At 44.5% G+C, this 57,671-nt stretch carries 56 protein-coding genes, 1 tRNA gene and 6 pseudogenes (2 of these 63 cut by a window edge); 31 read left to right on the plus strand and 32 right to left on the minus strand.

Annotation, left to right across the window (positions count from 1 at the left end; genetic code table 11):
* The 4 genes from CPG39_RS08840 to CPG39_RS08855 all read left to right on the plus strand — a co-directional run.
* Positions 1 to 598 carry the 3' portion of a UDP-2,3-diacylglucosamine diphosphatase gene (locus CPG39_RS08840; RefSeq protein ID WP_096292961.1) on the plus strand. Its footprint begins 212 nt before the window's first position, so 598 of the gene's 810 nt are visible here — the last part of the coding sequence; the start codon falls outside the window, past its left edge; the stop codon is at positions 596 to 598.
* 6 nt (positions 599 to 604) lie between these two features.
* On the plus strand, positions 605 to 1,531 hold the full coding sequence (locus tag CPG39_RS08845) for a patatin-like phospholipase family protein (RefSeq protein ID WP_096292962.1): 927 nt from the start codon (positions 605 to 607) through the stop codon (positions 1,529 to 1,531).
* 200 nt (positions 1,532 to 1,731) lie between these two features.
* The gene (locus CPG39_RS08850; RefSeq protein ID WP_096292963.1) at positions 1,732 to 2,775 is read left to right on the plus strand and encodes an MJ1255/VC2487 family glycosyltransferase; all 1,044 of its coding nucleotides are present in this window, start codon (positions 1,732 to 1,734) and stop codon (positions 2,773 to 2,775) included.
* A gap of 29 nt (positions 2,776 to 2,804) precedes the next feature.
* Positions 2,805 to 3,797 (plus strand): diacylglycerol/lipid kinase family protein, encoded by a 993-nt coding sequence (locus CPG39_RS08855; protein WP_096292964.1) that lies wholly within the window; start codon positions 2,805 to 2,807, stop codon positions 3,795 to 3,797.
* Between the two features lie 114 nt (positions 3,798 to 3,911).
* Here CPG39_RS08855 and CPG39_RS08860 read toward each other — a convergent pair whose 3' ends face one another.
* Positions 3,912 to 6,035: a PhoX family protein gene (locus tag CPG39_RS08860; RefSeq protein WP_096292965.1), complete on the minus strand. Its 2,124-nt coding sequence runs from the start codon at positions 6,033 to 6,035 to the stop codon at positions 3,912 to 3,914.
* 276 nt (positions 6,036 to 6,311) lie between these two features.
* Here CPG39_RS08860 and CPG39_RS08865 point away from each other — a divergent pair, with 276 nt between their 5' ends.
* The 6 genes and pseudogenes from CPG39_RS08865 to arsA all read left to right on the plus strand — a co-directional run bounded on the left by CPG39_RS08865 (position 6,312) and on the right by arsA (position 11,161).
* Positions 6,312 to 6,641 carry an ArsR/SmtB family transcription factor gene (locus CPG39_RS08865; protein WP_096292966.1) on the plus strand — a complete coding sequence of 110 codons (330 nt, stop codon included), beginning with the start codon at positions 6,312 to 6,314 and terminating at the stop codon, positions 6,639 to 6,641.
* Positions 6,642 to 6,680: 39 nt separating this feature from the next.
* Positions 6,681 to 7,100 (plus strand): ArsI/CadI family heavy metal resistance metalloenzyme, encoded by a 420-nt coding sequence (locus CPG39_RS08870; RefSeq protein WP_096292967.1) that lies wholly within the window; start codon positions 6,681 to 6,683, stop codon positions 7,098 to 7,100.
* Positions 7,101 to 7,102: 2 nt separating this feature from the next.
* A pseudogene (locus CPG39_RS08875) lies at positions 7,103 to 7,600 on the plus strand (arsenate reductase ArsC).
* A gap of 32 nt (positions 7,601 to 7,632) precedes the next feature.
* Positions 7,633 to 8,919, plus strand: coding sequence for an arsenic transporter (locus CPG39_RS08880; RefSeq protein WP_096292968.1), 1,287 nt, complete (start codon positions 7,633 to 7,635; stop codon positions 8,917 to 8,919).
* Between the two features lie 98 nt (positions 8,920 to 9,017).
* A complete protein-coding gene (gene arsD, locus CPG39_RS08885) occupies positions 9,018 to 9,368 on the plus strand; it encodes an arsenite efflux transporter metallochaperone ArsD (RefSeq protein WP_096292969.1) in 351 nt (116 codons plus the stop codon).
* A 20-nt stretch (positions 9,369 to 9,388) separates the two neighbouring features.
* On the plus strand, positions 9,389 to 11,161 hold the full coding sequence (gene arsA, locus CPG39_RS08890; RefSeq protein WP_096294294.1) for an arsenical pump-driving ATPase: 1,773 nt from the start codon (positions 9,389 to 9,391) through the stop codon (positions 11,159 to 11,161).
* Positions 11,162 to 11,647: 486 nt separating this feature from the next.
* Here the strand turns inward: arsA and CPG39_RS08895 are convergent, their stop codons facing one another.
* From CPG39_RS08895 to aroQ, 5 genes are all read right to left on the minus strand, one after another.
* Positions 11,648 to 12,475, minus strand: coding sequence for a zinc-ribbon and DUF3426 domain-containing protein (locus tag CPG39_RS08895; RefSeq protein WP_096292970.1), 828 nt, complete (start codon positions 12,473 to 12,475; stop codon positions 11,648 to 11,650).
* 89 nt (positions 12,476 to 12,564) lie between these two features.
* Entirely contained in the window at positions 12,565 to 13,482 is a 918-nt protein-coding gene (gene prmA, locus CPG39_RS08900) for a 50S ribosomal protein L11 methyltransferase (RefSeq protein ID WP_096292971.1), read from the minus strand.
* Positions 13,483 to 13,517: 35 nt separating this feature from the next.
* Positions 13,518 to 14,879, minus strand: coding sequence for an acetyl-CoA carboxylase biotin carboxylase subunit (gene accC / locus CPG39_RS08905; RefSeq protein ID WP_096292972.1), 1,362 nt, complete (start codon positions 14,877 to 14,879; stop codon positions 13,518 to 13,520).
* A gap of 25 nt (positions 14,880 to 14,904) precedes the next feature.
* Positions 14,905 to 15,384: an acetyl-CoA carboxylase biotin carboxyl carrier protein gene (accB, locus tag CPG39_RS08910; protein WP_096292973.1), complete on the minus strand. Its 480-nt coding sequence runs from the start codon at positions 15,382 to 15,384 to the stop codon at positions 14,905 to 14,907.
* Positions 15,385 to 15,449: 65 nt separating this feature from the next.
* Positions 15,450 to 15,902, minus strand: coding sequence for a type II 3-dehydroquinate dehydratase (gene aroQ / locus CPG39_RS08915; protein ID WP_096294295.1), 453 nt, complete (start codon positions 15,900 to 15,902; stop codon positions 15,450 to 15,452).
* Between the two features lie 216 nt (positions 15,903 to 16,118).
* Between aroQ and CPG39_RS08920 the strand changes: the two genes are divergently transcribed.
* The 9 genes from CPG39_RS08920 (at position 16,119) to CPG39_RS08960 (ending at position 22,026) form a co-directional block, all read left to right on the plus strand.
* Positions 16,119 to 16,194 (plus strand) — tRNA-Thr (locus CPG39_RS08920).
* 323 nt (positions 16,195 to 16,517) lie between these two features.
* A complete protein-coding gene (locus CPG39_RS08925) occupies positions 16,518 to 17,591 on the plus strand; it encodes a tyrosine-type recombinase/integrase (protein WP_096292974.1) in 1,074 nt (357 codons plus the stop codon).
* A gap of 3 nt (positions 17,592 to 17,594) precedes the next feature.
* Positions 17,595 to 18,353 carry a hypothetical protein gene (locus tag CPG39_RS08930; RefSeq protein WP_096292975.1) on the plus strand — a complete coding sequence of 253 codons (759 nt, stop codon included), beginning with the start codon at positions 17,595 to 17,597 and terminating at the stop codon, positions 18,351 to 18,353.
* 96 nt (positions 18,354 to 18,449) lie between these two features.
* Positions 18,450 to 18,707 (plus strand): hypothetical protein, encoded by a 258-nt coding sequence (locus CPG39_RS08935; RefSeq protein ID WP_096292976.1) that lies wholly within the window; start codon positions 18,450 to 18,452, stop codon positions 18,705 to 18,707.
* Complete coding sequence (locus tag CPG39_RS08940) at positions 18,697 to 20,175, plus strand: DUF3987 domain-containing protein (RefSeq protein ID WP_096292977.1); 1,479 nt, start codon at positions 18,697 to 18,699, stop codon at positions 20,173 to 20,175. The genes CPG39_RS08935 and CPG39_RS08940 overlap by 11 nt, the downstream gene beginning before the upstream one ends.
* Before the next feature lie 317 nt (positions 20,176 to 20,492).
* Positions 20,493 to 20,732 carry a hypothetical protein gene (locus CPG39_RS08945; RefSeq protein ID WP_231990259.1) on the plus strand — a complete coding sequence of 80 codons (240 nt, stop codon included), beginning with the start codon at positions 20,493 to 20,495 and terminating at the stop codon, positions 20,730 to 20,732.
* The gene (locus CPG39_RS08950) at positions 20,725 to 20,910 is read left to right on the plus strand and encodes a hypothetical protein (RefSeq protein ID WP_096292979.1); all 186 of its coding nucleotides are present in this window, start codon (positions 20,725 to 20,727) and stop codon (positions 20,908 to 20,910) included. The genes CPG39_RS08945 and CPG39_RS08950 overlap by 8 nt, the downstream gene beginning before the upstream one ends.
* A gap of 13 nt (positions 20,911 to 20,923) precedes the next feature.
* A complete protein-coding gene (locus tag CPG39_RS08955) occupies positions 20,924 to 21,133 on the plus strand; it encodes a hypothetical protein (RefSeq protein WP_096292980.1) in 210 nt (69 codons plus the stop codon).
* Positions 21,134 to 21,573: 440 nt separating this feature from the next.
* Complete coding sequence (locus CPG39_RS08960; protein ID WP_096292981.1) at positions 21,574 to 22,026, plus strand: Rap1a/Tai family immunity protein; 453 nt, start codon at positions 21,574 to 21,576, stop codon at positions 22,024 to 22,026.
* Positions 22,027 to 22,279: 253 nt separating this feature from the next.
* On the opposite strand, the gene CPG39_RS08965 is transcribed toward CPG39_RS08960, so the two are convergent.
* Positions 22,280 to 22,804, minus strand: coding sequence for a DUF1566 domain-containing protein (locus tag CPG39_RS08965; protein WP_096292982.1), 525 nt, complete (start codon positions 22,802 to 22,804; stop codon positions 22,280 to 22,282).
* Positions 22,805 to 23,819: 1,015 nt separating this feature from the next.
* Here CPG39_RS08965 and CPG39_RS08970 point away from each other — a divergent pair.
* Positions 23,820 to 25,066 (plus strand): IS3 family transposase gene (locus CPG39_RS08970; protein ID WP_231990260.1). Its coding sequence is split into 2 segments (ribosomal slippage): positions 23,820 to 24,102 and positions 24,102 to 25,066, totalling 1,248 coding nucleotides; the frame shifts between segments, so codons are not numbered across the junction.
* 12 nt (positions 25,067 to 25,078) lie between these two features.
* Here the strand turns inward: CPG39_RS08970 and CPG39_RS08975 are convergent.
* The 4 genes and pseudogenes from CPG39_RS08975 to CPG39_RS08990 all read right to left on the minus strand — a co-directional run bounded on the left by CPG39_RS08975 (position 25,079) and on the right by CPG39_RS08990 (position 29,922).
* A pseudogene (locus tag CPG39_RS08975) lies at positions 25,079 to 26,734 on the minus strand (AAA family ATPase).
* A 423-nt stretch (positions 26,735 to 27,157) separates the two neighbouring features.
* On the minus strand, positions 27,158 to 28,867 hold the full coding sequence (locus CPG39_RS08980) for a replication endonuclease (RefSeq protein ID WP_096292983.1): 1,710 nt from the start codon (positions 28,865 to 28,867) through the stop codon (positions 27,158 to 27,160).
* Between the two features lie 7 nt (positions 28,868 to 28,874).
* Positions 28,875 to 29,069 (minus strand): helix-turn-helix transcriptional regulator, encoded by a 195-nt coding sequence (locus CPG39_RS08985; RefSeq protein ID WP_096292984.1) that lies wholly within the window; start codon positions 29,067 to 29,069, stop codon positions 28,875 to 28,877.
* Positions 29,070 to 29,250: 181 nt separating this feature from the next.
* Positions 29,251 to 29,922: a hypothetical protein gene (locus tag CPG39_RS08990; RefSeq protein WP_096292985.1), complete on the minus strand. Its 672-nt coding sequence runs from the start codon at positions 29,920 to 29,922 to the stop codon at positions 29,251 to 29,253.
* A gap of 111 nt (positions 29,923 to 30,033) precedes the next feature.
* On the opposite strand from CPG39_RS08990, the gene CPG39_RS08995 reads away from it, so the two are divergent.
* Positions 30,034 to 30,303: a BrnT family toxin gene (locus tag CPG39_RS08995; protein ID WP_096292986.1), complete on the plus strand. Its 270-nt coding sequence runs from the start codon at positions 30,034 to 30,036 to the stop codon at positions 30,301 to 30,303.
* Positions 30,272 to 30,562, plus strand: a complete 291-nt coding sequence (locus CPG39_RS09000; protein WP_096292987.1) for a BrnA antitoxin family protein — start codon at positions 30,272 to 30,274, stop codon at positions 30,560 to 30,562. Before CPG39_RS08995 ends, CPG39_RS09000 begins: the two co-directional genes overlap by 32 nt.
* Positions 30,563 to 30,699: 137 nt before the next feature.
* On the opposite strand, the gene CPG39_RS09005 is transcribed toward CPG39_RS09000, so the two are convergent.
* The 4 genes from CPG39_RS09005 to CPG39_RS09020 form a co-directional block, all read right to left on the minus strand.
* Positions 30,700 to 30,909 carry a type II toxin-antitoxin system MqsA family antitoxin gene (locus CPG39_RS09005; protein WP_231990261.1) on the minus strand — a complete coding sequence of 70 codons (210 nt, stop codon included), beginning with the start codon at positions 30,907 to 30,909 and terminating at the stop codon, positions 30,700 to 30,702.
* A 35-nt stretch (positions 30,910 to 30,944) separates the two neighbouring features.
* Entirely contained in the window at positions 30,945 to 31,277 is a 333-nt protein-coding gene (locus CPG39_RS09010) for a helix-turn-helix domain-containing protein (protein ID WP_096292988.1), read from the minus strand.
* On the minus strand, positions 31,274 to 31,492 hold the full coding sequence (locus CPG39_RS09015; RefSeq protein WP_231990262.1) for a type II toxin-antitoxin system RelE/ParE family toxin: 219 nt from the start codon (positions 31,490 to 31,492) through the stop codon (positions 31,274 to 31,276). The genes CPG39_RS09010 and CPG39_RS09015 overlap by 4 nt, the downstream gene beginning before the upstream one ends.
* Before the next feature lie 81 nt (positions 31,493 to 31,573).
* On the minus strand, positions 31,574 to 32,068 hold the full coding sequence (locus CPG39_RS09020; RefSeq protein ID WP_231990263.1) for a hypothetical protein: 495 nt from the start codon (positions 32,066 to 32,068) through the stop codon (positions 31,574 to 31,576).
* Here CPG39_RS09020 and CPG39_RS09025 point away from each other — a divergent pair.
* The 3 genes and pseudogenes from CPG39_RS09025 to CPG39_RS09035 form a co-directional block, all read left to right on the plus strand.
* Positions 32,006 to 32,438, plus strand: a pseudogene (locus CPG39_RS09025) (IS5 family transposase); the annotation flags it as partial. The gene CPG39_RS09020 and the pseudogene CPG39_RS09025 overlap by 63 nt on opposite strands.
* A gap of 257 nt (positions 32,439 to 32,695) precedes the next feature.
* On the plus strand, positions 32,696 to 32,890 hold the full coding sequence (locus CPG39_RS09030; RefSeq protein ID WP_013646347.1) for a hypothetical protein: 195 nt from the start codon (positions 32,696 to 32,698) through the stop codon (positions 32,888 to 32,890).
* A gap of 134 nt (positions 32,891 to 33,024) precedes the next feature.
* Positions 33,025 to 33,963: pseudogene (locus CPG39_RS09035) on the plus strand (IS30 family transposase).
* A gap of 102 nt (positions 33,964 to 34,065) precedes the next feature.
* Here the strand turns inward: CPG39_RS09035 and CPG39_RS15035 are convergent.
* From CPG39_RS15035 to CPG39_RS09055, 4 genes and pseudogenes are all read right to left on the minus strand, one after another.
* Complete coding sequence (locus CPG39_RS15035) at positions 34,066 to 34,155, minus strand: helix-turn-helix domain-containing protein (RefSeq protein ID WP_419866129.1); 90 nt, start codon at positions 34,153 to 34,155, stop codon at positions 34,066 to 34,068.
* A 147-nt stretch (positions 34,156 to 34,302) separates the two neighbouring features.
* Positions 34,303 to 35,196 (minus strand): annotated as a pseudogene (locus CPG39_RS09045) (IS3 family transposase); the annotation flags it as partial.
* 23 nt (positions 35,197 to 35,219) lie between these two features.
* Positions 35,220 to 36,257, minus strand: a pseudogene (locus tag CPG39_RS09050) (IS30 family transposase).
* A gap of 30 nt (positions 36,258 to 36,287) precedes the next feature.
* On the minus strand, positions 36,288 to 36,611 hold the full coding sequence (locus CPG39_RS09055) for a transposase (RefSeq protein WP_172424102.1): 324 nt from the start codon (positions 36,609 to 36,611) through the stop codon (positions 36,288 to 36,290).
* Positions 36,612 to 36,795: 184 nt separating this feature from the next.
* On the opposite strand from CPG39_RS09055, the gene CPG39_RS09060 reads away from it, so the two are divergent.
* On the plus strand, positions 36,796 to 38,130 hold the full coding sequence (locus CPG39_RS09060) for a PhoH family protein (protein ID WP_096292991.1): 1,335 nt from the start codon (positions 36,796 to 36,798) through the stop codon (positions 38,128 to 38,130).
* 141 nt (positions 38,131 to 38,271) lie between these two features.
* Here CPG39_RS09060 and CPG39_RS09065 read toward each other — a convergent pair whose 3' ends face one another.
* The 10 genes from CPG39_RS09065 to rfbA form a co-directional block, all read right to left on the minus strand.
* Entirely contained in the window at positions 38,272 to 38,922 is a 651-nt protein-coding gene (locus CPG39_RS09065; RefSeq protein WP_231990264.1) for a hypothetical protein, read from the minus strand.
* 125 nt (positions 38,923 to 39,047) lie between these two features.
* Positions 39,048 to 40,241: a serine palmitoyltransferase gene (gene spt, locus CPG39_RS09070; protein ID WP_096292993.1), complete on the minus strand. Its 1,194-nt coding sequence runs from the start codon at positions 40,239 to 40,241 to the stop codon at positions 39,048 to 39,050.
* Positions 40,241 to 40,498 carry an acyl carrier protein gene (locus CPG39_RS09075; RefSeq protein WP_013646339.1) on the minus strand — a complete coding sequence of 86 codons (258 nt, stop codon included), beginning with the start codon at positions 40,496 to 40,498 and terminating at the stop codon, positions 40,241 to 40,243. Before CPG39_RS09075 ends, spt begins: the two co-directional genes overlap by 1 nt.
* A 29-nt stretch (positions 40,499 to 40,527) precedes the next feature.
* Positions 40,528 to 41,442, minus strand: coding sequence for an NAD-dependent epimerase/dehydratase family protein (locus CPG39_RS09080; protein ID WP_096292994.1), 915 nt, complete (start codon positions 41,440 to 41,442; stop codon positions 40,528 to 40,530).
* Between the two features lie 5 nt (positions 41,443 to 41,447).
* The gene (locus CPG39_RS09085) at positions 41,448 to 43,271 is read right to left on the minus strand and encodes a fatty acyl-AMP ligase (RefSeq protein ID WP_096292995.1); all 1,824 of its coding nucleotides are present in this window, start codon (positions 43,269 to 43,271) and stop codon (positions 41,448 to 41,450) included.
* Between the two features lie 506 nt (positions 43,272 to 43,777).
* Positions 43,778 to 44,530: an alkaline phytoceramidase gene (locus CPG39_RS09090; protein ID WP_096292996.1), complete on the minus strand. Its 753-nt coding sequence runs from the start codon at positions 44,528 to 44,530 to the stop codon at positions 43,778 to 43,780.
* Positions 44,531 to 44,605: 75 nt separating this feature from the next.
* Positions 44,606 to 45,852, minus strand: a protein-coding gene (locus CPG39_RS09095) for an IS3 family transposase (RefSeq protein WP_231990265.1) whose coding sequence is annotated in 2 segments (ribosomal slippage) — positions 44,606 to 45,570 and positions 45,570 to 45,852 — 1,248 coding nt in all. Because the reading frame shifts where the segments join, the coding sequence is not laid out codon by codon here.
* A 93-nt stretch (positions 45,853 to 45,945) separates the two neighbouring features.
* The gene (gene radA, locus CPG39_RS09100; RefSeq protein WP_096292997.1) at positions 45,946 to 47,295 is read right to left on the minus strand and encodes a DNA repair protein RadA; all 1,350 of its coding nucleotides are present in this window, start codon (positions 47,293 to 47,295) and stop codon (positions 45,946 to 45,948) included.
* 53 nt (positions 47,296 to 47,348) lie between these two features.
* Complete coding sequence (gene rfbC / locus CPG39_RS09105; protein WP_013646334.1) at positions 47,349 to 47,894, minus strand: dTDP-4-dehydrorhamnose 3,5-epimerase; 546 nt, start codon at positions 47,892 to 47,894, stop codon at positions 47,349 to 47,351.
* 16 nt (positions 47,895 to 47,910) lie between these two features.
* Positions 47,911 to 48,843: a glucose-1-phosphate thymidylyltransferase RfbA gene (rfbA, locus tag CPG39_RS09110; protein WP_096292998.1), complete on the minus strand. Its 933-nt coding sequence runs from the start codon at positions 48,841 to 48,843 to the stop codon at positions 47,911 to 47,913.
* Between the two features lie 150 nt (positions 48,844 to 48,993).
* Here rfbA and CPG39_RS09115 point away from each other — a divergent pair, with 150 nt between their 5' ends.
* Positions 48,994 to 50,706 carry an ABC transporter transmembrane domain-containing protein gene (locus CPG39_RS09115; RefSeq protein ID WP_096292999.1) on the plus strand — a complete coding sequence of 571 codons (1,713 nt, stop codon included), beginning with the start codon at positions 48,994 to 48,996 and terminating at the stop codon, positions 50,704 to 50,706.
* A 29-nt stretch (positions 50,707 to 50,735) separates the two neighbouring features.
* Here CPG39_RS09115 and CPG39_RS09120 read toward each other — a convergent pair whose 3' ends face one another.
* The 3 genes from CPG39_RS09120 to CPG39_RS09130 all read right to left on the minus strand — a co-directional run bounded on the left by CPG39_RS09120 (position 50,736) and on the right by CPG39_RS09130 (position 54,951).
* The gene (locus CPG39_RS09120) at positions 50,736 to 52,625 is read right to left on the minus strand and encodes a polysaccharide biosynthesis protein (RefSeq protein ID WP_096293000.1); all 1,890 of its coding nucleotides are present in this window, start codon (positions 52,623 to 52,625) and stop codon (positions 50,736 to 50,738) included.
* Between the two features lie 5 nt (positions 52,626 to 52,630).
* The gene (locus CPG39_RS09125) at positions 52,631 to 53,644 is read right to left on the minus strand and encodes an MraY family glycosyltransferase (protein ID WP_096293001.1); all 1,014 of its coding nucleotides are present in this window, start codon (positions 53,642 to 53,644) and stop codon (positions 52,631 to 52,633) included.
* Positions 53,645 to 53,733: 89 nt separating this feature from the next.
* Positions 53,734 to 54,951, minus strand: a complete 1,218-nt coding sequence (locus CPG39_RS09130) for a pyridoxal-phosphate-dependent aminotransferase family protein (RefSeq protein WP_096293002.1) — start codon at positions 54,949 to 54,951, stop codon at positions 53,734 to 53,736.
* A gap of 408 nt (positions 54,952 to 55,359) precedes the next feature.
* On the opposite strand from CPG39_RS09130, the gene CPG39_RS09135 reads away from it, so the two are divergent.
* From CPG39_RS09135 to CPG39_RS09150, 4 genes are all read left to right on the plus strand, one after another.
* The gene (locus CPG39_RS09135; protein WP_096293003.1) at positions 55,360 to 55,896 is read left to right on the plus strand and encodes a hypothetical protein; all 537 of its coding nucleotides are present in this window, start codon (positions 55,360 to 55,362) and stop codon (positions 55,894 to 55,896) included.
* An 80-nt stretch (positions 55,897 to 55,976) separates the two neighbouring features.
* Positions 55,977 to 57,119 (plus strand): acyltransferase family protein, encoded by a 1,143-nt coding sequence (locus CPG39_RS09140; protein WP_096293004.1) that lies wholly within the window; start codon positions 55,977 to 55,979, stop codon positions 57,117 to 57,119.
* A gap of 233 nt (positions 57,120 to 57,352) precedes the next feature.
* On the plus strand, positions 57,353 to 57,601 hold the full coding sequence (locus CPG39_RS09145) for a prevent-host-death protein (RefSeq protein WP_096293005.1): 249 nt from the start codon (positions 57,353 to 57,355) through the stop codon (positions 57,599 to 57,601).
* On the plus strand, positions 57,598 to 57,671 hold the 5' end (the start) of the coding sequence (locus CPG39_RS09150; protein ID WP_096293006.1) for a type II toxin-antitoxin system YafQ family toxin. The gene runs 211 nt beyond the window's last position; only the first 74 of its 285 coding nucleotides appear in the window; the start codon lies at positions 57,598 to 57,600; its stop codon lies beyond the right edge, outside the window. Before CPG39_RS09145 ends, CPG39_RS09150 begins: the two co-directional genes overlap by 4 nt.

The raw sequence follows: 57,671 nt of genomic DNA on the forward strand, positions 1-57,671 counted from the left end.
TCTGGGCAAAGCCAAGCATGGCACCAAAGTAATTTATATACCGGGTAACCACGATGAAGCTTTGCGCGATTGCACCGGGCATGTATTCGGTAATGTGGAAATTCACCAAGATTATGTGCACACCACAACCGATGGCAAGAAGCTACTCGTCATGCACGGTGACGAGTTTGACATGATTGTAAGAAATAGCCGCTGGCTCGCCAAGCTGGGCAATATCGCCTACGACACCCTGCTCGATCTCAACCACCACATCAATGGCTTGCGTAAATTCCTCGGCTACTCTTATTGGTCTCTTGCAGCCTATCTGAAGCTAAAGGTAAAAAATGCAGTCAGCTATATCAGCAGCTTTGAAGATGCTCTGGCGCATCTGGCCAAGGATCGCGGAGTTGATGGAGTAGTGTGCGGTCACATTCATCATGCCGAATTACGGGAGATTAATTCGGTGCTGTACTGTAACGATGGTGATTGGGTAGAAAGCTGTTCCACCCTGCTGGAACATCTCGATGGATCATTGGAATTGGTCTTTTGGTCCGAGCGATTCGAGCAATACAAAAATCACCTGGAAGAAGAATTACTGGCTGGCAAGAATGCAGCTTAAATCCATTTGAAAGACTTACCGCGCTCAAAAACTGTTTTAAGCCTGGATGGCGGCGGCAGTCATCTGCTCATTCAACTCAGTGTCCTGGCTTGTCTGGAAAATGATACCAGCACATCAACCTACGACTTATTCGATCTGATTGCCGGATCGTCGTCAGGGGGATTGATGACTTGTTTGATCCTGGGGCATCGCTGGAGCGCACATCGCCTCATTGAAAAAATTTTGCATGAAAAATTACTGGAAAAAATAATGGCTAAGCACCGCTTCAGCCGTTTGATGAGTAAACTGCAAATCCGCCCCAAGTATCAAGGTATTCCCAAAAAACTGACGCTGCAGAAAGAATTGGGCAACCTAAGGCTATCATCGCTCGACAAGCAACTCTTCATTCCCTGTTTCAATCTCAACCAGGATCAACTGGAAATTTTTACCAATGACAGTCAACCGGATTTTCTACTAAGCGAAATCGCCGATGCTTGCACCGCCGCCCCTTCGTATTATCCGCCGGTGCTATTGCAAGATGGCGGTTGGCGCATCGATGGCGGTATCGGCATGAATAACCCCGGCCTAAGCGCGTATCTTTACGCCCAGAAATGCTGGAATCAAAACCCGATCAAAATGCTATCCATTGGATCCGGCTGGCGCAGCTTCATAGTCAACGGCACGAAGGCCTGCAAATATGGTGGCTTGCAATGGTCAGCGCAAGGCATCGCTTCGATCATCCTCAGGGAAAAAATGTTATCCAATGTCAGAACGACTACGGAAATTCTAGGTAACCAAGTGCTGTACATCAATCATTACCTGAAAGATTATGACATGCCTGATCAGATGGATTCAGCTACCAATAAAATTATCCAGAAAAAAGCTTTGGACATCGGAAAGCGCTGGTATGCCCTGCACCGGGAGCAAATTGATCAATGGCTGAAAAATCAATAGCTGTCAATAATTAGGTTATTGATAACCGCAGAATCGGCCAACGCCAGACCCGCACATTTCATACCAGCTTTAACTGTCACAAAACAACCAACAAACGGTCATTGTACTGTCATAGTCAACCGCTAGACTGCACAGCATTCCAGTGAACAACTCATGATATTGAATTCACTATAAAAGACCAATCCATATCACAAGCGACCATGAAAATATTTTACGGAATCCAAGGAACAGGAAACGGCCATATTACACGCGGGAGGATTATGGCCAGGGAATTACACGCTGCCAATCTAGAGGTTACTTATCAATTCAGTGGCAGACCACGGGACAAATTTTTTGATATGGAAGTTTTCAATGGCCATCAATGGCGCCAAGGATTAACTTTCATTACAGAAAAAGGAAAAATTAATTCTTTAAAAACCGTATGGCATTCAAAGCCCTTACGCTTTTTTAATGACATCAGGGAACTGGATTTGAGCAGTTATGATTTGGTCATCTGTGATTATGAGCCGGTCACCGCATGGGCGGCACGGCGGCAAAACAAAAAAACTATTGGAATCAGCCACCAATACGCGTTTCATTACAACATACCCCGTGCCGGAAATGATCCGATCTCTGAAACCATCATGCAAAATTTCGCCCCGGTCGATACCCGCATCGGCCTGCATTGGCATCATTTCCATCAGCCCTTGTTACCACCGGTGATCGAAACACCTTATGTGCCGCAACAAATTCAAAAGAACAAAATCATCGTCTACTTGCCTTTTGAAGATCAGCAGCAAGTCATGTCAATATTAGCGCCTTTCAAGTCATTTGATTTTTTTCTTTATTCCCCGGAAGCTGTTTCTTCCATGCATCCGCATATTTATTGCAATCCCCTGTCGTTGCAAGGCTTCCAGATAAATTTATCGGACTGTGCGGGTATTATTTGCAATGCAGGTTTTGAGTTAGCCAGCGAATCGCTGCAGCTCGGCAAGAAAATCCTGGTCAAACCTCTGCATGCGCAAATGGAACAAGCGTCAAATGCCCTGGCTTTGCAAACATTAGGTTACGGGCGAATGATGCCCACCATGGATGCAGCAATCATTGATCAATGGCTACATGAAACCCGCGCCATCCGTGTAACTTTTCCCAATACAGCCAAACATTTGGTGCAATGGATCAAGGACGGCATGCCATTGATAGATCAATCATGGTGCAATCGGATCTGGTCCGAGGTCAAGGTCATTCCCGTTGAAATATCATAAATTCTAATCGACTTGAATTCACAACACTTATGAACGCCAATCTTCTGTTTGAACCTAACCCACTGATTATAAAAATACCTTCGCCGGAAAAGATTCTGATTATTTACAACCCGATATCCAGTGCCGGCAACACGGAAGCACTCGCAAACAAACTAGACAAGGAATTAGCGCTTCATGGAAAAATCGTTGAAGTATTGACATCCGAAAAAAAAACCAAGGGCTATACCAGCATCACGGAAAAAATTGCCGCCAATGATCTGATCGTGATCGTAGGCGGCGATGGAACCATCAGAAAGCTGCTGGATTTGATTAATAAAACGAATACGCCCATTTACGCTATCCCGGGGGGCAATGAATCGTTATTCGCACGCTCTTACGAAATGACTACCAAGACCGATGATTTGATTCAAGCAATCAGCTCAGGAACATGCTTACAACAATTTTACGGCCTGATCAGTGGTAAAGGAATTAAGGGCGGCAAGCCTTTTTTCCATATGGCTTCGATGGGATTGGATTCACTAACCGTCAAAAATATCGGCAAGCGCAAAGGCCCTCTGAATGACTCAATTTATATCTGGCATGGACTCAAAGCCTTGTGCTCCTTACATCATCCCACTGTCTCAGCGAGTGTTGACGGTCAGTCCGTCATTGATCACGAATCCGGATACGTGATCGTCGCCAACAACTCAGCTTACGCCAAAAACTTACAACTTGTCCCCGCCGCCAATCCTTCCAGAAGCGAGCTAATTCTCGGTTTTCTACCCGGAGCACGACACCAACACGAGTTGGTTAAAGCAATGAAAATTCTGCAGCGTAAACCCGCCAAACTACCCATGCGGTATTTCTCGGGAAAGAATATTTCCTGTACGCTGCATGAGAAATCCTATCCATTACAAGTTGATGGCGATTATTTCCGCAATCGCGATATTGAAGCTGAAAAAACAATCGAGTTTAGCGCCAGCCCAAAGCCCATAAGGGTATTGATTCCACCGTTTCTCAGTACCAACTGCTTCTCAAACTGAATCAAGGGCGTCCATATATGCTCTCAAATAAAATTCCCGATTCGGTTCAGTATCACCACTCCCCACCTTGGGAGGCGAGAAGTGAACTTACTGATTCAGAATTTTTATCTACTCTTAACTTCCGATCACTCCGTCATCATCCTTAGTAATCACGATTACCGAAGAACGAGGTTTTGAAACTGATGATCCTGTATAGGTTGTCGGCCCATTGTAACCATTATCCGGCCACGCAGAATTGTCGGTAAAACCGATCTGCCAATCTTCACCTGGATGCTGAATACCTACAAACATCGCTTTACCATCCGGTGTGGTAACCAAGCCGGTTACCTCACTATTGAGTGGACTGGTAAGAAAACGCTTGGTTTCACCAGTGGATGAATCTGCGCACATCATCATATTACCGCCGATGTTCACCCAATCTCCACTGGCATCACCTGCCTGATCCGTCTGAATCCACAAGCGCCCCTCCTTATCGAACCACAGACCATCAGGTGCGCCATAATCATCTCCATTGATATTGCCCACGTAACCATCATGACCGGTAGAATCGTAACTGCTACCCAAACTTTTGGCGTTAACTTTATCACCGCACTGTACAAAGATATCCCATTTAAAAGTAGTGGCAGTCACGCGCCTTTTATCCTCCCGCCAACGGATAATCTGACCGAAATCATTATCAGGACGCGGATTCGCAGCATCCACCGGCGGATTCGCACTACCTGCGCTACCGGTTCCATCCCTATTATTGCCTGAGACAGGTGTATTGCCACGACGACTGTTGTTGGTAAGCGTCATATAGATATCTCCGGTCAGAGGATGCACAGCGCCCCATTCTGGACGATCCATCATGGTGGCGCCCAAACGATCGGCTGCCTGGCGTGTCTTAATGAGTACTTCCGCCTGATCGGCAAAACCATTCTTGCGCGTCAATCCGTTCTTGCCCCATATCAGAGGCAGCCACTGACCACTGCCATCGGCATTAAATTTTGCTACATACAATGTGCCATGATCGAGCATATTCCGATTCTCAGCATGACCTCCTCGATTAATTTTTTTATCGCAAACGAACTTATAAATATATTCATTTCTTTCATCATCTCCCATGTAGAAAGCAACCCGGTCCTTATGATCGATTACAACCTGCGCACTCTCATGTTTCATTCTACCCATGGCAGTGCGCTTGATCGGTGTGCACTTCGGATCCCACGGATCGATCTCCACTACCCATCCGAAACGATTCGGTTCGTTGGGATGCAAATCTGCACGGAAACGTTCGTCAACTTCGTGCCAACGATAACCGAAGCCACCTTTAACCACGCCGTACCGAAGTTGATTCTGAATAATTTTAAGCGTGCGCTCTGGATCCGATTCTCCTTCCACCTCGCCGGTTTCATTGGAAAAATAACCATTCCAGTTTTCTTCGCAAGTCAGATAGGTACCCCAAGGCGTATATCCATGAGCACAATTGTTGAGTGTACCGATAACCCGGGTACCATGAGGATCGGCCGCCGTTTTCATTAATGCGTGTCCGGCGGCAGGACCACTGATCTTGCATAAGGTATTTCCCGTGATACGGCGATTTAAACGTGAATGCCGATTGACTCGCCACTGATGATGTTCCTTGTCAATCGTAACAATATTGATGCCATGGGCAGCTTGTTGAGCGCGAACCATATCGAGCGTAATTGCAGTTGTGGCGTAATTGGCTGCGGGAACAATATTATTCACTAGAGGCGGATCACAATATTCACTATTGGTAACCAATAATCCACGTTTATTACCAAATGGCCCGGGAAAAGGAAAATAGTGCATACCGTCCGTGTGTGCACCATAGCAATGTAACTGGGTTGTTTCATCCAGCGCACTCACCGTGTCCCAGTGCGATTCAGACGTCAACGAATCCCCCCATGAAACCAAGACGCTGGCTGAATAACCTGCCGGCACCGTCACACCATCCGTCATAGGTATCGTATTGGCACTGACCGGTGTAAAACCGATTGTTCCAAGAGGATTGAGGCTATGTGACACTTCGGCACCATTTAAAATTTCCCCAATCGCCGCAGTACTGAGTACGGATAAAGTGGTCACGGCCGCTGTAGTACCCGCAGAAACCACAAGAAAATCACGGCGCGTAAGTTTTTGTTGTTCAACGATCTCTTGCAGCGTGCTGTTATCACTGTCATTACGGGTAACATCGCTAGGATTAAGTCTTCCATCTGGATGAAGTTTGCTGCTCATATCTTGTTCTCCCTGTCTTTTTAGAGGTATCAAAAATACCTTTCACTTTAATCCTCGGAAGTGACAGCCCTATAACAGCCAAATTAAGTGTTAATGACAAATAAATTACATGTTGAGAACTTATACAACGCCTGATAAGTACTTAAATGCCGAATGTTGTGACAAGCTGAATAAAACAATTCTCCTTATACTTTTAAATAGACAGAATCCAACCTTTGGATAAAAAATTTAACTCTAAATCTTGACGATATCAAATGTTTCCATAATAATGGAAATATGGAAATGATTAATGCCATTCAAGTGCTGACTGCACTTGCCCAGGAAACCCGTTTAACGATATTCCGAACACTGGTTCAAACAGGTGAGTCGGGAGTTTCAGCGGGCGAGCTTGCCAAGAAATTGGGTATTGCGAATGCAACCCTGTCTTTTCATCTTAAGGAATTGGTTCATGCGGAGTTGATTATCGCCCGACAGGAAAGCCGCTTTATTTATTATTCGGCTAATTTCACAAACATGAACGCGCTGATCGGTTATCTCACGGAAAATTGCTGCGCCGGTACTCCATGCCATTCAATCGAAGCTTACTGTGATGACAAAAATAGCTAAAAATACCTGTTTTATCTAACTCGTAAAGGAGGCAACACCATGAAACGCTTTCATATCCACATCGCTGTAGAAGACTTGCCGGGAAATATCCGCTTTTACTCCGCGCTATTCGGTATCGAGCCTACTGTAAACAGGCCGGATTATGCCAAATGGATGCTGAACGATCCGTTTATCAATTTCGCCCTATCCGCTCAGGGTGGGAAAGCTGGCTTGGATCATGTCGGAATCCAGGTTGACTCCGAAGAAGCGTTAAACGAAATGAATCAGCGCCTTGCTCAGGCCGATTTGCCCGCTGCAGAACAAAAAAACGCACAGTGCTGTTATGCCACATCGAATAAATACTGGACAGTCGATCCGCAAGGCATCGCGTGGGAAACGTTTCATTCGCTGGCAACGATTCCGGTATTTGGCCAGGATACATCCATTCCCATCAAATCCGAATCCTGTTGCGCAGCCTGATCATGAATGTACTATTTCTTTGCACCGGAAATTCCTGCCGCTCCATACTTGCGGAAGCCACTTTTAATCATCTTGCGCCCGAAGGCTGAAAAGCGATGAGTGCAGGCAGCAAACCGACTGGAAAAGTTCATCCGCGTTCAGTCGCTCTACTTGAACACGAAGGTATCGCAACCGAAGGACTTTACAGTAAATCGTGGGATAACTTGCCGGCAACGCCGGATATTGTGATTACCGTGTGCGGCAATGCGGCCGGTGAAACTTGTCCCATTTATCTCCGGCCTGCGTTACGCGCGCACTGGGGTATCGATGATCCGGCCCAAGCTACCGGAACCGAGGAAGAAATCAATTCGGCATTTGCGCAGGCTTATCTTGCCTTACGTGAAGGTATCCAAACTTTCTTAGCTCTGCCATTAGACGACCTACGCAAAAACCCTTCCGCTTTTAAAACCAAACTGGACTACATCGGAATCCTGAAGTTTAAACAACCGCACACAAAGTGATGATCACAAGATAATAGCGGGCACATATTGACATGCTGATTGCCTCACTCATTTTCATCGTCACGCTCGTGCTGATCATCTGGCAGCCACGAGGCCTGGGTATCGGCTGGAGTGCCTTGATCGGTGCAATAACGGCAATGCTGCTGGGTGTGGTGCAGCTCAGTGACATTCCTGTGGTGTGGGATATTGTTTGGAATGCAACTGCAGCTTTTATCGCCATCATTGTTATCAGCCTGCTACTGGATGAAGCAGGATTCTTTGAATGGGCTGCATTACATGTGGCACGCTGGGGGCGCGGCGATGGGCGTTTACTATTCGTATATATTGTTTTGCTCGGTGCAACTGTTTCGGCCTTATTCGCTAACGACGGGGCAGCTTTAATTCTAACCCCGATCGTGATGGCAATGTTGCTGGCACTTGGATTTACCCCAGCCGCGACACTTGCCTTCGTCATGGCTGCGGGTTTTATTGCCGATACGGCGAGCTTACCGCTTGTGGTATCCAATTTGGTTAACATTGTTTCAGCTGATTATTTCAAGATCGGATTTACCCAGTACGCGACAGTGATGATCCCCGTCAATATTGTTTCAGTCGCAGGAAGTCTGGCTGTACTTTTTCTTTATTTTCACCGCAGTATCCCAGCGAAATATGATGTCAGCCAACTCAAGGCACCCAGTGAAGCAATACATGACTTGGCAGCGTTCCGTGCTGGCTGGGTGGTGCTGACATTACTGCTAATCGGTTTTTTTGGTCTGGAATCTTTCGGTGTGCCCATCAGCCTTGTGGCAGCATCCGGCTCGCTAATACTGTTCGCAGTGGCAGCGCGTGGTCATATTATTAACACGCGCAAGGTCATTCACGAAGCACCGTGGCAAATCGTTATTTTTTCACTGGGCATGTATTTAGTGGTGTACGGTTTACGCAATGAAGGTTTGACCGGATACCTGACCAGTCTGCTTGATATCTTTGCCAGTTATGGCGTGTGGGGTGCAACGCTCGGCACCGGTTTTCTGGCGGCCTTGTTATCGTCCATCATGAACAATATGCCTACGGTACTGATCGGCGCGTTGTCGATCGACGCAACCAACGCGACCGGCGTGGTAAAAGACGCCATGATTTACGCTAATGTAATAGGGTGCGGTCCGGGCCCGAAAATTACGCCGATTGGCAGCCTGGCAACTTTGTTATGGTTGCATGTACTGGCGCGGAAAAATACGGTTATCACTTGGGGGTATTATTTTCAGATAGGTATTGTGTTGACTGTGCCGGTATTGTTTGTCACGCTGGCTGCCCTCGCTATGTGGCTGAGAATTCAATGAGGTTATCATTGCAAGAATCGCAGCATTGCCGTGAATGCCTGAAAGTAGAATTCAATCGCATTGCAACTTTGTCAGTTTAACTTTATAGGAGAATCAAAATGGCAACTATCCAAGTATTTGACCCCGCTGCATGCTGTAGCTCAGGCGTTTGCGGTGCCGACGTAGATCAGGCATTGACCGCTTTTTCCGCCGATGTCGATTGGCTCAAACAGCACGATATCGCCATCGAGCGTTTCAATCTGGCACAACAACCCATGGCTTTTGCGGATAATGCTACGGTGAAAGGATTCCTGGAACGCTCCGGCGCGGAAGCGCTGCCACTCATTCTGGTGGATGGAGAAGTGGCATTGGCAGGTCGCTACCCGCAGCGCAGCGAGCTGGCGCGCTGGACGGGAATTTCTCTGGAAAAGGAAGTTGAAGAATCCAGTTGTTGCGGCGGTTGTTGTTAACTCATAACCGGGCCAATTTCATGGCGCACCGTAAATTCCTCGATCAACCGCCGCACTTTCTGTTTTTTACAGGCAAAGGCGGCGTCGGCAAAACCTCGCTAGCTTGCGCCACGGCCATCACATTGGCCGATACCGGCCGACAGATTTTACTGGTTAGTACCGATCCGGCTTCCAACGTCGGCCAAGTGTTCGGCATGACGATCGGCAACCAAATCACCGCGATCAACGCGGTGCCCGGTTTGGCCGCCCTGGAAATCGACCCTCAGGCAGCGGCGCAAGTTTACCGTGATCGCATTGTCAATCCGGTACGCGGGGTATTGCCGGACACGGTGGTCAAAGGTATCGAGGAGCAATTATCCGGCGCTTGCACCACTGAGATCGCCGCTTTCGATGAATTTACCGCTTTACTGATCGATTCGACACTGACTGCAGATTACGATCATATTATTTTCGACACCGCGCCAACCGGCCATACCATCCGACTGTTGCAACTGCCCGGCGCATGGAGTGATTTTCTTCAAGAAGGCAAAGGCGATGCATCCTGTCTCGGCCCATTGGCGGGCCTGGAAAAACAACGCACGCAATACAAAGCGGCCGTGAATGCGCTCGCCGATCCGCAGCGCACCCGGCTCGTACTGGTAGCCCGCGCACAGGAAACCACTTTACGTGAAGTGGCGCGGACACAGGAAGAACTCACGGCCATCGGTTTGACCAATCAATTCCTCGTCATCAATGGCTTATTGCCACAGTCGGAAGCAACGCAAGATGATTTAGCAGCTGCTATTTTCGAACGCGAGCAAAAAACCTTGGCGACCATCCCTGAAATTCTCAAACCTTTACCGCGCGATTACATCGCGCTAAAACCTTTCAACCTGGTCGGATTGCCCGCGCTACGGCAGCTACTGATGGATGAATTACCTGCTGTCAGCGGTAATAATGCGTTGCATCAAACCATGCCATTCCCCGGTTTATCCCGCTTGATCGACGATATTGCCAAGGACGGCAGTGGCTTGATCATGCTGATGGGCAAAGGCGGTGTCGGTAAAACCACCCTGGCAGCTGCAATCGCGGTCAATCTCGCGCATCGCGGCTTACCTGTGCATCTCACCACTTCCGATCCAGCCGCGCATTTAAACGAAACGATCAGCGGCACGATGGATAATCTCCAGGTTGATCGGATCGATCCGCATGTGGAAACCGAACGCTATCGCCAGCGGATTCTGCAAACCAAAGGGGCGCATCTGGATGCAAAAGGCAAAGCATTACTGGAAGAAGATTTACGCTCGCCTTGCACCGAAGAAATTGCGGTGTTTCAGGCATTCTCGCGCATTATTCGTGAAGCGGGAAAGACATTCGTGGTGATGGATACCGCACCAACCGGGCATACGCTATTGTTACTGGATGCCACTGGCGCTTATCATCGCGAAATTTCCAAACAAATGGATAACCATTCCATAGCGCACTACACCACACCGATGATACAACTGCAAAAACCCAAGCAAACCAAGATGCTGCTAGTGACTTTGGCGGAAACCACACCTGTGCTGGAAGCCGCCAGCCTCCAAGCCGAATTGCGTCGCGCTGGTATTGAACCGTGGGCGTGGATCATCAATAACAGCATTGCCGCCACGACCGTCCAGTCACCGCTTTTATGTCAACGCGCTAGTAACGAACTTAAGGATATCGAAGCGGTATCAGCCATTCATGCACAACGCTATGCCGTCGTGCCTTTGCTTAAAGAAGAACTGATCGGCGTACAGAAGTTATTGGAATTATCCGGAGATAACCAATAACCGAACATGTGTAGAGTAATGTCGATAAGATTTATCCAAATAACTAATCAGGCTAGTGGGCGAAAAAATTCTTTCAGAGACTGACTACTTTGCCGCAAGCAACTGAGTTTACGCCAGTCTGATTCACCTCCATTCAAACGGATCTTTGGGTAGTGTCAGTTTAATTGTGTCTTGGGTAGGCATGTAGAATCTAATTTTGACAAGAAATTGCGTAATTAAAATAAAGGATCGAATATACCTGTAAAGCAAGCATACCAAGAATTTATAGATGAAACGATAAGGAATTATTGACACTACCGAACTTTTATTATCGACTTGATTCGAGAACAAGCTTCCGAGATTTATTCCGTTTAATAAAGCCGAATACCTTATTAAGGGGGTAAAAAATAAAAAATTGGAGAAGTAAGCGCTCTGTTCAGAGCAAATTAAGAAACTCGGTCACAGCAGCTTAGCCAGTATCATGTGGTTTCTAATTCATACATGGCTTTAGGGATAGAGCAAGAGCAGGCGATAACCGAGTGCATCCAGTTGGCCGCTGTTAAAATCCAATCGAATCTCTATTTCTTGATGAGGTCGAATAAATTGCAATGACTTATCCATTTCCTGCAAATAATCCTGTGCCGTAAAAATGCGACTGGCAATTAATTTTTCTTGTGCATCCAGCAGCGACAATTGCAACGCAGGCCAGGCTTGTGGAAAAGATGCGTAATTATGAATGGTCGCGTACATCGTAGTCACTTCAGGCTGTTGCGCAGGATTTTTCTGTAGTTCGGATGATTCGATGCCGATCCGGTCGATATCCTGCGCATAAGGCACTGTACACATCAAGAGTTCGCACAGTCGTTCCAACCGGGGTCTGATTTCTGGTGCAAGCATGGTCAGCTCGGTGCGATAGCTATAGGCCATCTGGCCCATCAGGAACAACCCCAGAAGAACATTCACCAACCCCCACTTCAGATACGACCGCTTATCCGGTTTTTCATCTGCAAATAACTGATCTGCAGTAGTTTCTGTTATTTCTGTAGTTTCAGTTACTTCCTGATTCAGGTCTGAAACAACTTGCGGTTCGACCGGACTATCTGAATCCCCGGCAGCAATCTGGTTTTCCATCGCAACTTCAGGCGTGCTGAAGGGTTGCAATGGAATCTGCGAGGTATATTCGATGGCTGATTCGTTGACCGTAATCAGAGTGGCAAATCCATTGAAAATCCGTTGACAGCACCCGCAACGCACATCTCCCCCATGCGCCTGTAATTGCGCGGCATTCACACGGAAGGCGGTACTGCAACCGGGACAAAGTGTTACAAGCGCCATAGGTTATTGCCGGAGTTGGATCATCACGTTAAATTGATCAGTGATTTGTGATTTGCCAAGTCCGAAGATTCGATAAAGCGGTAATTATTTCACCTTTTACATCCGGTTAACAACACCCACCCTTGCTGCTCTTCGCCACTGTACATATCAAACCACTGCTGATAGGCGCGCTTAACTTCTGCAGCTTGCTGCTGCAAGATACCGGACAATGCGATGTAGCCTTGCTGCCGAACCAATTGCGCCAGAACCGGAGCCAGCATGATTAAAGGATTCGCCAGAATATTGGCAACCACGATATCCGCCTGTCCCTGCGGTTGCATATCGCGGGTAACTGCCTGGTGATCGGCTGTAAAAAAGAATTGAAACGCAGGGCAATGATTCCTGACTGCATTTTCCTGACTGGCTTTAATTGCCTGGGGATCGATATCAATACCGGCAACGTGACTGGCACCCAGTTTTAAAGCCGCTACCGCCAATATTCCGGAACCACAGCCATAATCAACGACTTTATCCCCGGGTTGCAAATTTTGATCCAACCAACTGAGACACAATTGCGTCGTGGGGTGGCTGCCGGTTCCAAAAGCCAGGCCCGGATCCAGTATCAGATTAATTGCATCAGGATCAGGTGCCTGATGCCAAGTGGGAACAATCCATAATCGCCGCGAAATCCGAATGGGATCAAATTGTGATTGCGTCAGACGCACCCAATCCTGCTCCTCAACGCGCTCCAAACGAAAATCCAGTTGTCTTTCTGTCTGCACGCTATTCATCACATTGTGGAGAATTTCATCCATATCGACATCCTGATTGAATAGTGCCGAAACTTCAGCATTGCGCCAGATTTCATCGCAGGGCTCTCCGGGTTCTCCAAACAGCATTTGTTCGTCTTGCGTGTCGGCAGCAGCATCATGAATGTCCACCGATAACGCACCCTGCTCCATCAATGCATCACTCAACAACTCGGCATTCGTTGCATCAGCTTTGATAATTAACGTAACCCAGGACATGCTTACTGTGAAGGGCTTATGGCCAAATCCGGCGCTTAATCAGTCTTGGTTTTATTGTGCAATGCAAGCTTCTGTTCCAGATAATGGATTGAAACCCCTCCGCGCAAGAAAGACGCGTCATTCAGCAAATCACGATGCAGTGGGATATTGGTCTTGATTCCGGCCACCACCATTTCAGACAACGCAATCCGCATGCGTGCAATCGCTTGCTCACGCGTATCGCCATAAGTAATGATTTTTCCGATCATCGAATCATAATACGGCGGCACCATATAATTATGGTAAACGTGCGAGTCAACCCGCACCCCTGGACCGCCTGGTGCATGATATTGCGTAATTCGCCCGGCAGAAGGCGTCAGTTTATAAGCATCTTCCGCATTGATGCGGCACTCAATGGCATGCCCCTTGAACACGATATCTTTTTGATGGATCGGTAATATATTACCCGCCGCAACATTGATTTGCGCCTGAACCAGATCGATACCCGTGATCGCCTCTGTTACCGGATGCTCCACCTGTAAGCGGGTATTCATCTCGATGAAGTAAAACTCATTATTCTCAAACAGAAATTCAAACGTTCCTACACCCCGGTATTTGATTCGGCGACACGCATCCGCACAACGTTCACCGATTTTATTACGTAATTTCTCGGATATTCCGGGTGCAGGCGCTTCCTCGAGAATTTTCTGGTGGCGGCGTTGCAGGGAGCAATCCCTTTCGCCCAAATGAACAGCATGGCCATGCTCATCAATCAATAACTGAAACTCAATATGGCGCGGATTTTCCAGAAATTTCTCTGCATAAACGGTGGGGTTGCCAAATGCCGTCTGGGCTTCATTGCGCGTCATGACCACCGCATTGGAGAGCGCAGCTTCGGTATGCACCACCCGCATACCGCGCCCGCCACCCCCTCCTGCGGCTTTAAGAATTACGGGATAGCCGATCTCTTTGACAATCTTCCTTATCTCATCAAGGTCTTCCGGTAACGCACCTTCCGATCCCGGGACGCACGGAACACCGGCACTTTTCATAGCATTCTTTGCGCTGACTTTATCTCCCATCAACCGAATGGTTTCTGATCTTGGGCCAATAAATACAAATCCGCTTTTTTCAACCCGTTCGGCAAAATCCGCATTTTCTGACAAAAATCCATAACCCGGATGAATTGCCTCGGCATCGGTAACCTCGGCGGCACTGATAATGGCCGGTATATTCAGGTAACTCTGTGCGACAGGTGCAGGACCGATACAAACCGACTCATCGGCCAGCATCACGTATTTGGCTTCTGCATCAGCCTCCGAATGCACGGCCACGGTTTTGATGCCCATCGCTCGGCATGCGCGTTGAATCCGCAACGCAATTTCACCACGATTTGCAATAAGAATCTTCTCAAACATAGCTATCCGATCTCTATTCAGAGCATTATTGAATCACGAATAAAGGCTCACCGTACTCAACGGGCTGCCCATTCTCTGACAAGATCGCTTTGATCACCCCATTTTTATCCGCTTCTATTTCATTGAGTAATTTCATTGCCTCAATGATGCAAAGTGTGTCCCCGACTTTAACGCTCTGCCCAACTTCAACAAAGGGGCTGGCACCTGGCGATGCCGCTCGATAAAACGTACCCACCATCGGAGACTTGACTATATGTCCATCGGGGATGGATTTATTATTGGCATCTGCTGTTTCAGCCGATGCATTGACTTCAGAAATTGCCGGCGCTGGTTGCGAAGCCGGAGGCATCACTGCCGCCATAGCGGGCGGCATGAAGGCATAGTTCTGCACACCTGCACCGGATTTACTGATACGCACTTTCTCCTCGCCTTCTGTAATCTCCAGTTCAGCAATACTCGACTCTTCCACCAACTCAATAAGTTTCTTCAGCTTTCTTAAATCCATATCCAATCTCCCGAGACATCGTCTCGCCGTAAGGAAGTTTTATAACTATTGTCAACAACAGATTCTTAAGACGTCATCGCATATTTCAGCGCCAATTCATAACCCTTAGCACCCAAACCACTAATCACACCAATCGCCAAATCCGAAAAATAAGAACGCTGACGAAAGGATTCACGCGAATAAATATTTGATAAATGCACCTCGATAAATGGCAGCTTGACCGCGGCAATCGCATCCCGCATGGCAATACTAGTATGCGTATAGGCCGCCGGATTGATAATAATGAAATTTGTTCCATCATTCAGCGTGCGCTGAATTCTTTCAATCAATGCCGATTCAGCATTGCTTTGAAAAAAATCCAATTTAAACGCAGTATTTTCAGTTAACTTACTTAAATTTCTGTTAATATCTTCCAATGTTGTAACGCCGTATAACTCAGGCTCACGAACACCCAGCAAATTCAAGTTGGGGCCATGAATAATCAAGATATTATCAGCTTTCGTCTTTTCTGAATCCATTTGCGAATTATGTACCGTTGTATCAAAAATGTACAGATTTTTGACGAAATTCGCCGAACTTAAGCGAAAATTGTCAGAAAAATATTGAATTGAGTTATTAAGAAAAAGTTCATTTTGCGACAATAAAAACACAACAAAACACAAACTATTATTCAACCTGTTTCATTTGCCCGCAATTACTCAACCATCTATAATACTTCGCTTGATTTAAGCCGGGCTGTTGTAGCTCAGTTGGTAGAGCAACTGATTCGTAATCAGTAGGTCGGAGGTTCGACTCCTCTCAACAGCACCAATAAAATCAATAAGTTAAATAGAGTGGTGTCTTGCAACCATTCTTAATGGGGCAATTATGGGGCACTAAAAAATAACCAACTGCAATAAACTTTCTAGCTAGTTTTCTTTTTCATTCCTTCAGAATCACACCAAAATAACCACAAAGCCTCAATTATTATTTTCAATTACCCCATTAGTGTCCCTTTGAAATGTTATATACGAATAAGCAACTAATATTTATTAGAAATAATCGTAATTACGTATGAATGCTAATCAGATGTTGTTATTTATTGCCCTTTATTGTAAGCTATTTACAATGATTAGTTACTTGCATAGGCAATCATGGCAAACATCGAAAAACGTATTTCTAATGAAGGAAAAATAAGTTACCGGGTAAAAATACGTTTAAAAGGATTCCCTTCCCAATCTGCGACATTTGAACGTTTAACCGATGCTAAAAAATGGGCACAACAAACCGAATCAGCGATTCGAGAAGGCCGCCATTTTAAAACCACAGAAGCCAAATGCCACACTTTGGCGAAAATGATAGATCGCTATTGCCGGGATGTATTGCCAGCCAAAAAGAGTGCAAAAGACCAAGCGCAGCAATTGTCATGGTGGAAATCTGAAATCGGAAGCTATTCACTTGCTGATGTAACGCCTTCGCTTATTGGGGAATGTAGAGATAAGCTAGGCCGTGAAATAACGGTTCGAAATAAGCTGCGTTCGCCTGCCAGTGTTGTGCGGTATATGGCCGCGCTTTCTCATGCTCTGACTATTGCAGTAAAAGAATGGGGCTGGTTAGAAGATAGTCCGATGCGTAAAGTAACCAAACCCAAGGAATCACGCGGACGGGTTCGCTTCCTATCCGACGATGAGCGAATGCGCCTACTTAAAACCTGCAAGGAATCCAGCAATCCATATCTTTATACTGTTGTTGTACTGGCATTGTCTACCGGAATGAGGCAAGGTGAAATCATGGGCTTGTCTTGGAATGTAGTCGATTTAGATCAAGGTCGGGCAATATTACACGAAACAAAAAACGGTGAACGCCGCGCCGTAGCGATTACCGGCCATGCTTTGGAATTATTGAAAGAGCTTTATAAAAATCGGATTATAGACTCAGATTTATTATTTCCACCTAAGCAAATCACACCACAAAAACCACAAAAAGCCATGGATTTACGCACACCTTGGGAAACCGCCGTTAAAAAAGCTGAACTCAAAGATTTTCATTTCCATGATTTGCGGCATAGTGCAGCAAGTTACTTGGCCATGAATGGTGCAAGCCTAGCCGAAATTGCCGAAGTATTGGGACATAAAACATTGCAGATGGTGAAGCGATATGCTCATATGTCAGAAGGTCATACAGCCCGTGTAGTGGCTTCTATGAACAGCAAAATATTTGGCATCTAATTGATGTTTGGGCATATCGAAGAAACTTATCTAAAGAAATCATGGTTTTCGGACCGAGTTTTTAATTTGGCCTTACTACAGCCTGTTATTGATTCACAAATTATTCTTGGACAGTTTGCTACTAATGAAGAAGTAATTAGAAATTCTCGGAAAGAATTAGAAGCTATTTTTAATAGCTGGAAGGTTGAGTTCGGTAATTTCCCAGAGGATTTATACTATAAAGGACGGTCTATTGATGAATGCCCACCTTATGCTTGCAGCAGTATTGATGTAAATAATTACGCGGATTTATTGCGAAAATTACGCTATGAAGGTTATCCACCTTTATTAGCTATGGACTACAAAATGGGCTATCAATGTGTTTCTGCCATATTAGTATTATCGGAAGCTGCTGAGAGTCGTGTGGAATCAACGATAAAAGCTTATTTGGAGATTCAGCGCTATCAGCGCGAGCTTGAACTGATACAAAACGAAACAAATCGGATAATACATGAATCATCCCTTCGATTTATAGATATAGGTGTTAAGTCGGTTGTAGGATATAAAAATCGGCCGGAATGGCAAGATAAAATTGACTGCCAAACGATTGCAAAAAAATTATGGGAAAAGAATCCTAATATGACAATTGCAGCTATAGAACGTACACCAGAATTAAATCCATACAAAGAGAAATATTCCGGTCGTGAAACTCTAAGAAATTGGATTAGCCAAGTCGATATAAGACCTTCATCAGAAAAAACAGGAAGGCCCAAAAAAAATTAATACCCGTCATCGGATAACGGGAATATATTTATATAATTCATTGCGTTAGGATATAACTTGGCAATTAGCTAAGTTAATAAGGAGTTTACTAACGCAATGGAAAACCAAACAAACACACCTACAAAATCCCTCAACGATTCATGGTTGACTGTCAAATTACTCGCGCAAGCAGAACCAGCTTTTACTGAATCATCTATTCGTAATCACGTATTCAATGCAAATGATAGAAAATCGAGTAAAGGCATTATCAATGGAAACGGTCTTGCACCATATATTCGCCGTGTAGGTTCCAAAGTACTAATCAATCACGGCGGCTTTTTAGCATGGATTGAAGGACAGCAACATGATGAATAAGCCTATACCTGAGAAAGAAAATATCTTGGATAGGATTAATGAATTGTTCAGTGAAAAGCCGTCAATTGATTCGGTACTAGATAGTAATATTCGATATACGCAGGTCGATTTGCTTCAATATATTGATGATGATCACATTCTTAAGAAGCTAAGTATTCAAGTTGCAAAAGAAACTTCATTGCCATCAAGTTCCGTATTTCTTGCTGGCTTAGGGACTTTTAGCTCAGTAGCGGCTCGCAAATACACTGTGTTATATGAAGACGGCACTCCTCTACCTATTGGTCTATATGTTGTTATAGAACAGCCATCCGGTTCAGGTAAATCTAGGTGCTTAAAGATATTCCAGAAGCCATTCTATGATATGTCAAAAGAAATATATGATGAAATTACAATGGGAATGGCAACACTTAATAGCAAAAAAGATAAAGGTGTTTCGTCAAAGGATGAAGATGATGAACTGAGTCAGTTAATGGCAAGGCTTAATGCATTCCAGCCAATCTTTACTACTAATACCACTGCTGAGGGATTAGAAAAACAATTGACAGTGTCCAATGGATTCTTTAGCTGTATATCCAGCGAACAGGGATTATTCAATGTCTTATTTGGCAATTCTTATAGAACAGATTCTAAAGTTAATAATAATGATGTAGTTCTTAATGGGTTTGATGCTGGATGGATTAATAGCGCCAGAGTAACCAGGAAGGGATATTGCGGGCGTGTTGTTGGTAGTATCGTCTGTTTTGCTCAATCAAACAGCATTGAGACGCTGTTAAATTCATCCAATGGCACTGGACTATCAGAACGTTTTCTTATGCTTGTAGAACCCCATAGTTTGGGCAAGCGTGATCATCTGAAAAGGATCGAGCGTAACCACATTATTACAGATGAATATGCTTGGAAATGCAGAGAAATGAAGGATGTTATTGAGCACGCTGTGGAGTTCGATGAACTGAGATTAATCACTATTCCAGATAGCGGCTTTCTTAAAATAAATGAATTTCTTAATACGATAGAAAAAGACTTAGACGATGGTGGTAAATATTCTCATGCTTCATTACGAGGTGCAGCGTCTAAGGTGAATATGCAGATAATGAAAATTGCCGCTAATCTTTGCCTAATCGACAAAAATAAGGAAGAGTTTTGGGAAAGCTATGAAATTGATGACAAGTATATAGATTCAGCCATAAATATTTGCAATACATTATTAGAAGCTCTTCTTAAGCTGTGTCAGACAAAAGGAATTATAGGTACTCGAGCAGAGTTTGCATCGATAATATTGCTATTTGAAGATAATAATAAACCCAAAACTGAGAGAGCTATTATTCAATCAAGATCAAGAGTATCGCCCTTTAAACAGTATTCAGGTAATAAATCAGAATTAATTAGACAAACGCTTAATGAGATGTTAAGCCAAAATATACTGACTAAAAGTTATTGTCATAAAACTAGTTATTACTCATTGCTTTAAATCATAAACCTGTTTCCGATGTTGTAAGCTTTACAACAAACTTACAACACACAATAAGTTAATAAAAATAAATAGTTACTTGATAATAATTATATTTGTTGTAATGTTGTAATAATTTTTCTATTTTCTCATTTTTGACTTTTGATCTGCTTCTACATATATATTTAGGAATTCTTACAACATTACAACAAATCAGCGGAAAGCTTTACCTATATTACTTTTGAATTGTTGTAAAAGCTTACAACAATTTTACAACCCACTACTAATTGAAATTCCAGAGGTCTATTAATTATTTTATGAAAAATAGGGAAATAAATATGCCTGTAACCATTGATATGAAAGGTATTGAGGTAATACCTACCCCCAAGATTAAGCTTGCTAACATTGAGGATTGCAGGCGGGAAATGGCAAGCGTATATAGGGATGCAAGGTCAGGCCGTATTGATTCTCAAGATGGTTCACGATTAGTATATATGTTATCGCAAGTAAGCAAATTGATTGAGCTATCGGATATTGAAAAACGAATTGAAGTATTGGAAAACCTTAACAATGGCTAACTTTAAAATAAGAATTGAGAAATTGGAAAAATTGAAACCAAGTGGATTACAGCGTTTAAGTGATGATGAGCTAAATGCCAGAATCTCAGCAATGTGTAAAACTGAATTACATGATTGGCTAGAAAACAATGATTCTTTGCGAGTACGTATTAATAAACTGATGACGCTGGAATACTAAAGGCAATTAAACAGTGAAGCTTCAAGAACGATTACGCAAGCTAGAAGCTTTAGCAAAAATTGAATCTCAAGAGATTAGGATTCTAAAAATTATCGTTGAGCCTGATGGCACTATTTCGGGTAAAATTCGGCGCGATGCAAGGGGCGGATTCGCTTTTGTTTCGGATCAAGAATTGACCGAGGTGCATGCAAACCATCATTTACTAGAGACTAGGCTAAACTAGCATTATAGAATTAATTGTTTAGTGAGATCAGAAGTATGCGAATACGGATGACTTTAAGTCTCTTAATAATAGCCACATTATCGGGTTGTGGTGACAAATGCCAAGAATACTCCAAGTTTTCATGCAAAGAGATTGAGGTGGCTCTCTACAACGTATATTTTTATTATCCGAGCGGCGTAGCGAAGTATTTAGGCCAAACTAGAGGTGTTTCGCAGTGTGGTAACTTGGCTCACAGCTTTGCATCATCCAAGAGTTTGAGAGACAATGGAAATTATAGCTATATTTGCTGCATGCGCGCCAATGGATCTGAATGCTATGAAAAGCATCGGTGATTTCTTAATCAGAACCTTTTTAACAAGTTATTTTCTTAACCGATATCCAAATTTTTAGCCGAGCAGATATTGATTTTTCTTCTACTAGATTCAACGAACGGGCGGTAAATGCAACTTTTGACAGTCAGTCCAATTAACTTCTTAGGGCTTCTTAAATCAGAAGGATCGTTTCTGAAGAACATAAAAATAAGTCTGCTTGCCCCATTAGTTTTAACTGTGCTCTTCTTTGGAAGTATTGCGAATGCTGCCGACGGAGAGGCCGCCCAACATGTTGAGTTTTGCCGAGCGGCAATTTCTTTTTCGGGACCAGAAACTCCAGATTCAATAGTCGCAATGAATATAGGTTTCTGTTTTGGGTTAATGGAAGGTGTCCGAGGAGGCAATTTCTTTCTAAAGAAATCTGGATCAGAGGTTGCATTTTGCGAGCCATCGTGGTTTAAAAACGATGATTTAGCAAAGGCTTTTGTTGCAACTGTAGACAAAAATCCAAATCTGCGGGAGCTGCGCGGGTCTCTTGCTGCTTTGACTGCGCTCCGTTTTGCATTTCCATGTAGCAAATAGTCAGTCTACCAAGTCATTCAAGCAAGACCTGCTAAAGTGCGCCCTTAATTCAAATGCGAAAAATAAAGCACCTCGCCGCAAGCAGCGGGGTATTAACTGCGCTCTACAATCTGCTGTTTTTCAACCAGCTTTCGCCCCAAGGGGGGGAATTAAACCCGCAGAGATTAACATTCCAAAACTGTTGGATCTAATAAACAATTACGGGAGCTTAAGCCCCCGTTCTAGATTTAATTTAGTACCCTAAGGAAGAATATTAAAATGCTCGAACAGCCCGCACACTTAATGAATAGCTGCTTCTATCAAAACCACCTTTGCTACCATCAAAAAAACTCTGATACCACATGTTTGTTGCATCATATTCGTTAGAGCTCCAATAGCTGTTATCATCAAAACTGCCCACTATTTCTTTTTGTAAATACAATAGGTTCAATTCATGTTTTGAAGGCAAACGCCAACCCGGGCCACGGCTATCAGCCATTTCTTTAGCTACATACCAGTTAAATTGGCCGTCTTCATCAAATGGCTGCGCTGCCAGACCGTGCTGACCCGTTTCATCGACCCAGAACACGATACTGTTATCGGGCAAAACTTCGCCTATTGTGCGAACAGATGGTTTGATATCGCTAATTTTTGAATTTATAGTAGAGATGGCCGCATCAAACTCAGGTTGTGTAACCCTGTGCGGGGTTTTGTCAGCAGCAAAGGCATTGCCATACAGCATGATTGCAATACTGAAGAAAAGTAAACCTAAAGTTATAATGGATTGTTCTTGTTTCATGGTTTTTTTCCTTAATGGATAAATTGGCTAATTTATAAGCATACCCTGTTATTGAGGCCGATTGATAATTCGAAGGCACTTACTTGTTAGAAGACAATTAACCTAACTGTCACATGACTGGATTCTGTGGGGCACAAGTGGGGCACTCACAGATAAAAAACCAGCAAAAAGCACAACAAGCGGCAATAAAAGGAATTGATTAACCCTTTGATAGGATTGCTTTAGATTGTTGTTATGTGTTGTAACTTATTGATATGAATGGATTTGTAATCAGAAGGTCCCGAGTTCGATTCTTGGTGTCGGCACCATAAAATCAATAAGTTGCGTTTAATATAGTATTGAATAATTCTTCATGTAGACGTAATGTAGACAGAAACTCGAAATGAGCTGCAGATAAAAATTACTATTGAAAAATTAATTGTTGAGCTAGTTAAATTCGTAATCAGTAGGTCTGAGGTTAGGCTCCTATCAAAAGCACCAAGAAAATCAATAGATTGCATGAAACAGGTTAAATATTTAAGATACATGTAAACACTGTGTAGACAGCAAATCAGATACAAAAAGAGAATAAAGAAATTCTTTAGATAAGCTGATAACACAACAAGTTGAAAAATTGTTATGCAACAGCGTATAAGAAATTTTAAATTTATACTTTATATATCAGTGTCTTGCCATTCTGAGAGCCTTTTCTAACCATCTTCATCATTCTCGCATAGACGAGGTGTGAACTGAAAAAGATAACGATTTTTTCAATAAATTCCAACGTACGCCTCTCTTTATCCCAGCAAGGAACTTGATCAGCCTAACGGTTGAAATAACCGGGGCGCTTTAGCGCGTCCGAGTTGTCTGAGGTGTTAGCCGTCACTTTCCCCCAGGCGGAAGCGAGAACGTGAATTATTTAGATACGGAAGTATCATCGTTTTTGAGTTCAGCAAACTTTGTGGCCATTGTGGGGTGGAGTTGGAGTTGCCCCCTTTGAACGGACACATTATGTTCTGTTTAAAGGAGAAGAAATATGACACAAAACTACAAACCTGCTTACCCACCGGAGTTTCGTCAGCAGATGGTGGAATTGGTAGCATTAGGCAAATGCCCCAAGCAATTATCCAAGGAATTTGGTTGCCACTACACTTCGATACAAACCTGGTGTCGAGCAGCAGGTGTACCAATTAGATCAAGCCAGACAATTGCTTTCGCTGCAACATCGAGTGTTGTTTCCTTGAGTGCCAACGAACGGCAGGAGCTGCTGGAATTGCGTAAGAAGCTCAAGCGTGTGGAGATGGAGCGTGACATATTGGCAAAGGCTACGGCCTGGTTTGCAAACAACACGGATTGATGGGGAAGGTGTACCAATTAATCAAGGCAAACCGGGCTCAATTTCCGGCTCGTGTTCTATGTGAAACACTTGGTGTATCGCACAGCGGTTACTATGACTGGGCAAAACGCACACCCAGCCGACGGGCCATTACCAACTGTCGATTGATCGAGCAGATCATGGCTATATACCGTACAAGCGATGGTACGTATGGCCGCCCCCGCATTACCGTTGAGTTAGCCGATCGTGGAGTCAGGGTCAATCATAAGCGCGTAGGCAGGTTGATGCGTGAAGCTGGAATTAAAGGAGTGAGTCGCAGGCGAGGCTTTGTGATCACGACTCATCGGAATAAGCGTGACCACCCTGCACCGGATTTAGTGCAACGTCATTTCAAGGCAGCTAGCATCAATCAACTATGGGTTGCGGACATGACTTACATTCCTACCTGGGCAGGGTTTTTGTACCTAGCCGTGGTCATCGATGTATTCAGCCGTAAGGTAGTGGGCTGGTCTTTCGGCGAAACCATGACAGCAAGTCTGGTGATCAGTGCGTTGAACATGGCGTTAATCACTCGTAAACCGGGCAAAGTGATTCACCACAGCGATAGAGGCAGTCAATACACCAGCGTTGATTTCGGCAAACGATGCAAGGAAATGGGCGTGCGTCCATCCATGGGCAGTGTAGGTGATGCCTATGATAACGCAATGGCTGAGAGTTTTTTTGCTTCCCTGGAATGTGAATTGATCGATAGGCGCTCCTGGAAAAATAAAACTGAAGCAAGGCTGGCCATATTCACCTGGATCGAGTCATGGTACAACCCCACTCGCAGGCATTCTGGACTGGGATACTTATCACCAAACAATTTTGAGAGAAAACTGAATGAGAAAAATCAAATCGCGATAGACTACAATTCGCTTTCACAGGTCGAGACTCTCTCGACTCCATGAAAAAAATGTCCGTCAAATTGGGACAACTCCACTGTCGAGGCTGGAAACTGGGTCATCGAAGACCACGATTCGGTCAGTTGTCATCCCGCTGTCTGAGTCGCTGCCTTTAAGCAAATGGTAGAAATAGAGGAAGGTAACGAAGGTCTTCTCACCCTCGCTCAAAGTCGCCTTGGCATCGGAACCATCCGAGCGCACCAGTTTGTAGGATGCCCCACTTGCTGCTTTCGCAAGCTTGAAGCCTTGGAAGCCAAATGACAACAGTAGACTGTTTATTCCGTCAATCGTCGGCTGGATGCTTGTCGTTTGTTTTTCCAATTCGCGAATCTCGGATGTCTTTTTCGCCTTATTCGTTGTCTCCGTTGTAATCTGTGTCGTCATTGCTGCGATGGCCTTGTCCAAGCTATTTTTCTCAGTCTTGTACGCAGCGAGGTCGATTTTCAGTTCTTCAAGAACGAACTTCCATACCTGTGAGGTCAGCGTAGCACGCTCGGTCGCAAGGTTCGCAACCATCTTGTTGTTTGCAACCACTTGGGTGTTGGCCGTGTCAATCAGATCCTTAATCGCAGTGCAGACATTGCTCAGAGATTCCAATTCGACCACCTGACTTGCCTCCTTCTTCTTTCCGGCAAGGCGCTGGTTGTTCAGTAAGATTTTTGCGTCAAGTAGCTCCTTCTCTACTTTTAGCTTCTCGATATCAAGAAATCTTGACGGTGATGCAATGATTCCGGCAAGTTGTTGCTGAACCCGGGCTGCATCGGTGGCGTAGTCCGTGGTGAGGTCGTCAATTGCCTTGCTGTCCATCACAAAGGTCTCATCAAAATACTCATTTAAACTTTGCGCAAATGCGTTTGTCGTTTCTTGTTGACAGAACGAACACACTGCATCATTTACCTCGTAGAATCCCCGACCTTCTCGAACCCAGTCGCTGTTCCCCAGCTTCTTAATCATTGCGGCAATATCAACATCCTCCTTGCCGATAACCCGCTTCTTCAGAATTGGGTTCGCTTCATGTGAGAGAAGTTTGGTGGTATCGGTAACGGGAATTAATGCCTCCGTCGTGGGTGTTGGTCCGAAGATGCTTTCCGCTTTCTTCTCCAACTCTGCCAATGTGAGGAGCTCCGCAGTATTGGACATATGCTCCTGAAGCACTTTGCTTTTGAACTTTTCCGAGCTGTTCCGATACCCCTCGAAGCCGCCTTGTAGTTTCGCATCGTGCTTCTGCTTTTGCGCCCAACACTTATCCTTCAGGGCGGTCTCAATCGTCGCCAACTCTCCTTTCTTGCCACCAATACCATCCGTGCCTTGAAGACACTGAGTGATTTTTTCGATCTTGGTTGTTAGTGCGTCGCGTTCGCTTTTTGCCACCGCAATCTTCTCTAATGTATCGAGTTGCTTCTCGCCCAGCGTAAACACCCCTTTCAGCTCAGTCGATTAGTTGAAGTTCCGTTCCACGAAGTCATGGTTGTATACTAACGGCTGGAGTTTCGTTCCAGCTTTCCATGTGACGTTGCAGGTTTGGAACTTCGTTTCATCCGCAATCACTCTGCTGACCGTGGTTTTTCCTGTGCCGTTTGAGCCGAAAAAGAAATTGAATTGAGAAAGTCCGTTGAGCTGCTCGGGCGTTGTGGTGTAGGTTGCAACGTTGGAAATGGTAATGGATTCAATCATGCCTTATGTGTTCCTCGCACCCACTCTTGCTTCCACCAATAAATATTAGTTTAAGTTTAATTACCATATTCCAGAATAAGGAGCAATAAGATTTTGATAATAACGCAATTTACTAATTAATTATATATTATCCTAAAATGAAACGATATATAGCCCTGCAGATCATGACATGCACGTTTAAACATGGGAGATTCAATCAAAAAAATTCAAATTTTGTTAGCACAAACGAATGTTCCGCTTAATGAGCATCCTTACTATCAGAAATGGCTAAGTTACTATCTATCTAGAAATTACTGTGGCACAGCGATTTGAAAACAACAATGATCTGCACGCATACCGTAAAAGCGTCACGATTAAACAAACTAAAAGCCCATTGGATTTTAATAATAAGATTAAATAGAGTATGAAAATGGAACGGTATATTTATATTCCAGGTTTATTGCAATTCAGTTGCGTACAGTTATTAACAGAACTCCAAGGCGGCTGCGCCGCAAATGCGGCTTCGCGGTCGCTGCCGTTGTCGCTCCCGCTCAGGCGCTTTGCGCTTAGCCATTCAGTCGTTTCTGTATCGACTGCAATTTTTTGAATCTGCCAGTGATGTAGTCGTGTCGGTAGTTGAATAGTATTGGTTTCAATACCGCAGATTTTCTTACCGATTGGGTCACCATACTTGCCCCGATCTTTTGAGTCGATTTTCATCAATTTGATGGGATTGTCTTCGCGTTTAGCGGTAGCACCTCCCATCAGTTGTATAAACTGCCACCATTTGCCTTGATCGGCTGCTTGTTGGGCTTGTTCAAGAATACCTTCCGGTGCGCTGCTTATTCTGCGTAGTTCGCGCCAAATTGAAACGGGTGCACCGCCTATTTGCTGGAATTGCCGGATGCCCCAGGTTGACGCCCAGGCTTCTACCCGTTCCGCAGCTTCCAATATCGGGCTGCCGTCGATGTCTTGTTCCAGGCCGTGACCGTCGATGTTCTTTGAAATGTATTTGGCAATGTATCCTACTGCTGAGCCTTTACCTTTATCGATGGGAGTTGCTTTGAAGCGGTGTTGCTGTGCACCGGGTTCGTCGCCATCGGTTTGCAGTGCATAATGCCGCATGATTTCCCTGACTCTTTCAGTTTGTTCCGACGGCATGAATAGCAGCAAGTGCCAATGCGGTGTGCCGTCGTGTTGCGGTTCAGCAATACGGAAACCGTATACCGGAAAGTTGTCGCGTTTGAGTTTTGCGCGTATTCTCGACCAAACTTTGTTGAGGTACTTTTGCGCTTGCTTAGGCGTAGTGCCGTCATACTTGGTATTACGTTCACCGCTGCCGGAATGCCGGGCATGCATCCGGGATGGGCAAGTGATGGTATAGAATTCACCCACATGCCCCAGTTCATTGGCGATGTAATCAAATCCGAAAATGCGCACCATCAATTCGCTGCGCCGGATGTATGGATTGGCGAGGCCAAGTTCTGACAGCTCACTTAACGTAAAGCACTGGCCGAGTTCATTGGCTGCCAACAATCCATCGAGTACGCGGCGGATGCGCTTCTTCTGTTCCCTGCGTCTTGTCAGTGTTTCATCGCTAACATAGCGGCTGGCACGTTGATGCACCAATCCTAAGCGGATAGCATCCTGTTCCAGTTTTTGCGCATGAATCTTGTGCAATCGCTGCAGCCACCAGGTTTCATCGGTAAGGCGAGTATAGATTCCGGTGATCGTGATGTCTCGATCTTCAAGCGAAGATCGGTCGATTTCATACTTTTGTGTTCGGTGCAGCATCCGGGAAACGGCATGTTCCAGCTTTAGATAAATGCGGCTGATTTGCTGCATTTCCTTGACGATGTTTTTCGCCAAATCTTTCAGGTCGTCATCGCTGGCATTGAGCGCAATGCTATTTTTAGTGATCGATCCGTAGGCATTAAGCAAACCATGATTGGCGCTTTGCCTGCCGTCAAAGATATAAGACTCTTTGTAATCATGGGCAACAATTTTGGCAAATCGCTTGGGCAGTTGCCGGAATATTGGCGCGCGCCAGCGTTTATCATTGCCATCCGGTTCATCGAGTAAACTTAATATGCCCTCGGCAATGCGCTCACCGGGACTGAGCAGTTCATGGGATTGATGTACTGACGTGTGCATACACACCTCAGTACTGACTGGTTGAATAATGAGTACAAGATTCAATATAAGCGAGCAGATCGCTATGACGATAGCGAACTGCTCTGGAGCCTATTTTGACAAAAGGCACCCGCGCACCTGCCCAGCGGTCTCGTTCCAGGAATGCGATGCTGACGCCTAAGATTTGTGCGGCTTGTTTAGTAGAGAGTAAAGGATCATGCATGGTTAACTCCATTTGTGGTTGAAATGGAGTTAATACTGCCGCAACTTGCCGAGAAATAAAAAAGGAGCAGGTAACTGAGGGGTAATTAAAAGTTTCTCTCGAAGCTTACAGATTTTTAAAGCAAGCAATGATGCGGGGCGAGCATTCCCGGATTAAAATTGAATAGCAATTAATTACGCTGCTAATTTCCAAGCTGAGGATCTTTTATCAGTGGAATTTTATATTGAATTTTCGGAGGAGCACCTTTTTTGCGCTTTTTTTGCGGATCAACGCTTTTAATCCAATCTTTGATCGTTTCTTCACCATAATTCCTACCATTGCCAAATCGCTGCAGTATTGTTGATTGAACCATATGGACGGGATGTATAGCGGGGTCAAGTTCCCATAACGTACTGGCTATGGCTTGGCAACGAATACGATCTTCGTTTTCATCGGCTGGCCGGTAGTTTTTAGTTTCCTTGGGGACGCTTGACTCGTAAGGCAATCGCTTGGGTGTCCAGCAAGGCGGAAAATCACAATATGATTTAATGCATAAATCAATCACCTCCTCACGTTTAACATACAAAGAATCCAGATAAGGTTTTTTGAAAATACCCCACGTCAAACAAATCCTTGTCTTTATATAGTGTGGAATATCCTCAAAAATAGTGATAAGAGAGTTGTCTGCAAAGACTACACCGCTACGGGTTCGCGCCGTTATCACTCGGTTTCTTATCGCGATTACTAATCGAATGATGTGTTCTCTGAGTGGAGACGGGATTGCGCTGGTATCAGTTTTGTCTGGATCTAGACCGGCCCAATGATGAGCAAGTTGCCAGACTGTTTTGTAATTGGGGTTATCGTCAAGATACATATCAACTCGTAAACAGTGATCATTGAATAGTTACAATTGACGACTAATAGGTTGGACACTTGAGAAGATTGTATCTTGATAATATAGATAATAATCTATACTATTCAAATCATGAACTTTAGGTGGAATGAAGCGAAACGCAAAGCCAATCTGAAAAAGCACAGCTTGGACTTTACCGATGCTGAAACGGTTTTTGCTGGTTACACGCTAACCAGACCGGATACGCGCTTTGCTTATACAGAAAACCGCTTTTCCACAGTAGGTTTGCTAGGGGTTGAAGTGGTGGTTATTGCACATACTGAGACTGCTGATGAGATTCATATTATTTCCATGCGAAAAGCCGAACGCCATGAACAAAAAAATTACTTTGCCAGCCTCTGATGACTTGGATGAGGCACCCGTCTGGACAGATGATGACTTTAAACTAGCAGTGCATCGAGTCGGATTGAAACCATCGCCACAGAAGAAACAGAAAATCAATATCACGCTTGATCCCGACGTGGTGGCTTGGTTCAAACAACAAGCAGGGGGGCGAGGGTATCAAACGCTTATTAATGCAACCTTGCGAGAAGCCATGCAGAAAAAGACTATTGAAGAAACGATTCGGAAAGTGATCCGGGAAGAATTGCGGACTTCTTGAGAATAATCAAGAAGGACAGAGCAAATCTGAAGTTGCGGTCAAAAGGCGATTTCCCTCAACACATTAGGATGACGCTCAAGAATAGCAATCAAAGTTTTTGCTGCGCCACTGGGATTGCGGCGGCGTTGTTCCCAATCTTACAGGGTGCGGACTGATACGCCAAACAGTTTGGCGAATTCTACTTGAGAAAGTCCCGATTTCTTACGTGTCGAAATGAGAGGCGACATGACAACACACCCTTTTCCTGCTTTCATTTGACGAACAGATTCCAGTAATTCAGCCCCTAAATCCCGACTGTTTTCCAAATCCTCCAGTTCTTTATCCGTTAGTGGTTTCTTTAATTTCATGCGCTGTCTTTATAAATCGGATATACCTGTAAATTTTATGCAGTTTCATGGATCGCTGCATGCACCCGTTCAAGCATTTTATTGGTTACGGTGTTACGGCGCTCAATTTGGCTGACATAGGCTTGACTAACACTCAGGCGCTGAGCCAGTTGTTCTTGCGTAATGCCTGCCTTGATACGTGCTAACGCCACGGGATTATCAACGTAATCTTCAAGAACAAACGGCTCAAAGGTTTGTTCTGCATCTTGATCAGCTTCATAAGCAGCTAACTCTTTTTCGATCTTGTTTTTCAGGGTGCGATAAACCGCTATAGGTAACAAGACATATTCGTCTTTACCTTGGATGGATTTTATTTTCTGCAGTGTCATTTGTAAGCATCCTCACGTGGTTTGATTTTTTCGATGGCAATGATTCTAACGGCATCGTGCCGTTCAAAAATAACGCGCCAATTACCAACTCTCAGCCGGAAATAGGGTTCACCTTCCAGTTTCTTGATATCCAGTGTACTGTCATCAGGATTCCGGCCTAGCTGCTCCAGTTTCTCGGCAATCCTGAATCGATCCGTTCTCGGCAAGCTTTGCAATTTCTTTTTAGCTTGGGATCGGATCAATAAATTATAAGGCTTGCACATATTATAAGTTATAAAATGTTATATTCAAGCGTTTTAGTGCTTCTGGAGTGGCAATACTTTCTTATCATCTTCGATTTTGAAATATCGAAGTAATTGAGAAGATATTTGCTGCATGGGTTTTCGCAAACGCTCGACATCACTGACGATATAGCCAGCCGTCACATCATTCGACATCTTGTGATTGACCAATCGTTTGAGCGCATAAGCAGATATATCGAGGCTTTCAGCAATGGTGATGAAGGTGCGGCGCAGATCGTGCAATGTGAACGATACATCGGATGATTGAATGACTTTCTGCACTTGGCGGCGAGGTTCTATCAAATAACCTGACTTGCCATCACCGGAAAAAACATAGCCTGAGTTTGCTACAGCCATTCTGTTTTCCAACAATTCATAAATAAAGTCTGTCAACGGTAGCGTCAAAGGTTGATGGTTCTTGGTGTCGGTCAATGTAAAAGACCGTTCATTAAAAAAAACGGCCCACAATCCATCGGTAAATCCAGAGGCGGCTGGACCACCAAAATTCATCTGGTTGCCGCAGATTCCAGAACAGTCATAACCTTTGCCTTATCTCCGGGGCATGCGCATGATGCACCGGAAGGGCGGCAACTTTGGCCCAGTTACTTCACCTACTCATCTATTGATGGATCGCGCTTATGAAGGCGACAAAACCAGGCAACTTGCATTGGATCTCGGTTATATCCCAGTTGTCCCTCCCAAAACTAATCGATTGGAACCTTGGGAATATGACCGAGCCATGTACAAAAAACGCAATGAGATCGAAAGATTATTCCGCAGGCTCAAAGGATTTCGTCGAATATTCTCCAGATTCGACAAATTGGATGTCATCTTCCTCTCTTTCATCCATTTCTCTCTTATCGTTGAAGCACTTAGATAGTGTTAACAGACCATAGAAACATAACAAACTATTGGTAATAACGATTGAACAAACTCAATTGACAGCCAATAGTCTGCGTATTTAAGAAAACTTAATTACTTCTCTCTCTTTGTTGCATAAAAGCGTCACTTAAAAGTCATTGTGTGAATATTTTGTAAAATAAATGTGAAGTATTTGTGAATTTAATGTAAACTTTTCGTTAAGTTTGAAATCAAATTATTTCAGATTCTTATTAAACATTTTTTCTGGAGCATAAAATGAGCAAAAAACATGTTAGTAGTTCAACAATTCTATTTAGTTTTGTTTTAGTAAGCGTTCTAGCTTCAATCGGTTTGATTTTATTTGAAGGAATGCACGCAGGGATATTATTTTTTGCAGGTTATCTTGTAGTTGCCGCAATTGGCAGTACTTTTAAAGATAAGAGATATTCATCACGCAGAGCTTTAGGCTGAGCCTTCTTAAACTCACATTAGACCAATATTATTGGCGGATTCAAGTTTGAAGTGCAATTTTGAATAACGCAGGTCAGGGGGGTTGGATGCGGTAGCATCTGAGCCTTTTTGACCAGCCAGTCGAAATTGCAAAGATGAACTACACACACCTAACCCGAGAAGAGCGATACCAGATATACGCCTTGAAGAAAGCGGAACACACACAAAGCGAGATCGCCACCGTCATTGACCGAAGCGTATCAACTATTAGCCGAGAGTTAGCCCGTAACCGCGGGGCGCGTGGCTATCACCCCAACCAGGCGCATAACAAAGCAGTCGAGCGGAAAGCCATCAATGCGCGGGCGATAGACGATGCAGCCTGGTAATTTGCGCAAGAGAAACTCATGCTGCAATGGAGCCCAGACCCGATCAGCAACTATGCAGACATCAGCATTGAGACAGTGTACCAGAGGGTTTATGCCGACAAACGAAACGGTGGCATTCTTTGGAAGAATCTGCGCTGTCAGAAGCAGCGCCGAAAGCGTTATGGCAAGACAGACCGGCGCGGCATCATCCCCAACCGCCAATCCATTGAGCAACGTCCGGCTATCGTCGATGCTAGAAGTCGTATCGGCGACTGGGAGGCAGATACCATCATCGGCAAGAACCACCGGCAGGCCATCGTCAGTCTGGTCGAGCGAAAGACGGGATACACGCTGATTCGCAAGGTGGAGCGGAAGACCGCCGAGGCAGTGATAAAAGCAACCACTCGCCTGCTCAAGCCACACCAAAAACGGGTGCATACGATTACTTCCGACAACGGGCGGGAATTCGCCGGACACGAGGAGATCAGCAAACAACTGGACGCGGACTTCTATTTCGCCCACCCTTACGCTTCATGGGAACGAGAAACGAACGAGAATACCAATGGACTAATTCGGCAGTACTTCCCCAAAAACAGCGACTTCACCACGATTACACGACAGGAGATAAATACAGCAATGGAAAGATTGAACAATCGACCTAGAAAACGGCTTGGATACAGAACACCTAATCAGCTATTCTTCACATCAGGCGTTGCACTTCATATTTGAATCGGCAGTATGAGATTAGCATCTCATTTCTTAACTTTGTTTTACTGATGAATAGCCACCTGCAGTCTCTCTAACACTTTATTAGTCACATGGGTACGTCGTTCAATCTGAACTCACATATGCTTGGCTGACACCGAGTCGTTGCGCAAGCTGTTCTTGGGTAATGCCTGCCTTGATACGCGCTAATGCCACGGGACTATCAACGTAATCCTCAAGGACAAACGGCTCAAAGGTTCGCTCTGCGTCCTGATCGTTTTCATAAACAGCCAACTCTTTTTCGATCTGATCTTTCAGAGTGCGATAAACTGAGGTCGGTTGGCAATCGTGGAGTCCAACGGGTTAAGTGACGAGGAGATTTTCATAATATCGCCGTGTGAAGGCAGCGGGTGACAGGTAGCCAAGACGTGCCTGTTTTCGCTGCCGGTTATACAAAGATCTCGATGTACTCGGTAATCTCCTGAATTGCTTGCGCTCAGGTGCGGTAGCGCCGATGGTGAATCAGCTCATGAGCGTTCCCCAAAAACTTTCCATCGGGGCGTTATCCCAGCAATCACCTTTGCGGCTCATGGATGCCGTCATGCCAAATTGCACCAGCAGTTTCTGGTAATCAGGTGCGCAGTACTGGCTGCCGCGATCCGAATGGAGAATTAGCCCCTTGGCCGGATGCTTGGCGGAAACACTCCGGAACAGCGCCTGCATGACCAGGTTTTTCGTCATCCTCTCGCTCATGGCATAGCCGACCAATTCACCATTGAACAAATCCTTCAGCTCAGCCAAGCACAGCCAGCCTTCGTCAGTCGAAATATAGGTGATGTCGCTCACCCACGCCCGGTTTGGTGCTTCCACGGTGAAGTTCCGTTCCAGCAGGTTCGGTGCAATTGGCAAGTTATGTTTGGAATCGGTGGTCACCTTGAATTTCCGTTTCTGCTTGCAGCGTAGCCCCAGTTTCTTGCGGATGTGCTTGATGCGATCTACACCCACTCGAATGCCGTGGTCGGCCAGATCACTTTGCAGTCGCTCCGGACCACAGGTTTCGCGGGTACGCTGGTGTGCCGCTCGAATCTCGACTTCTAGGCGGGTATTCTCTTTTGCCCGTCTGGACAGGGGGCAATCCCGTCAAGCGTGGTAGCCACTTTCGGATACATCAAAAACTCGACACATCATCGCTACCGGGTACTGCTGTCGCCATTCTTCCATGCGGCCGTACCTCACCGCGACTCCCTCGCGAAGTAGGCGGCTGTAGATTCAACCGATCATTACAACACCGCTAAAATCTTCTCCATAGGTGATAAAAAGTTCAATGTTTTTCTGGGACGTTCATTTAACTCTTTTGCGATCAGATCAAGTTGCTTCTGAGTATAAACCGATAGATTGGTTTTTTCGGCAGATATTGCCTGATTGTGTTGCGCTAATTCCATCCCTCGATCCCAGGTTAATGATTTTTTCAGTTGACGAGGAAGCTCGATGACTTTCTGGGAAATAGCGCCGACCACCGTATGGGTGTCATTTCCGCTTAACTTAACCAGTAACGTAAGCGGGAACTCCGTTCAACTAAAGTGGCCAAGTATAATTTTTGTGTCCCACATATTAGGTCACCTTCCCAGTGCCCTGGGATCATTCGATCGTTCATCTCTGGCGGGCGATCATGAATGGATACGGCATCAATAATACCGCCTCGTGAATTACCTTTGGTATTTAAATATTTAGATTGGCGCATCACCCGTTGAGTTCTGAGCTGTCGAAGCAGCTCTTTTTTAAAGCGCCGCGAGCTTATATAAACAGCGTTTTATAGATGGTTTCATGCGAAATATGCATAGCAGCTGATTTAGGGTACCTCTGTTTCAGCCAACCCGAAATTTGTTCAGGCGACCACTTGCTCGCAAGCTTATCTGAAACGATATTTCGTAAATGTATCTTGTCAGCAAGCTTACAAGATTTCGGTCGTTTAGCTCTATTCCAGGCTTGTCTATCCGCTGAAACCGCACGGTATTTCGACAGGCCGCTATTACGATTGATTTCACGTAATTGAGATCTCTGGCGATGGCTCTAAGCGATAAGTTGGCAGCGATGCCGCGTGATATTTCTTCACGCTCCTTTAAAGACAAATTCCTGGTAGAACGTTTGGGCGTTGATGGCTTTATCCCGCCTGATTTTTGTAAATAACAAAAAACCGAACCAGCATGCTTATTCAGTTGACGACCCATTTCACTTAACGATTTTCCTTGTGACCAAAGATGCCACATCGTTTCCTGTTGAGTATAGGTAGAATTTCGTTTTGATGGTTGATAATTCATGGGCTTAATCCAAAAAGTAAACTATATAATTTAGATGTTGCTTTCACCCATTGAATCTACAACCGCCTTTTTTAGCAAGTCACGCTCCTTCTTGACTTCGACCAACTCGCGCTTGACCCGAGCCAGTTCCATTTTCAGATCGGTCAGCGGTTTCTGGTTCTTACCCACCTCACCTAATTCGTCCCGGCGAGCCGCATAAACCCAGTTCTTCAGCATTCCTCCCGACAATGACAACCGCTTCGCCACTTCGGGTATCGTCAGTTCCTTAACCTCGTGCAGACGCACCGCCTGCGCGCGAAATTCCTGCGTATAAATCCCTCTTGGTAGCCGTTCCATCTCAGTCCTCCATTTCAAGCATTTTACAGAAACGTTGGACTCCATCTTTTCCAGCTTACCTCACCAATTGGCAACATCCCACCAGCAGAGTTGGAAAAAGCGTATTATAGTCAACAAAGAGTGTCAGACTGGACTGCTTCCCCAAACTACCGACTCTCCGAAGTAGCCAGAGTACTTTACTTTTTAATGCTTCAATTCTCTTATGTCAACAAAGGAAAAAAAGAAAATATTTGTCCTGGATACGTCGGTTATCTTATATAACCACAGTGCAATTTACAGTTTTGAAGAAAATGATGTAGCCATTCCGATTACCGTAGTGGAAGAACTTGATCATTTTAAGAAAGGCAATGACATCAAGAATTTTGAAGCCAGAGAATTCATACGAATTATGGATAAATTGTCGGCAAATCATTCGTTGCAAAATTGGATTCCCATTGATCAGCCTAATCACGGTCATTTTAAAGTGTGCATGCAAGGAAAGACTATGGGACTGGATGCAACCGAAGTATTTGGAGAAAACACAGCCGATCATCGTATTCTAAATACAGTAATTTCACTGAACGAAGAATATTCGAGAAGAAAAATAGTCTTGGTATCCAAGGATATCAATCTACGGCTTAAGGCAAAATCCCTGAATATTTCAGCGGAAGATTTTGAAACGGGAAAAATCAAAAATATTGAATCTTTGTATACCGGTAAAACAATAATCGAGGGATTAACAAAAGCGATTATCGACAACATTTATACCCAGAATTTTTGTATGCCCTCCGATATCGGTATACAAAATCCCATCCCTAATCATTATTTTATTCTGAAGAGCAGCCGAACTTCTGTTTTGGTATTTTATAATCCTTTATCACAAAGAATTGAACGTATTGAAAAAGAATCCGCTTTCCGGATTACACCCAGAAATGGCGAGCAAGTATTCGCTTTGCATGCGATTACCAATCCGAATGTCAAACTTGTCACCTTGCAGGGTGTTGCCGGAACAGGAAAAACCTTACTTGCACTAGCTGGTGCGCTTGACCAGAAAAGATATTTCAAGCAGATATACTTGGCACGCCCAATTGTGCCTTTAAGCAATAAAGACATTGGTTTCTTGCCGGGCGATATTGTCTCTAAGCTTAATCCCTATATGGAACCGCTGTGGGATAACCTTAAATTCATTAAAAGTTTGTTTACTGAGAAAGATAAAGAATATAAGCAGATTACGGATGCCGTTGATCAGGAAAAACTGAAAATTACTCCTCTTGCTTATATCCGTGGACGCAGTATTTCGAATGTTTTTTTTATTGTGGATGAGGCCCAGAATCTCACGCCCCATGAAGTAAAAACGATCATCACGCGCGCAGGCGAAAACACTAAAATCGTGTTCACCGGTGATATTTATCAAATAGATACCCCTTATCTCGATTCCCAGAGTAATGGATTATCTTATCTGATCGATAAAATCAGGCATCACGATATTTATGCGCATGTGCGACTGGAAAAAGGCGAGCGCTCAAACCTTGCAAATCTGGCTAATCAGCTGCTATAAAGCTGGAAATTGTTACTCCTCGCCACCATGTGTAAAAGCATAATGCCTGAACGGCATCTATAGGATGACTGTATACCCACCAATCTGAATTGTCTGCACCTTGAATACAGTAACCTTATAACCCAATAATTGTACGACTGTTTACTGCAACAAAAAATCTATATTGGATACCGGAGTAAGTATCCTGGGGTTGTCTCGCGCCGTCTCATTAAATGATGGCAGGACTGTCTCTTGAAACGGTGCTATTAAATTTCTTGATTCACTGGTCTGCGTAAATCCACGATTGCGCAACACCTTCTTCAAACTGAATGAAGAAAAATCAGGATTAAATTCCATGATGAGCGTGTTTGTAAATGTAAATACTGAGCTTGTAGTAAAAGGCAAAAATGGTGTCCCTCTCGCGCTTAAGTCGGTATACATCGAGCTAATCACAATCATTAATTCTTGACCGTTGAAATAGGCCGTAGCATCGATAGATGTCAATGGACGGGGCAAACCATCAATCGAAGGAATTCCTGCATATCCAATCGACGTTGCGCTATCAATACACACGTTCTGGTTGTTACTAACAAAACGAGGGACACCGCCAGTCAAACTTAAACGATATATCCCTTCCCCAACATTTTCTATGACCTCAAACTTACTTTGAGTCGGCGTAATACTAGGGGTAGGATCATTGGAGTCAACCGCATTCAGACAGGTAAATCCATCGTACACAATACTTATCGCCAGAGCATGACCTTGCAAAAAAACAGAAAGTAATGTTATTACTAATCCCTGCATCATTTTCATCGTAGTACCTCGTATAAACGTTAAGTATGTCCGACCCACCGCATAATCCGGTGACAAAGCTCCGTTTGTAACTTTTTCTTTATTGCCTGAGAGGCAGATACATCAATAAATCAATAGAGGGAAGTTTATTTTTGAGCGTTTAACAGGCTATATAACTTAGCAAAAGTATCACCTACATATTTGATTTGCTCCATTGTATGTGCAGCATTTACGCTGCAACGCACCAGTGATTTACCTTCGGGCGCTGCTGGTGGCAAAATTAGATTTACATAAATATTATGTTCGAGTAATTGTTGCCAGAGTAGAAGTGCTTGTCGTGGCGTTTCAACAACGGCAGCGATGACCGGCCCAGGATCCGGCCCTAATTTATAGCCTGTTTCTTTAAGCTGCGAATAGAGCTGTCGGCAATTGCTCCATAATTTGTCACGCAAATGACTTCCTTTTCTAAGTAGTTCGAGGGCCGCTCGTGTTGAAGCAATTGTTGCCGGTGATGGCGATGCAGTAAAAATATAAGGATGACTAACATACCGTAATTGTTCAAGCTGCAGATGATTACTCACGCAAAATCCGCCAATACTGCATAAGCTCTTGCTGAAGGTTCCTGTAATGAAATCAACTTCATTTAACAATCCTGTTTCTTCAACAAGACCTTGGCCTGTCTTACCTAAAACACCGAGCGAGTGAGCCTCATCAAGTAGTAATATGCCACCATATTTATTTTTCAATTGCACGATATCGGCCAAAGGCGCCTGATCTCCAAGCATACTATATATACCCTCAGCAATAATGAGCGTAGTTTCAACACTATTGCCCAGACGACGCAATCGTTTCTCCATGTCGATCATATCATTATGTTTGAAACGAATAATATTCGCACCGCTCAGAATACAACCATCGTAAATACTCGCGTGAGAATCGCCATCAATCAACACCGTATCACCGGGACCAACCAGACCAGAAATGACGCCTAAGTTTGCTTGATAGCCCGTTGTAAAAACGATACCCGAACTACATTGATAAAAATCAGCAAATTCTTTCTCTAATGCGCGATGACCAAAATAACTGCCATTTGCCATTCGTGAACCCGTAGTACCGGTTCCTTCTTTATCAATCGCATCATGCGCCGCACGAATACATTCCGGAGCAAAAGTTAAACCCAAGTAATTATTGGTACCCATCAGAAGTACGCGACGATCCCCAATTCGAGCTTCTGTGGCCGAAAAAACCTCTTCGATTGGAATACCAAAAGCACCTACTCCATCAGGCAAAAGTGCCTTTCTTGCTGCAGCAGCAGCATCTAGCTTTTCAAGTAAATTCATTACGATGATGTCGTTTTAATTTTATGTACCAAATCAACTAATTCACGAACTGTCTGAACATCTGTCAGCGCATTTATAGGAATTGAAATATCAAAAGCATCTTCAATTTCCATAATCAGATTGAGCAGTTTGATGGAATCAATCGATAATTGGCTGATCAGGTTTGTTTCCGGGGTAATCAATACGTCCGCATTGGTTAAATCGCTTAGACGGTCACACAGCAATTTCATGATCTCATCATAATTACTTTCAGTCATAGGTTATTTCAGTACAGTTAATTTTGAAATTAGATTACTTCAGATAATGCATCTTGTAAACGAATTCTCGGATGCCATTCAGGCAACACATTAGTCAAAGGAGTATTATTGCATACCCAGTCTTCATGCTGTAATTCATTAACCTTTCCCGGGGTCAACATAGGTGAGTATTGAAAGAAGCGGGCAAACCAGAGATTAATCAATGCAATACACCGAATAAGCAGATTTGGGATTACAATACAATATACTGGACGTTTCCATACTTGCTGTGCTATGACTTTAAGGCTTTGATAACTATACCCATCAGGCGTACCATCATCGAGTTCAAAGATCCCATTGATTGGATTCTCGGAATTTAACCAGGCTTGAATAGCTGAAACCAAATCACATACATGTATTAATCCAAATCTGTTTTGCATTTTCCCAACAACCGGAAACAATCCGCGGTGTATCGATTGAAAAAGTGGCTTCATTTCTTTATCACCAGGACCATAAACAGCTGTAGGACGAAAGATTGTCCATTGCAGCTGGCTTGAAAGTTCAATAAGTTTCCGCTCTGATAAATATTTGCTTTGAGCATACCAGGACAATTCTGGTTGGCGTGCTGCCAAGGAAGAAATAAGTAAGAAGCGAGGGAAAAGCTTTTGTTTTACCAGGACACGCAGAATATTCTCTGTTCCTGTAATATTGGTACGTTCAAATTCTTGAAAAGAGCTTCCTTTTACTGTTGCAGCACAATGAATTACACACGCCACACCATCAACTAGACGATGCAATACATTTAAATCTTCTAAGTCACCTTGGATCCACTGAATTAATTCAGTATCTGAAAAACGGATAGTCCGAGTAAGTGCACGAACTATCCATCCATCTTGAATGAGTCTTTGAATTAGTACGCTGCCAATAAAACCAGTAGCACCTGTTACAGCTACTAATTTTCGCATACCTTTTATCTGTCGCCTGACTCTACAAAAGATAATTGATCAACTAATTGAGTTCTTTGAATATATCCCTGTCTAGCCGCAAAACGCGAAAGCTTACCAGATGAGGTTCTTGGCAATGTATGCGGCGGTACAAGTTCAACAACACAATTGACTCCAAATGCCATATAAACAAGCTGCTGCAATCTGGTGGTCAGTGATTGACGTTCTGTTGGAGAGGTGAGTCTACATTCAATCACCAGTACAATAGTCGTTGTACCGTCTTCATCATTAACTCCAAAAGCAGATGCCTCACGCGACCTGACTTCCGGTTGTTGTTCGGCCAATTCTTCGATGTCTTGCGCTCGAATATTTCGGCCATTAACTATAATAACATCGGTACGACGTCCGGTTATAAACAAATCACCTTCAAACAGAAAACCAATATCGCCAGTATCGAGCCAATTCCCAGGCTTAAGTGCCTTGTTCGTCTCTTCTGGGTTATTGTAATAACCAGTCATTACACTATCACCCTGCACCAGCACGCTTCCAACCATCATCTCAGATAATTGATGACCATCTTCGCCAATTATTTTAACGATATGCCCGGGCAATGGACGCCCGCAATTTACAAATTCATTTTGTTTTCGACCATCAGCTTGCAATCTCACTGCCATTTTTTTATCAATCAGGGTCTTACTATCTACTTGCAGACTATTACATCCTGTATTGATTTTCGAAAATGTAACAGCAAGTGTTGACTCTGCAAGTCCATAACATGGCAAAAAGGCATTCTCATCAAAACCGGCTGATGAAAATTTCTCAGCAAAGTTTCTTAAAGTTTCGGGACGAATCATTTCTGCGCCGATACCAGCTGCTCGCCAACAACTCAAATCCAATTCTTTTAGATCAGATTCTCGCACACGAAGCGTACATAGCTTAAGGCCAAATGGTTGGCTGAATGCAACCGTGCAACGATTCTTGCTAATTAGTCGCAGCCACTGCAATGGACGAATTGCAAAATCCCGAGTTGCTAAATAATCTACTGAAATCTGTGTAACCATCGGAGCCAGAACGAGCCCAACCAACCCCATATCATGATAAAAAGGCAACCACGATGCAGAACGATCATCAGGTCTTATTTCCAAACCATTACGCACAATACCTTGTAAATTACACATCAAGGCTCGTTCAGTTATAACTACACCACGTGGGGTGCGCGTACTACCTGATGTAAATTGCAAATACGCAGTTTCATCGGGATGATTAGGCTGCAATTCTACATCATGTATAGGAAGCTCATTTAATTTTCCTGGTGTTCCCGTCCAGCGAATGCTGGTTGCACCTATTACTGCTTCTTCAAGAAAATTAATGTAATCAATATTAGCTAGTGCAATACTCGCTTGACTACTTTCAAGCATACCCCTCAATTGCTGAACATATATTGCATGGCTTCCGAGATTAACCGGAATCGGCATTGCAAATGGAACTAGCCCAGCATAGCGGCATGCAAAAAACAACTCAACAAATTCCGGAGAGGTATCAGCAATGATTGCTACCCGGCTACCGCGGGGCAAATCAAAACCGAACAAACGCCTAGCCAAAATACGAGCATTCTGCCTAAGTGTTTTGTATGGCAGAACTGAACGAACATTTCCCTTTGCGTCATAAAAATTATACCCCGTTACTCCCTTCGCTGCATATTCTAAAGCACTTGTTAGCGTATCAAAGCCAGCTAACTGCTGAATTAGCGTATTGAGTGTCGGTGTCGGTGTTAGATGCAATTCGCTTGAAGGCTGAAAATCAAACGCTTGCGTTAGCGGAGCGTTCAACTTGATTATTGTCGAACTCAAGATCTTCCCCTCGAAGTAATTGTACTTGTCATCTTGCTCATTTTTGCAAGAAATTCTGGTTGAGCGTGCCAATTTTTATTATTAAATTTTAAATAATGCATTTTTTCTGGCTGGAAAATTTTCATTCAAACGCTTACCGCTGACATTGCTTAACAAATATAAGTGTGTCATATTTGACCACTAAGCAGCTTATATAAGGTGCTTTTTCCTGTCAAGGCAATATTAGATTGGTGTTGCATCAAAACAACATCCGTTTAAATGACACTGCGAGAGCTTTGATTAAATCACATTTTGTCTCTCCTCTTTTTGAGCAATATTTTTTATTTCTTACTCTCTTCTTATTTTATTTGGGTTAAGTTTTTCTATATCGATGGATTCTGATGTATCACAAAGCTGCACATAAAATTAAATCCAGATGTTTTTTCAGAATTAATTATCAAAATTTGTAATATTCATTAATTTAACTCACATCTGCAGCTGATAATATAAGCTGTCAGTCCGGCACATCATCCTAACAACACCCTTTTTTGCAATATCTGTACAATTCGATAAGCAGCATACGCAGCAATCAGGTGTTTTAATGTATGCCCGCTAACCCAGCCATCTGTCCAAGCAAAAATTGATCGATCCAATAACTCGGCCACCTTCGCAAACGCGTATAACGCAATGACCTGATAGATATCGCCACCATGGCTGTAGCGTGATGAAAAACGCAGGCTGATCCAGACAATCAGCAGAATCAGATAAAACTGCATCACGATATAAAAGTTCAGGTTACCCCTGCCTTGCTGTTCGGTCGAATACCAATACAGCACGCTTAACACCGCCAAAATTACCAATAACGGTAATAGTCTTAGCCCTATATTTACACTCCCACGCTCGATCAACGTTGCAGACAGCAATGCTGCTATAGCTATGACAATAGGTATTCTATCCCACAATAAACGATGGATATCCGGCGCCCAGTGATAATAGATGGAACCGAATGCGACCATGACTATACTGGAAAACAACACCCAGTATGGCAAGCTTTCTTTACCGTGATGAAATGTAGTTTGCGTTGGCATTCTCTGAACTCGCCACAGAAGCATTAAACCAGCGCCTCCGCTGAACAAAAAGCCTAAATTGGATACTACATCGCTGAAATTAGGAATGCCAAGGAAATCACGTCGGTCAGCGAAAAGATGATATCCGACGGACTGCGGAATAGGCGGCAGCAACATAGCCGCAATGATGACTATCACTGATAGCCCGCCCATTATCCAAAGCTGTCGCTGCAAATTCACCGAATCAGACCCGGCATCTGGAATTACCCCAATTTGACGGATATTTTTTCATGGAGTCGAGAGAGTCTCAACTTGTGAAAGCGGATTGCAGTTTATCGCGATTTGATTTTTCTCATTCAGTTTTCTCTCAAAATTGTTTGGTGATAAGTATCCCAGCCCGGAATGCCTGCGAGTGGGGTTGTACCAAGATTCGATCCAGGTGAATATGGCCAGTCTTGCTTCAGTTTTGTTTTTCCAGGAACGCCTGTCGATCATTTCACATTCCAGGGAAGCAAAAAAACTCTCAGCCATTGCGTTATCATAGGCATCACCTACACTGCCCATGGATGGACGCACGCCCATTTCCTTGCATCGTTTGCCGAAATCAACGCTGGTGTATTGACTGCCTCTATCGCTGTGGTGAATCACTTTGCCTGGTTTACGGGTGATTAACGCCATGTTCAAAGCATTGATCACCAGGTTGGCTGTCATGGTTTCACCGAAAGCCCAGCCCACTACCTTACGGCTGAATACATCGATGACCACGGTCAGATACAAGAACCCCGCCCAGGTAGGAATGTAAGTCATGTCCGCAACCCATAGCTGGTTGATGCTAGTTGCCTTGAAATGACGTTGCACTAAATCCTCTGCAGGACGATCACGCTTATTCCGATGAGTCGTGATTATAAAGCCGCGCCTGCGGCTCACTCCCTTAATTCCTGCTTCACGCATCAACCTACCTACGCGCTTGTGATTGACCCTGATTCCAAGATCGACTAATTCAACAGTAATGCGGGGGCGGCCATACGTACAATCGCTTTTTCGGTATATAGTCATGATCTGCTCAATCAATCGACAGTTGGTAATGACCCGCTGACTAGGCGTGCGTTTAGTCCAGTCATAGTAACCACTGTGCGATACACCCAATGTTTCACATAGAATACGAGTCGGAAATTGCGCCTGATTTGCCTTGATTAGTTGGTACACCTTCCCAATCAATCCTTGTTGTTTGCAAACCAGGCCGTAGCCTTTGCCAATATGTCACGCTCCATCTCCACACGCTTGAGCTTCTTGCGCAATTCCATCAGCTCCTGTCGCTCGTTGACATTCAAGGGGAGACCACTCGATATTGCAGCCGAAGCAATTGTCTGGCTTGATCTAATTGGTACACCTGCTGCTCGACACCAAGTTTTTATCGAAGTGTAGTGGCAACCAAATTCCTTGGATAATTGCTTAGGGCATTTGCCCAATGCTACCAATTCCACCATCTGTTGGCGAAACTCCGCCGGGTAGGCAGGTTTGTAGTTTTGTGTCATATTTCTTCTCCTTTAAACAGAACATAATGTGTCCGTTCAAAGGGGGCAACTCCAATCATTCTGAATTCCTTGACAGTTGACCTATAAAGCATTTCAATACATCTGCCCAACAGCTTCTCCGATTCGGCCAACGGCAATGATTTTGATACCTGCAATGGTCTGCTTGGGTTTATTGGCCAAGGGAATAATGGCCTGTTTAAAACCAAGTTTTGCGGCCTCTTTAAGTCGCTCCTGCCCTCGTTGCACCGGCCGTATTTCTCCAGCCAAACCAATCTCGCCGATCACAATCATTTTTTCCGCTATTGGTTTATTTCTTAGAGACGAAACCACCGCCAACATAACTGCAAGATCGGCACCTGGCTCAGTAATTTTTACGCCCCCTACGGCATTAACAAAAACATCCTGATCATAGCAAGGAATGCCTGCATGACGATGCAATACCGCCAATAGCATTGCCAGTCTGTTTTGTTCTAATCCCACACAAAGTCGTCGCGGATTGGACGAGCGTGCTTCGTCGACTAAAGCCTGAATTTCCACCAATAGCGGACGCGTGCCTTCCTGTGTAACCATAATGCATGATCCCGGCACTTGCTTGTCATGATGCGAAAGAAACAATGCCGATGGATTCTTCACCTCGCGCAATCCTCTCTCGCTCATCGCAAAAACACCTAATTCATTAACCGCACCAAAACGATTCTTGAATGCGCGAACCATGCGAAAACTGGAATGCATATCACCTTCAAAATATAACACGGTATCGACCATATGCTCCAGCACGCGCGGACCGGCCAGCGCACCTTCTTTGGTAACATGGCCGACTAAAATAATGCAGGTACCGCTCGATTTAGCCACGCGCGTTAATTGCGCTGCACATTCACGCACTTGTGCAACCGATCCCGGCGCTGATTGCAACACTTCGGAATAGATAGTTTGAATCGAATCGATCACCGCCACCGACGGTTTACGTTCCGCCAGAACTGCCTGGATTTTCTCTAATTGAATTTCTGCATATAACTCGACAGATTGCACGTTCAACGCCAGTCGCTTAGCACGTAGCGCCACTTGCTGCGCGGATTCCTCACCGCTTATGTACAATACTGAACACTGCGCCGACATAAAAGACAACGCTTGCAACAGCAAGGTTGATTTACCGATCCCCGGATCTCCGCCCAGCAACACCACACCCCCATGCACCAATCCACCACCCAGCACACGATCAAGCTCTTCAATACCGGTTGGATAGCGCGCTTCTTCTCGCGCCTCGATAGTGCTTAAGTTTTGTACCTGACCGATTTCCGATACTGGACTGAAGCGCGACACAGCTTTCTCTGCCAGTGTTTCTATCAAAGTATTCCATGCCTGGCAATGCGGACATTGACCTTGCCATTTCAAGGTTTGCCCACCACACTCAACACAAGAAAATACGATTTTTTGTTTGGCCATTAATTCAGAAAAATTCTGATCATATTTGCAATTCCACTACTAAAAATTGCAAGCTAATCATAGACCTCAGCCTTCTCGAATGTTGTTCCGCATGCATCTTTGTCGGATAGTACAGGTGATCCGATAATCGGCCAGTCAATGGCCAACATAGGATCATTCCAAACAATACAACGCTCATGCTCGGGCGCCCAGTAATCAGTAGTGTTATACAGAAACTCGGCGTAATCGGACAGCACAACGAAACCATGCGCGAAGCCTGGTGGAATCCATAATTGATTTTTGTTCTCGGCGTTCAGTATTCCACCCACCCATTTTCCAAAAGTCGGTGAAGAGCGACGAATATCCACAGCTATATCAAACACTTCCCCTGCTACCACGCGTGCAAGTTTCCCTTGCGCTTGTTTGATCTGATAATGCAAGCCGCGCAAAACATTGCGCGCAGAGCGCGAATGATTGCTTTGCACAAATTGCACTGATCTTCCAATAACTGATTCAAAACTACGTTGATTAAAACTCTCATAGAAAAATCCGCGCTCATCGCCGAAAACCTTGGGTTCGATCAGCAGAACATCCGGAATTGCAAGTGGGGTCGATTTCATCCGATATATACCTAAGTCAAAATTCACGTTTCAATACATGCAACAAGTACTGACCATATCCATTCTTTGCCAGTGGGGTTGCCAGTGTCTCCAGTTGTACCGCACTAATCCAACCGCGCAAAAATGCGATTTCTTCCGGGCAGGCAATTTTCAATCCCTGCCGTCGTTCGATGGTCGCAACAAACTGACTTGCGTCAAGCAACGATTCATGCGTACCGGTATCCAACCAAGCGTAACCGCGTCGCATGATTTCCACGTTAAGTGCCGAATGTTCAAGATAAACACGATTTAAATCAGTGATTTCCAGCTCGTTGCGGCTGGAAGGTTTCAGGCTTTTAGCGTAATCAACCACATGCTGATCATAAAAATAGAGTCCTGTTACCGCATAATTGGATTTGGGATGTTGAGGCTTTTCCTCCAAATTCAACACCTTGCCGTCAGAATCAAACTCGACTACGCCATATCGATCCGGATCGTGCACGTGATAGGCGAAAACGCTGGCCCCGCTAGTACGCAGCATCGCGCTCAACAGCAAGTCATGAAAATCATGTCCATAAAAAATATTATCGCCCAATACCAACGCTGAACAATCGTTACCTATAAATGACTCGCCAATCAGGAAGGCTTGCGCCAGACCATCGGGTGAAGGTTGCTCAGCGTAGCTGATACTCAACCCCCATTGATTTCCATCGCGCAATAATTGTTGATAATTGACAACATCACGCGGTGTCGAAATTATCAGAATCTCTCGAATGCCTGCCAACATCAACGTACTAAGCGGATAATAAATCATGGGCTTATCGAACACAGGCAACAATTGCTTGGATACCACTTGTGTGACGGGATAAAGCCGCGTCCCGGAACCGCCCGCAAGCACGATACCCTTGCGCCGGGGAACAACTGCTCCTGGAAAGTCCCTTGTTTTATCAGAAGTATATAATATTGGCATTCATAACCTCGTGATGTTCACAAACTTGTCAAAGCTCATTTCCATCCTGACCCATTCACTAGAAAGAACAGCGATTGTACTATATCCAGTTCATATTCCAGAAAATTACACGATGCAATAACCACGGTATGTTGATGTAGAATTACACTTATGATCCTTCCGCAACTCTATTTTCGTTTACTTAGAAAACTTGCACCCTATGGGAAACCACTTTTGTGCATATTATTTGCCATGCTGATCTTGGCGGTAAGTATGGCTTATCTGCCCATACTGATTGAACAATTACTAACCAGCATATTTGTTCTGAAGGATTTATCATTGATACAGCAAGCGTTATTGACAATCATTGCATTATTTGTCGTACGCTGGATTTTTGGTTACATCAGTATTTATTATATCAGCACGATCAGCGGCAAACTGGGAACTGATTTGCGCATGGATTTTTTTCATAAACTTATGTCGCTGCCGGTAAATTATTACGCTTATCTTAATCACAATAATCAAATCGACACATTGGTCTCTCACATCAGTAGAATCACTCAGACCACAGTCCGTCACATTGCCCAGTTGGTGCAAGATAGTCTTACTATCATGGGATTATTGATCTGCGCGCTATATCTTAATCAGGAATTCTCATTGCTATTACTGCTGGTGACACCATTCATCATATTAGTGCACGAAATGATTAACAGTTATTTCAACAAAACCGATCAGCATAACTCATTAACTTTGAGAAATTTGATCGGGCACATTAAACAGTCAATCAAGCATTCCCGGAAAATCAGGCTGGATGGCGGACAAACCGACGAAAGCCAACGGCTTGGAAGAATTTCAGATACGCTGTTTCACACTGAAATGCAATCCGCAAAAATCGTGGCCATGGTTATCTCTTCACGTCAGCTTATCACTGCATTGATGCTTATCGCTGTTACTTACATGATGGCATTGCAGGCTACGAATGATGCGCTAAGTATATCCGAAGCAGGCGCTTTGATAGCCATTGCATTACTCCTTATTCTCCCGCTTCGACGAATCGCAAGCATTCCCAGAGAACTTGAACACGACCGGGAAATGATAGAAGCTACTTTTTCGTTTCTAGATCTCGCTCCCGAACAGGATGTAGGCACTCTCAGTGTTCAGCAGATCCGCGGCAAACTGGTATTTGAACAAATACGCATCCATGACTCACTCCAAACAAAACCCATTCTGAGCCATATAAACTTAACAATTAAGCCATCAGAAGTTATTGTTTTTAAGGGTTATACGGAAACTGAGAAAAGTGTACTTATTGATTTGATACTCCGCTTGCGGCAACCTTCTTACGGAAGAATATTGCTGGATGAATACCCTCTCGATAAAATAGCTATAAATCAAATACATAGAAATATTTCCCTAGTATCCGCCGATCCCTTCCTGCTCGACGAAAGAATTGCCGGCAACATCGCCTACGGCGCAATGCGTTGCGCCAATGAAGCAAAAATAACTGCTGCCGCACATGCCTCCCATGCGATGGAATTTATTCGTCGAATGCCTGAAGGCTTACAAACTCAAATTAACCAGAATGGCAATGAAATCAGCAAAAAACAATTGATTCAGCTCGCCATCGCACGGGCATTTTTAAAAAATTCCCCTCTATTAATTTTAGATGAAGTACTTGCAGCACCAGAACCTGATTCCGCAGAACTGCTCTTCGCTTTAGAAAAATTGATACAAAATCGCACCACGTTGATTTTCAATCAACAGATTCCACACTTAAAAAAGATTGATCGAATTGTAGTTTTGGAAAATGGATGCATCACAGAAAACTTGAAAACCATAGACTATTCTCAGTTAAGGCAAGAAAATCGGATTATCAATCATTAGCATCCATTCTTCAGAAATATTTAATAAACTCAATGCCTCACTTCCCTATGAGTGTATTCTGGCACCCACTTAATCAGTTCATCACGGACTTCCTGATCACTTAGTACGGTCACTTTATCCAACCAAGCCACCAGCTCCGACAACCACTGCTCATCAACCTGACATGCCTGCGCAATACGTAATTTCTGATGAGGTGTCGGAAGCGTACTTTCACTCGTCGCCAGTAATTCCTCGTGTATTTTTTCACCCGGGCGCAATCCCGTAAATTCAATACGAATATCTCCTTCCGCCAAACCGGACAAATGGATCAAATCATTGGCCAGATCAACGATCTTGACAGGATCCCCCATATCCAGCACAAAAATTTCACCGCCACCTTGCGTACCCCCCATCAGTCCGGCCTGTAAAACCAGTTGCGCAGCTTCCGGAATGGACATGAAATAACGTGTCATGTCCGGATGGGTGATGGTAATCGGTCCTCCTTTGGCAATCTGTTCACGGAATTTCGGAATGACACTGCCGGTACTGCCCAACACATTGCCAAACCGCACCATCACAAAACAGGTTTGGCGCGATGGATAGTTCCGGTCAGCATTCACATGCTTTGAAATTGATTGTTGCAAAGCCTGGCAAACCATTTCTGCCAGCCGCTTGCTGGCACCCATGACACTCACAGGATTAACCGCCTTGTCAGTGGAAATCAAAACAAATTTATCTACCGCAAAATTAATCGCCACTTGAGCCAGCACATAAGTGCCCAACACATTATTCAAAATAGCCTGGCATGCATTTTCCTGCTCCATCAGCGGCACATGCTTGTACGCAGCCGCATGAAAAACCACGGTAGGATGAAATTGCGTAAATAATTGTGTCATTCGGGCGTGATCCTTGATATCACCAATTACAAACGACATATTCATCGCTGGATAACGCGCCAAAAATTCTTCCTGAATGGTGTAGAGCGAGAATTCGCTTAACTCAACGAAAATAATACGCTTTGGTTCAAACGAGACGAGCTGGCGGCATAACTCCGAACCAATCGAACCGCCTGCTCCTGTCACCAGGATCACCTTCCCTGTCAGCAAATCGTGCAAACCGTCGTCATCCAGAACCACAGGCGCCCTGCCCAGCAAATCATCCAACTGGATTTCACGAATTTGTGACACCGTCGTCTTACCGCTGATCAAGTCCGCATAGGACGGCACTGTCATTGCTTTCACACCGATTTCCGAACACATTTCCAAAGCCTGACGGTGTATGCGCCGAGAAACGGATGGTATGGCAATAATCACATGCCCGACATTCAGTTTCTGCACCCATTGCGGCAGTTCTTTGATCGTCCCGCGCACACGCACACCTTGCAACCGTGTGCCTAGTTTTCTGGGATCATCATCCAGCATACCTACCACATGCCACTCACGGCTTCCGGTTAAAGCTTTCACCAGATTCACAGCCGTGCTTCCAGCACCTAGAATCAATACCAGCTTCGCTTCATAACTTTCCAGACTGTACAGGCGGCGTTCTTTCCATGCGCGATATATCAAACGGCTGCCACCCATGATCAACAGCAATAACAAAGGCGCCAGCATGATGACCGCACCGGGCACATTTCGCAACAGGCCGAATAACCACAACATCAAGGTTACCGCTACCGAACCCACAGCCACCGCAACAACGATTCTTTTTAAATCCGGCAAACTGGCATAACGCCACAACCCGCGATAAAGCCCGAACCACAAAAAAGCTCCGCCTTGGATCAACACAATCCAGGGCAGCGTCTGTAATAAAAATATGACGGACACCGCCGGGATGTCAAAATTGAAACGGCATAAATAAGCCAGCCACCAAGCTACGGCGACAGCAATAAAATCATGCGTAAAAGCGATAAAAGTACGGATCCCGTATCGGTTGGCAAACATATCTCTTATCCTCGATCGGGAGGAGTCTTTTGACTCCGATCAGAAATAACCATTAATATCAGATATACACATCCCCAAACGGCCACAATCCGGATCTGTAACGCGACATCTTGCGCATTAGCCCATACCGCACTTGCGCCTGTTGCCAGCATCAACCCGTAAGCTACGAGCGCAGTATTCCGATGACCCAAACCGCTTTGCACCATGCGCTGATAATAGTGCTCACGATGCGCCTGCCAGATTCTTTTTCCTTGAAATACTCGCTTCATCAGTGTTACGGTCGCATCCGCGATAAAAGGCGAGAAAATGAGTACCGGCACCCACAGTGACCACAGATGATCAAGCCATCCCAACATGCCTATCACCGCCGCCAGATATCCAAGAGGAATCGATCCCACATCTCCCATAAAAATACGCGCCGGATAAAAATTGTGTATTAAAAAAGCCAATGCCGCCGCAGCCAGGGAAAAATTTACCGCAGCAAAATCATTATTGCCTGCCGCATAGGCAAGCCAACCGTAGGTTCCGAATCCAATTACCGTCATTCCACCCGCCAGACCATCAGAGCCATCCATGAAATTATAGAGATTCGACATCCAGATAACCGCTGCAGCTGTGAAAAGCACAAGCCCCCAGCCATACGTATCCGATAAAAATGCAATGGAGAAACTAGTGGCAACCGCTGTGTGAACCATCAATCGACACCACACCGGAACTCGCCACACATCATCGGCCAATGATATTACCATCAACAACCCTATACCCATCAATACCGAATCAGGTATCGCAACCGAGAAACACAACCAGGATACGATCACCCCGGCAAGCAGACCCAAGCCGCCAATGCGTGAAACAGGTACCAAATGAAGTGAACGTTCATTGGGCTGATCCAGAACCCAATCCGCTCTTATCTTAATCAACCCTGAAATGGAGAAGAATGATAAAAAAAACGATAATAGCGGCACTACCACAGCTATCGATAAAGGAAAATCCAAAACCATAGTGACCGGATCATCCATGCCGGATTACAAAAAATGAACCACTTCCCCATCGTACCCGACAAGAAAGTGGTTTCAAATTAACCTATTGCAACTAACTGAATAAGATCTTAGAACATCGGATGTGCAGCATAGCGCTTATGCGCTGCCGCAGCAGCCGCACCGCGTTCTACTTTCAATCCCATATCGGATAAAACAGTTTCCAGCGCATTCAGACAGAAAATCACGTTATCCACCCGGCAAGATGTACCCATCAATCCAAAACGCCATACTTTTCCGGCGAAATCACCCAATCCGGCGCCAATTTCAAGGCTATATTCAGCCAGCAGGCGGCGACGCACCTCTTTTTCATCCACACCGGCCGGTACAAAAACGGAATTCAATTGCGGCAGACGATAAGGTTCTGCAACCACATAATCCATGCCCAATGTCGCAAAACCGTCTTTTAACGCTTCATAATTATAACGATGACGCGCCCAGGAATGCTCCAGGCCTTCTTCCGCCAGCATCAGCAGAGATTCATGTAATGCATACAATGCATTGGTCGGCGCGGTATGATGATACGTACGCGCAGCCGATCCCCAGTAATTCAGCAACAGGCTGATATCCATGAACCAACTGTGTACTTTGGTCTTGCGATTCTTAACCAAATCGGTCACACGTTCGGAAAAACTCACTGGCGACAAACCGGGAGGGCAGGATAAACACTTCTGACTACCGGAATAGATCGCATCAATTCCCCATTCGTCAACCTTGATCGGCGTTCCACCCAGCGATGTGACCGTATCGACAATGGTCATGCAATCGTGCTTTCGTGCGATCTCGCACAGCGTTTTGGCATCGGATGAAGCGCCGGTTGAGGTTTCAGCATGCACAAACGCGATAATCTTGGTATCGGGATTTTTTTTCAGCGCATCTTCAACTTTCTGTGGATCGACCGGCTCTCCCCATTTGTCATTGACCGTCACGGCAACGCCGCCATGACGCTCGACATTCTCGACCATACGTCCACCAAATACCCCGTTGCTGCAAACGATCACTTTGTCACCCGGCTCGATCATATTGACAAAACACATCTCCATGCCCACCGATCCGGGCCCCGAAACCGGGAAAGTCATGCGATTTTTGGTTTGGAAGGCATAACGCATCAGGCCCTTGATTTCTTCCATCATCTCGGTAAAAACGGGATCCAGGTGCCCCAGAGTCGGGCGCGCCATGGCATTCAACACGCGCGGGTGCGTATCCGAGGGTCCGGGCCCCATCAAAACCCGCTGCGGTGGATAAAAAACTTTAACTTCTTTTTCGGGACGAAAATCTTCGGTATTCATGAACAATCCTAAGTAAATAATAGAGTCTGATTTATTTTTGTAAAATATTAATTTTAACAAGCGAAACGAGAGTTTACTATAAACCAAGGTAGGCTCAATAAATTATCCTTATGGATAAGCTAAGAATTTTTCATAACGATATGAAAGATAGAGCCATTATCCGCAGAATGCATACAACTCCTTTCGGCCTTCCTTAAACACGGTATGCAGAAAACCGTACCCGCGGCCCTTCCGTGAGTAAAACAAAAAAACCAGAAATACCAACTCGGAAAAACAGCCGGTTGTGGATTGAATGATCCCGCTCTTTGTTCATGTGTACAATACAAAATAGTATCTGATACCATTCAATTTGCTCATCCAATTATCCTTCTCAACAAATCGGAAACTCTAGGATCGGTTAAAACTTCTATGCATTTTTCTCCCAAAAAACGGTTGATGTTTTTCTTATATGCACTCTTGTTACCCGCTTGCATGACAGCACCTGCGCGAGAAGAATTGCTCAGTCAGAAAGTGATTTATAATCGCAGTAGCGATAAGAACTATCTGGAAATTGTGAAATGTCTGGAAAGCGATACCGGATTTCACCTGCCGAAATGGCATCGTCATACCTGGCGTGATATCACCACATACTTTATCTATCATGAATCGTTGCAAGTCCACGGATATCCACAACTGCATGATGAAGCGGCAAAAACGTATTACATCACCGAGATTCACGATCCGAAGTATCCCGGGAAAATCAACGAAACGATCACCCATGGCAATGGCAACTGGATCATGATCATCCAAGATGCCAGCAATCAGCAGCACACCCAATCCGAAATAGAAATCCGCAGCAATCAAAACCTGCTCAGTGATTATCCACCGACTGCATATGCCCCGGATTCAAACGCTTCGCTATCCCAGCGCTTATATAAAGTGGAAGAAATTGATCATTGCTTCTAGTTCCAAATGATTTGTTTTCGGTATGTTAACCAACCGGTAACAAAAACCGAAAATTCTCAAGTGAATAAGAAGACAATTTTATGAGTGACTTGCGTTGGGATTCTAATATCCGTTTCTCAAATCTGGATAAGTTGCGCGCATTTGCAGCAATCAGTGTCGTTGTTTACCACGTCATTGAACATACCAGCTGGTCGTCTTTCCCAGTGACAGGGCCCAATTTATGGTGGCGAACCGGATGGCTGGGTGTGGACTTATTTTTTGTGATCAGTGGATTTGTCATTTATTTTAGTGCATTTTCACTCGAAAAATCTTATGGAACCGCATGGAAATCAACCTATGCTTCCCATCGTTTTTTTAGAATAGCACCGCTATATTTCTTCACCTGCATCATTTTTGTTTTCCTAATTCAGCCACAAATTTTATTTACACCCCTATCTAATATTTTCTTTCAATTCATTTCACACCTTTTATTCTTTCACAATTTTTTTCCCAGCACGCAAGGTGCTATCAATGGCGTAAATTGGTCCATTGGTGTGGAAATGCAGTTTTATCTTCTCATTCTTATTTTCTGGAATTGGATTAAACGGGCTTCACCACTAAAAATTTTATTAGTGTTTAGTGCAATCGCCTGCCTATGGAAGATTGCGGCGTTTTACACCCTCCATTCCACAGGTGCGCACAAGCTTTGGTTTGCAACAGCTCAATTGCCCGGTTCTCTGGATGTGTTCGGGTTTGGTATTGCCGCATGCAAGTGGATTCTGGCTAATGGCAATCGTAATGATAGGGTTAGTTTAGGAATCAAAGCGCTGGTTGCTATCAGCGCAGGCTTCATCATGATCAAGCTTTTATGGATGACGCCTAATTACTGGGGCTCTGTGTATTATGTGGGCTTTTTCAGGATCCTGACCGGCTTAAGCGCAGCAGCTCTGATAGTCTTTCTAATTGCATTGCCAAATACGACACTCGGATGGTTTTCCGAAATTATCGACTATCTGGGTAAAATTAGTTATGGGATATATCTATGGCACCTACCCATCATTCTGAGTTTAAAGAATCTGAATATTAACGCCGGCATGGTCTTTCTTATCGCAACCTTGGCATGCACCCTGATACTCTCATCCATTACATACCATCTGATTGAGAAAAGCTGGATTCAGCATGGAAAAAGTGACCCAGCATGCTCGAGAATCGATGCAATACTGAAATCGATCAGGTTAAATTAGAGACTGCGGCATAATTAACATCCAACCTCGCCATTCGCTTCTTTGTTTCTTCCATTGTATTTAGGCTTGATCGATCCATCCGGCGACGATAAGTGTTCCTACAAGAACAAGAATCTTTCGCTGTCAGTCAGATACCATTTCGCTTTTAAGCTGGACACCCTAAATACAATTGACACACCACGCTCTGAATCGTATAGTCAGAGAAACGATTAACCATACGATTCCAACTCATCATGATTACAGCCAACGATCTAAAAACCAAAGGGATTGCCTGTCTGGAAGAAAGCCTTACGGATAAAACAGAAGACATCATTACCCTGCGCGGCAAGGAATGTTTTGTCGTAATGAAAATCGAGCAATATCACTATCTGCGTGAGATGGAACTGGAAGCCGCGCTTTATCAGGCACGGCAGGATATGGCATCCGGTCAATTCAGCAAGGATACTGTCGATCAGCATGTCGATGACGTATTTTCTAAATGAGCTACACGCTCGTCTTTACCGACAGTTATAAGAAACGCGCCAGACGCTTTGCACAAAAACACCCGGAATT

The organism is Nitrosomonas ureae (assembly GCF_900206265.1).
GTDB lineage: Bacteria > Pseudomonadota > Gammaproteobacteria > Burkholderiales > Nitrosomonadaceae > Nitrosomonas > Nitrosomonas ureae_C.

Bases quoted from the DNA above. Each gene is read 5' to 3' on its own strand.
- CPG39_RS08935 (WP_096292976.1), top strand. From the start codon at position 18,450: ATGGAAAACCAAACAAACACACCTACAAAATCCCTCAACGATTCATGG.
- CPG39_RS08850 (WP_096292963.1), top strand. From the start codon at position 1,732: ATGAAAATATTTTACGGAATCCAAGGAACAGGAAACGGCCATATTACA.
- CPG39_RS09140 (WP_096293004.1), top strand. From the start codon at position 55,977: ATGAGTGACTTGCGTTGGGATTCTAATATCCGTTTCTCAAATCTGGAT.
- arsA (WP_096294294.1), top strand. From the start codon at position 9,389: ATGGCGCACCGTAAATTCCTCGATCAACCGCCGCACTTTCTGTTTTTT.
- CPG39_RS09030 (WP_013646347.1), top strand. From the start codon at position 32,696: ATGAGCAAAAAACATGTTAGTAGTTCAACAATTCTATTTAGTTTTGTT.
- CPG39_RS08950 (WP_096292979.1), top strand. From the start codon at position 20,725: ATGGCTAACTTTAAAATAAGAATTGAGAAATTGGAAAAATTGAAACCA.
- rfbA (WP_096292998.1), bottom strand. From the start codon at position 48,843: ATGCCAATATTATATACTTCTGATAAAACAAGGGACTTTCCAGGAGCA.
- arsD (WP_096292969.1), top strand. From the start codon at position 9,018: ATGGCAACTATCCAAGTATTTGACCCCGCTGCATGCTGTAGCTCAGGC.
- spt (WP_096292993.1), bottom strand. From the start codon at position 40,241: ATGAATTTACTTGAAAAGCTAGATGCTGCTGCTGCAGCAAGAAAGGCA.
- CPG39_RS09075 (WP_013646339.1), bottom strand. From the start codon at position 40,498: ATGACTGAAAGTAATTATGATGAGATCATGAAATTGCTGTGTGACCGT.
- rfbC (WP_013646334.1), bottom strand. From the start codon at position 47,894: ATGAAATCGACCCCACTTGCAATTCCGGATGTTCTGCTGATCGAACCC.
- CPG39_RS08925 (WP_096292974.1), top strand. From the start codon at position 16,518: ATGGCAAACATCGAAAAACGTATTTCTAATGAAGGAAAAATAAGTTAC.
- CPG39_RS08860 (WP_096292965.1), bottom strand. From the start codon at position 6,035: ATGAGCAGCAAACTTCATCCAGATGGAAGACTTAATCCTAGCGATGTT.
- CPG39_RS09090 (WP_096292996.1), bottom strand. From the start codon at position 44,530: ATGGGCGGGCTATCAGTGATAGTCATCATTGCGGCTATGTTGCTGCCG.
- CPG39_RS09005 (WP_231990261.1), bottom strand. From the start codon at position 30,909: ATGAAATTAAAGAAACCACTAACGGATAAAGAACTGGAGGATTTGGAA.
- radA (WP_096292997.1), bottom strand. From the start codon at position 47,295: ATGGCCAAACAAAAAATCGTATTTTCTTGTGTTGAGTGTGGTGGGCAA.
- CPG39_RS08990 (WP_096292985.1), bottom strand. From the start codon at position 29,922: ATGTATCTTGACGATAACCCCAATTACAAAACAGTCTGGCAACTTGCT.
- CPG39_RS08855 (WP_096292964.1), top strand. From the start codon at position 2,805: ATGAACGCCAATCTTCTGTTTGAACCTAACCCACTGATTATAAAAATA.
- CPG39_RS09000 (WP_096292987.1), top strand. From the start codon at position 30,272: ATGAACAAAAAAATTACTTTGCCAGCCTCTGATGACTTGGATGAGGCA.
- aroQ (WP_096294295.1), bottom strand. From the start codon at position 15,902: ATGGATTCAGAAAAGACGAAAGCTGATAATATCTTGATTATTCATGGC.
- CPG39_RS08895 (WP_096292970.1), bottom strand. From the start codon at position 12,475: ATGGCGCTTGTAACACTTTGTCCCGGTTGCAGTACCGCCTTCCGTGTG.
- CPG39_RS09010 (WP_096292988.1), bottom strand. From the start codon at position 31,277: ATGACACTGCAGAAAATAAAATCCATCCAAGGTAAAGACGAATATGTC.
- accB (WP_096292973.1), bottom strand. From the start codon at position 15,384: ATGGATTTAAGAAAGCTGAAGAAACTTATTGAGTTGGTGGAAGAGTCG.
- CPG39_RS08870 (WP_096292967.1), top strand. From the start codon at position 6,681: ATGAAACGCTTTCATATCCACATCGCTGTAGAAGACTTGCCGGGAAAT.
- CPG39_RS09135 (WP_096293003.1), top strand. From the start codon at position 55,360: ATGCATTTTTCTCCCAAAAAACGGTTGATGTTTTTCTTATATGCACTC.
- CPG39_RS08940 (WP_096292977.1), top strand. From the start codon at position 18,697: ATGATGAATAAGCCTATACCTGAGAAAGAAAATATCTTGGATAGGATT.
- CPG39_RS08965 (WP_096292982.1), bottom strand. From the start codon at position 22,804: ATGAAACAAGAACAATCCATTATAACTTTAGGTTTACTTTTCTTCAGT.
- CPG39_RS09020 (WP_231990263.1), bottom strand. From the start codon at position 32,068: ATGAATTTTGGTGGTCCAGCCGCCTCTGGATTTACCGATGGATTGTGG.
- CPG39_RS08945 (WP_231990259.1), top strand. From the start codon at position 20,493: ATGCCTGTAACCATTGATATGAAAGGTATTGAGGTAATACCTACCCCC.
- CPG39_RS09080 (WP_096292994.1), bottom strand. From the start codon at position 41,442: ATGCGAAAATTAGTAGCTGTAACAGGTGCTACTGGTTTTATTGGCAGC.
- CPG39_RS08960 (WP_096292981.1), top strand. From the start codon at position 21,574: ATGCAACTTTTGACAGTCAGTCCAATTAACTTCTTAGGGCTTCTTAAA.
- CPG39_RS09145 (WP_096293005.1), top strand. From the start codon at position 57,353: ATGATTACAGCCAACGATCTAAAAACCAAAGGGATTGCCTGTCTGGAA.
- CPG39_RS08930 (WP_096292975.1), top strand. From the start codon at position 17,595: ATGTTTGGGCATATCGAAGAAACTTATCTAAAGAAATCATGGTTTTCG.
- accC (WP_096292972.1), bottom strand. From the start codon at position 14,879: ATGTTTGAGAAGATTCTTATTGCAAATCGTGGTGAAATTGCGTTGCGG.
- CPG39_RS09125 (WP_096293001.1), bottom strand. From the start codon at position 53,644: ATGGATGATCCGGTCACTATGGTTTTGGATTTTCCTTTATCGATAGCT.
- CPG39_RS09120 (WP_096293000.1), bottom strand. From the start codon at position 52,625: ATGTTTGCCAACCGATACGGGATCCGTACTTTTATCGCTTTTACGCAT.
- CPG39_RS08880 (WP_096292968.1), top strand. From the start codon at position 7,633: ATGCTGATTGCCTCACTCATTTTCATCGTCACGCTCGTGCTGATCATC.
- prmA (WP_096292971.1), bottom strand. From the start codon at position 13,482: ATGTCCTGGGTTACGTTAATTATCAAAGCTGATGCAACGAATGCCGAG.
- CPG39_RS09065 (WP_231990264.1), bottom strand. From the start codon at position 38,922: ATGAAAATGATGCAGGGATTAGTAATAACATTACTTTCTGTTTTTTTG.
- CPG39_RS09060 (WP_096292991.1), top strand. From the start codon at position 36,796: ATGTCAACAAAGGAAAAAAAGAAAATATTTGTCCTGGATACGTCGGTT.
- CPG39_RS08980 (WP_096292983.1), bottom strand. From the start codon at position 28,867: ATGCACACGTCAGTACATCAATCCCATGAACTGCTCAGTCCCGGTGAG.
- CPG39_RS08995 (WP_096292986.1), top strand. From the start codon at position 30,034: ATGAACTTTAGGTGGAATGAAGCGAAACGCAAAGCCAATCTGAAAAAG.
- CPG39_RS09130 (WP_096293002.1), bottom strand. From the start codon at position 54,951: ATGAATACCGAAGATTTTCGTCCCGAAAAAGAAGTTAAAGTTTTTTAT.
- CPG39_RS08985 (WP_096292984.1), bottom strand. From the start codon at position 29,069: ATGCATGATCCTTTACTCTCTACTAAACAAGCCGCACAAATCTTAGGC.
- CPG39_RS09115 (WP_096292999.1), top strand. From the start codon at position 48,994: ATGATCCTTCCGCAACTCTATTTTCGTTTACTTAGAAAACTTGCACCC.
- CPG39_RS08865 (WP_096292966.1), top strand. From the start codon at position 6,312: ATGGAAATGATTAATGCCATTCAAGTGCTGACTGCACTTGCCCAGGAA.